Origin of the sequence: Actinopolymorpha rutila (assembly GCF_013407855.1) — a bacterium.
Classification (GTDB): Bacteria; Actinomycetota; Actinomycetes; order Propionibacteriales; family Actinopolymorphaceae; genus Actinopolymorpha; species Actinopolymorpha rutila.
The window spans coordinates 4,014,918-4,072,588 of record NZ_JACBZH010000001.1; the positions used below are offsets into that span (position 1 = coordinate 4,014,918).

Sequence of the window (57,671 nt, forward strand, 5' to 3'; positions counted from 1 at the left end):
GGTCTCCCCACCCTCGAGATCGTCGAGGGTGGGGAGACCGCGCCGGAGGGCGACACCTCGGAGGCGGATCCGCACCCCGGTATCGCCGGTTCGTTGCGGGAGTTCGTCGCCGCCCTGCGGACGGGGACGACCCCGATGGGCACCGCCCGCGACAACGTGGCCAGCCTGGCGATGGTGTACGCCGCCATCGAGTCCGCCCGCGACCGCCGGCGCGTCCTGGTGGCCGACGTGCTGGAGGAGGCGTACGCCCAGGCCAAGGCGCGCGCGGAGGGGCCCGTCCTGGAAGCGCTCACCGGCTGGACCTCGCTCACGCCGCCCGGCTGACCGGCTGACCGGCTCGGGTGTCAACCGCGCCTTGCGCTGACCTCAGCGCAAGGCGCGGTTGACAGCGGACAGTACGGCCTTCAGCGAGGCGCTGAGAATGTTGGCGTCCATGCCGACCCCCCAGTAGACGCCGTCGCCGACCTCGCACTCGACGTACGCCGCGGCGGTGGCGTCACCACCGACACCGAGCGCGTGCTCGCTGTAGTCGAGGACGCGGACGTCGACGCCGACCTGCTTGATGGCGTCCACGAACGCCGCGATCGGGCCGTTGCCCTCACCGCTGAGCACCCGCTGCTTTCCCTTGTGCTCGACCGTGACGGTGAGCGCGTCGCGGGCGCCGTCGGCAGCCGAGGTGTGCACCGTGTTCAGGGAGAACGGCCCGTCGGTGCGGAGGTACTCCTGCTCGAAGGTCGCCCAGATCTGCGCGGAGGGAACCTCGCCGCCCTCCTCGTCGGTGTAGGCCTGCACGACCTTGCTGAACTCGATCTGCAGCCGGCGCGGCAGGTCGAGCTGGTGCTCGGCCTTCAGGACGTAGGCCACCCCGCCCTTGCCGGACTGGGAGTTGACCCGGATCACGGCCTCGTAGGACCGGCCGACGTCCTTCGGGTCGATCGGGAGGTACGGCGCCTCCCAGGGGAACTCGTCCACCGGCACACCGGCCTTCGCCGCGGCCTTGTCCAGCGCCTCCAGGCCCTTCTTGATGGCGTCCTGGTGGGAGCCGGAGAACGCGGTGTAGACCAGGTCGCCGGCGTAGGGGTGGCGAGGGTGCACCGGCAGCTGGTTGCAGTACTCCACCGTGCGCCGGATCTCGTCGATGTCGGAGAAGTCGATCTGCGGGTCGATGCCCTGGGAGAACAGGTTCATCCCCAGCGTGACCAGGCAGACGTTGCCGGTGCGTTCGCCGTTGCCGAACAGGCAGCCCTCGATCCGGTCCGCGCCGGCCAGCACGGCCAGCTCGGCGTCGGCCACCGCCGTACCCCGGTCGTTGTGGGTGTGCACCGACAGGCACACGTGCTCACGCCGGGACAGGTTGCGGCTCATCCACTCGATCTGGTCGGCGTAGACGTTGGGCGTCGACCGCTCGACGGTGCACGGCAGGTTGAGGATGATCTCCCGGCCGGGGCTGGGCTGCCACACGTCCATCACCGCCTCGCACACCTCCAGGGCGAAGTCGAGTTCGGTGTCGACGAAGATCTCCGGGCTGTACTCGTAGCCGAAGTCGGTGTCGCCCAGCAGTTGTTCGGCGTACTTCACCACCCACTCGGTGCCCTGCACGGCGATCTCGCGGCACTCGTCCCGGTCGACGCCGAACACGACGCGGCGGAACATCGGGGCGGTGGCGGCGTAGAGGTGGATGGTGGCGCGCTTGGCACCGACCAGCGACTGCGCGGTGCGTTCGATCAGGTCCTCGCGCGCCTGGGTCAGCACCGAGATCGTGACGTCGTCGGGGACGAGCCCCTCCTCGATGATGGCGCGTACGAAGTCGTAGTCGGTCTGGGACGCCGACGGGAAGCCGACCTCGATCTCCTTGTAGCCCATCCGGACCAGCAGGTCGAACATCCGGCGCTTGCGGGCCGGGCTCATCGGATCGATCAGGGCCTGGTTGCCGTCACGCAGGTCGGTGGTCAGCCACCGGGGCGCCTGGGTGATCCGGGCGTTGGGCCAGGTGCGATCGGGCAGGTCGACCGGCGGGAACGCGGAGTAGCGGTGGAAGGGCATGCGGCTCGGCCGCTGACGATGTGGCATCGGAAGAGGTCCCTCGCTTCGTGGCGGGTGGCGGGATGACGCTTCGGTCCGGCCGGGACGTCATGCAGCCCGCGACGAGGAGCCCGGCCTAGAGGGCCCCGCCGCGGCAGCGAAGGAGGAGTCCTGCGTACCACATAGGTTCGCCAGCTTAGACCCGTACGACGCGGGCCCGGCAAGCCCCCTCCTCAACCCGGCGAAATCCGGTTGCCCGGCGCCGCTCCCGCCCGCACCCTGTGCGGTATGAAACTCCAGCGCCTCGACCCCGACGACACCGCCGCCGTCGCCGCCGCGTTGTCCTTCCACCGGGCCACCCGCACCGCCGACACCCCGTGGGATCCGCCGCCCACCGAGCGCGGCTTCGTTTCCTCGCTGCGGCACGGCTGGGACGGCGAGCCGGGCGAGGCCTGGCTGCTGATCGAGGACGGGCAGGTCACCGGCTCGCTGCACCTGCATTTCTCCCAGCGCGACAACACTCACATGGCGGGCATGGGCGTCTCGGTGCATCCGGACAAACGCCGCGAAGGGCGCGCGCGGGCGCTGTTCGAGGAGGGCCTGGCCCGGGTACGCGCGACCGGCCGCCGCCTCGTCACGACCGGCACGCTGGACGCCGAGGGGCCGGCGGCGTTCGCCACCGCGATGGGCTTCACCCGCGCCAGCATCGAGGTGCAGCGGCGCCAGGACTTCACCGAGGTCGACCCGGCGCGGGTCGAGGAGCTGCGGGCGCGCGCCACCGAGGCCGCCCGCGACTACACGCTGATCCGGATGGACGGCCCGGTCCCCGACGACCTGCTGGACGAGGTGGCGGAGATGTCCGCCGCGATCAACGACGCGCCCACCGACGACCTCGACATCGAGGACGAGGTGTTCGACGGCAAGCGGGTGCGCGGGTTCGAGGCGGCGCAGGAGGCCGCGGGCAACAAGCTCTACCGCGTGATCGCCCGGCAGGGCACCGACGGACCGCTGGCCGGCCACACGGTGGTCGGCCGGCCGGTCGACCAGCCCGAGTGGGCCTGGCAGTGGGACACCGCCGTCATGCGCGCCCACCGCGGCCACCGGCTCGGCATGCTGCTGAAGGCCGACATGGTCACCTGGCTGCGCGCCGCCGAGCCCGCGATCCGCTGGCTGGACACCTGGAACGCCGAGTCCAACGCCCACATGATCGGCGTCAACGAGGCGCTCGGGTACCGCATCGTCACCCGCCACCTCGGCTGGCAGCGGGCCGTGTGAGGGAACGTCCGGGCGTACGCCTTTTGCGGCGTACGCCCGGACGTTTCCCGGTGGTCGTTCGGGTCCTGGGATCCCGGTCAGGCGCCGACGTAGGCCGCAAGGTGCTCGCCGGTGAGGGTGGAGCGGGCGGCCACGAGGTCGGCCGGGGTGCCCTCGAAGACGACCCGGCCACCGTCGTGCCCGGCACCGGGGCCGAGGTCGATGATCCAGTCGGCGTGCGCCATCACCGCCTGGTGGTGCTCGATGACGACGACCGACTTCCCCGCGTCGACCAGCCGGTCCAGCAGGCCCAGCAACTGCTCGACGTCGGCCAGGTGCAGGCCGGTGGTCGGCTCGTCCAGGACGTAGACGTCGCCCTTCTCGGCCATCGCGGCGGCGAGCTTGAGCCGCTGGCGTTCGCCACCGGACAGCGTGGTGAGCGGCTGGCCGAGGTGGAGGTAGCCGAGCCCGACGTCGGCCAGCCGGTCGAGGATCCGGTGCGCGGCCGGCGTACTCCCCTCCCCCTCGCCGAAGAACTCCTCGGCCTCGGCCACCGACATCGCCAGCACCTCGGCGATGTTGCGCCCACCCAGGGTGTACTCCAGCACCGACGCCTGGAACCTCTTCCCCTCGCACTCCTCGCAGGGCGACTCGACCGTGGCCATGACGCCCAGGTCGGTGTAGATCACCCCCGCGCCCTTGCAGGCGGGGCAGGCACCCTCGGAGTTGGCGCTGAACAGGGCGGGCTTCACACCGTTGGCCTTGGCGAACGCCTTGCGGATCGGGTCGAGCAGGCCGGTGTAGGTCGCCGGGTTGCTCCGCCGCGACCCCCGGATCCCGCGCTGGTCGATCACCACCACTCCGTCGCGGCCGGCGACCGAGCCGTGGATCAGCGAACTCTTGCCGGAGCCGGCGACGCCGGTGACCACGCAGAGCACCCCGAGCGGGAGGTCGACATCGACCTTGCGCAGGTTGTGCGTGGACGCGCCGCGGACCTTCAGCGCGCCCGCGGACGTACGCACCGACGGCTTCAGGCTCGCCCGGTCGTCGAGGTGGCGGCCGGTGACGGTGTCGCTGCCCCGGAGCCCCTCGACGGTGCCCTCGAAGCAGACCGTGCCGCCGTCGGTGCCCGCACCGGGGCCGAGGTCGACCACGTGGTCGGCGATCGCGATCGTCTCCGGCTTGTGCTCCACCACCAGGACGGTGTTGCCCTTGTCCCGCAACTGCAGGAGGAGTTCGTTCATCCGCGCGATGTCGTGCGGGTGCAGCCCGATGGTGGGCTCGTCGAAGACGTAGGTGACGTCGGTGAGGGACGAGCCGAGGTGGCGGATCATCTTCGTCCGCTGCGCCTCTCCCCCGGACAGCGTGCCGGCCGGCCGGTCCAGGGAGAGGTAGCCCAGCCCGATCCGGGAGAACGAGTCCAGCAGGTGCCGCAGCCCGGCGAGCAGCGGTGCCACCGACGGCTCGTCGAGGTCGCGTACCCAGTCGGCCAGGTCGCTGATCTGCATGGCGTACAGGTCGGCGATGTTCTTCCCGTTGATCTTCGACGACCGGGCCTCCTTGCTCAGCCGGGTGCCGCCGCACTCCGGGCACACCGCGAACGTCACCGCCCGCTCCACGAAGGCGCGGATGTGCGGCTGGAGGGCGTCGACATCCTTGGACAGGAAGGACTTCTGGATCTGCGGGATCAGTCCGGCGTACGTCAGGTTGATGCCGTCGACCTTGATCTTGGTCGGCTCGCGGTGGAGGAGGTCGTTCAGTTCCTTCTTGGTGAACTTCCGGATCGGCTTGTCCGGGTCGAAGTAGCCGCAGCCGCGGAAGATCCGGCCGTACCAGCCGTCCATGCTGTAGCCGGGGATGGTGAGAGCGCCCTCGTTGAGCGACTTGTTCTCGTCGTACAACGCGCTCAGGTCGATGTCGCTGACGTTGCCCATGCCCTCACAGCGCGGGCACATGCCGCCCTGGTAGACGGCGTTGCGTACGACCGACTTCTGCTCGGTCTGGCCCTTCTCGGTCCTCATCACCCCGCTCGCGATCCGGGTCGGGACGTTGAAGGAGAACGCCTGCGGGGATCCGATGTGCGGCTTGCCGATCCGGCTGAACAGGATGCGCAGCATGGCGTTCGCGTCGGTGGCCGTTCCGACGGTGGAACGCGGGTCGGCGCCCATCCGCTCCTGGTCGACGATGATCGCCGTCGTCAGCCCGTCGAGCAGGTCGACCTCCGGCCGGGCAAGCGTCGGCATGAACCCCTGCACGAACGCGCTGTAGGTCTCGTTGATCATCCGCTGCGACTCGGCCGCGATGGTGGCGAACACCAGCGAGCTCTTGCCCGAGCCGGAGACCCCGGTGAACACCGTCAGCCGGCGCTTCGGGAGCTCGACACTCACGTCCTTGAGGTTGTTCTCACGTGCACCCTGGACGCGGATCAGGTCGTGGCTGTCGGCGACGTGCGGCACGGGCGGCTGCGCGGCCGTCTTTGGGGCCTTGCTCATCGGGTCTCCATCTGTGCGGCGTCAGGTCCTCGACAGCCAAAGCTAGCCGGGCCGCGGACGCGCGCGCTTCTCGATTCCTGCTCAGCTCCCGCTCAGGTCCGTCCTAGAAACCGAGCCGGCGTAGCTGCTTGGGGTCGCGCTGCCAGTCCTTGGCGACCTTGACCCGCAGGTCGAGGTAGACCGGCGTACCCAGCAGCGTCTCGATCTGCTTGCGCGCCGTGGTGCCCACCTCCACCAGCCGCCGGCCCTTGGCGCCGATCACGATCGCCTTCTGGCTGGGGCGTTCGACGAACAGGTGGGCGTAGATGTCGAGCAGCGGCCGGTCCTGGGGGCGGTTCTCCCGCAGCCCCATCTCCTCCACCAGCACGGCCACGGAGTGCGGCAGCTCGTCGCGGACGCCCTCGAGGACGGCCTCGCGGATGAGTTCGGCGACGAGGACCTCCTCGGGCTCGTCGGTCAGCTCACCCTCGGGGTAGAGCGGCGGGCCCGGCGGCAGCTTGCCGACGAGCAGGTCGGCGAGCACGTCGACCCGGGTGCCGTCCTGCGCCGACACCGGGATGATGTCGTCCCACTCGACACCGGTGTCCTTTGTCATCGCCTCGACCGCCGTGAGGTGCTCGACCATGCGGTTCGGGGGGACCAGGTCCGACTTGGTGACGATCGCCACCGTGGGCCGCCGGCGTACCTTCGCGATCTCGTTGACCAGGAAGCGGTCGCCGGGCCCGATGCGTTCGTCGGCCGGCAGGCACACCCCCACCGCGTCGACCTCGCCGAGGGTGCTGAGGACGAGCGCGTTCAGGCGCTCGCCGAGCAGGGTGCGCGGTTTGTGCAGACCTGGGGTGTCGACCAGGACCAGCTGGGCGTCGGGCCGGTTGACGATCCCCCGCACCGTGTGCCGGGTCGTCTGCGGACGGGACGACGCGATGGCCACCTTCCGACCGACCAGGGCGTTCGTCAACGTGGACTTGCCGGTGTTGGGTCGTCCGACCAGGCAGGCGAACCCGCTGCGGAACTGCGTCGTAGCCTCGCTCACCCGGCCGATTGTCCCCTATCCGCTGTGGGCGACCGTCCGGACGGTCCCGTCCGGACCGGCAACCAGGACCGGGACGCCGGCGCCGGCCAGGTCGGCCACCGCGGCGACGTCCTCGGCCGTGGCCTCGCCCGCCTCGGTGACCACGGCCGCGGCCTCCAGGCCGTCGGCGCCGCTGGACACCGCCATTGCCACCGCGAGCCGGAGGGCGGACAGCCGCAGCGAGGGGAGATTCACCGTCGCGGCGGTGTAGGTGCGGCCGGTGGTGTCGCGGACACCGGCGCCTTCGGCCGCTCCGGCGCGCGCTCGGGTGGAGCGGGCCAGGGTGATGATCTTGGCGTCTTCGGGATCGAGCTCGGCACTGGTCACCCGGCGATCCTAGGCTGCGGGCCGCGAACCGGTGACGCGTGATCCATAGCATCCAGGGTGTAGCACCGCTCGGCGAGTCGGCGAGTCGGCGATCATCGGGCCGACCTGGGAGAGACCCTAGATGTGCCGCTTCGACTTGAACCAGCGGGCGCCTCGTTGACGCGGCTGACCGATGTCCGTCGCCCAGGCGAAGAAGCGGCGGGTCCTGCCGGTGCCACCACAGTTGTGACACGGCCGTCGGGCACGCTTGTAGATGAAGCTCCGGTGCTTGCCGGTGCCCTTGCACCATCGGCAGTCGACGTCCGGATGCAGGTGGCAGGACACCATGTAGCCCACCGCCGCGACGAACAGTGCGTCGAGCAGGTAGGACACGAACTCAGGGTTGGTCTCGTAGAGGTGCTGTAGCGCGTTCATGCATCATCCAGAACGTGAAGTTGCCCCTGGCCCTCCCCGTGCAGGGCCAGGGGCGGGCCCCCGAACGCCGTTGTCCGAGGGCCCGTCCTTCGGGGCTCAGGCCCGGGGGTCGCCCAGCCGCTCACCAGTGAGCTGGTCACGCTGGACACCCGTGCTGCCGAAGAGGGTCTCGTCGACGGAACTGGAGCCGTTGCCGGGGGTAGCGGTGAAAGCCTGCATGGCTTAACGTCCTCTCATCAGGGGGTTTCCGGGCGTCACTTCTGCCAAAGTCATTCGCCCGGGGGGACTTACTTCTTCTTTCCGACCCCGCCCGTCCCTAATCAGGTTTTTGTTAGTGGACGGGGCGAGCGGGGGGTTCGTGGTGGCCGCCGACGACCCGGCCGCCCTGGCGCCGGAGTGACGGCGCGGCATTCGACCGCCGGTCTTGGTGGTTGTGGCGGTGGTACGGCGTTCGGCCCAGCGCACGTGCGCGCAGGGCCAGACCCCGGCGCAGTCGGCACACACCGGCCGGCGCAACGTGGGTACGGGAAGGCCACGCCAGCGACGCAGGCGCAGGCCGGACCACTCCGGGGTGTGCCGGATGACCATGTCGCGAGCCAGCGCGTCGACGGCCTCGGGGCCGAGGTCGCGGGCGATGGCGCGTTCGCGGAGTACGTCCCGCACGGTGGTGGCGGTGCTGGGCGTACCCGTCAGGGTGGTGCGGCCGACCCGGGAACGCAGGGAATGGGCCGGGGACGTCCCCGGGCCGGCCAGTTTGGAAGCCCGCCGCGCCAAGGACTTCGGGGGTCGAGCCAGTCGACGCGGCGGGAGTTCGAAGGTGGCCATCACACGACCACCCGGTGCTCGGTGACCCAGGTCAGCGCGAAGCGGACCACACGGTCGTAGTCGTCGGCGGCCGCCGACCACGCGCACCCGGGTACCCAGGTCCAGTGGTCGTCGTCCAACCAGACATGCATGTGGAGTTGGCCGTTCGCGGGTTCGACGATTCGTACTCCCCAGCGGTCTCGGCGCTCGTCCCACAACGGAGCGGCGTCGATCCCCAGGGGCTCGAACCGGTCGGCCAGTTCGGCGGCGATCCGGCCCGCGGCAGCGGTGCACGGCGCGTGCCGGTCGGTGATGGCCCGGGGTTGGTCGTGCCAGGTCGTTCCGATCATCATGCCTCCCCACCGGAACTCGGGTTCTCGCCGAATCTGCATCATTCGGCAGGATTGATGATGCTCCACCGCCTATGATCCAAACCTCATTTGGCGACGTTCTGTAAAAAGTGGTGACACTCCGTACAGGACGGGAAAGTACCCCACGGCCCGGGACCAGGGCGCCCGGGTACTCAGCGGCGACAGGGAGCACGGGTGAGAAGCAGTCCGACGGTTCGCCGGCACCGGCTCGGCCGGGAGCTGCGCGAGCAACGCGAACGCGCGAAGTTGACCCACGCCAAGCTCGGCAACGAGATCGGCGTCTCGGCGGCGAAGATCAGCCGGCTGGAGAACGGCCAGGGCAGACCGGACGAGATCGTCATCCGGCAGATCGCCGACGCGCTCGACGTCACTGGTGACGATCGCGCCGAACTCGTCGAGCTCGCCCGGACGGCGGCGGTCCACGGCTGGTGGACGTCGCAGCCGATGGACCGGCGGCAGGCCACCTACGCCGACTTCGAGTCCGGCGCACAGACGATCCGCGAGTACCAGAGCACGATCGTCCCGGGCCTGCTGCAGATCGAGGCCTACACCCAGTCGGTGTGCGAGACCGACGACCTGACGCTGGTGGGGTCGATCCCCACCACGTCCGAGGCGGTCCTGCGTGCGCGGTCGGGCCGGCAGACGATGCTGTGGGACCCCGACGGACCGCAAAGTTACGAAGTCATTATTCACGAGGTGGTGGCCCGCGGCTTTTCCGCACCACCGGAGATTCTCGCCTCGCAGTTGCACTATCTCGCCTCGGTCGGCTCCCGACGGCGTGTCACTCTCCGGGTGCTCCCGGTTTCTGCGAAAGTGCACGGCTACATGGTCCCGAGGGGCCCTTTCAGTCTTTACACATTCGAAGACCGTAAGGACCCCGTTGTGGCTGCCGTGGACACGTTGACGGCCGATGTCGTTCTCATGGAAGGGAACGAGGTCGGACAATATGAAAGCCTGTGGGAGCGTCTCCAGAAGGCGGCGCTGTCAACCGAGGACAGTGCCGCTCTTCTCACCGAGGCGGCAGCAGAAATGGAAAGGATCTCATCGTGAGTGAGCAGTTCAGCGGCTGGAAGAAGGCCAGTTACTCCAACAACGGTGGCAACTGCGTGGAGGTCGGCACATCGGCCGCCCGCGTGGGTGTTCGCGACACCAAGGACCGGAATCGCGGCGTGCTCGCCGTCTCTCCGGCGGCCTGGGTCGCGTTCGTCGGCGACGTCAAGGCCGGAAAGTACGACCTTCCCCGTTGAGGCATTCGTCATGACACCTCGGGTGCGACGGCGCCTTCGGCTCCACCAGGAGAAGTAGGCGCCGTCGCGTCCTCCCCAACTCCCGATGGCCACCGGATGTATTCCGGTGGCCATCGTTGTTCGTGACGCCGCACTCACATGAGAGATGGTGAGTCTTCTGTCATCACGAATTCCGTGATCCGGTCGGCCGGAAACCAGCTCGGAAGATTACGACGTGGACGGTTTCGGCCGGTCGGCAGGCTGGACCAGCCGGATTCACCTCGGCCAGGATGATCACCATGAACACATCCGGGAACACATCCGGCCGGGTTGCGGGAAAGGTCGTTCTCGTGACCGGGGGCGGCGGCGGAATCGGCGCGGCGACCGCACGGCTGTTCGCCGAACACGGCGCCTCGGTCGCGGTGGTCGACGTCGACGAATCCGCCGCGAAGCGGGCGGCCGACGAAATCGACCCGGAAGGTCGCCGGGTTCTGGCCGTGGCGGCGCGGCTGGACGAGGAGGCGGAGGCACGGCGCGCGGTCGAGGAGACCGTCGGCGCGTTCGGCGGCCTCGACGTCCTCGCCAACGTCGCCGGGGTGCGGGTCTGGGGGCCGGTGACCGAGGCGGACCCGGCCTCGTGGGACTACATCGTCCGCGGCAACCTGTTGCAGGCGGCGTACTGCGCGAAGTTCGCGGTACCCGAGCTGACCCGTCGCGGCGGCGGCAGCATCGTCAACGTCTCCTCCGCCAACGCACTGGCCGGCCGCTCGGGGATGGCGCAGTACGACGCGACGAAGGCGGGCCTGCTGGCCATGACCCGCGCGATGGCGTACGACCATGCCGCGGACGGCATCCGGGTCAACGCCGTCTGCCCGGGCCCGACGCTGACGGACTTCCATGTACGCCGCCGGGCGGAGGCCACCGGGGAGACGCCGGAACAGGCCCGCGAACATCTCCAGCGGCAGACGCCGACCCTGCTGCGGCGCCACGCCGACCCCCGCGAGATCGGCCAGGTCATCCTGTTCCTCGGCAGCGACGAGGCCTCCTACGTCACCGGGGCGACGTACGTCGTCGACGGCGGCCTGTCGGCGTAGGACGCCCGGAGACGCTCAGGGTCTGTCCTGCGGATCAGGGCTCCTCGTCGGTCGGGGGGTCGGTCGCGGGGTCGGCTGCGAGCCGGCGGCCGACCAGCGCGGCAGCACGGCGCAGGGTGGCCAGGTCTCGTTCGGACAGGCCGGACAACAGGTCGGCGACGGCACGCACCCGCGCCGCCCGCCCGCGTTCCAGCAACCGCCGGCCCGCCGGCGTGGCCGCGACGAGCACCACCCGGCGATCTCCCGGGTCAGGTGTGCGCTCGACCAGTCCGAGGTCTTCCAGCGCCGTGACCGACTTGGTGATCGCCGGCGCGGACACCTGCTCGATCCGCGCCAGCGTTCCCACCGACCGTGGGCCGCCGAACACCAGGACCGACAAGAGCGAGGCTCGTGGGCCGTCCAGATCCATCTCCGCGTCGGCCGTGCGGGCGACCCGAAGCAGGCGCAGCGCCGCGGAGTGCAGGGAGTTGGCCGTCTGGTGCAGGCCGTCGTCCGGAACCCCTGCGGGCGGCTCCGGCAGATGTGCTTGCCCACGTTGCTTAACCATGGTTATCCTTTCACCCTGGTTAAGTATAGGAGCGGCCATGTCAGTCGGACCACTGTCCCAGGTGCACATCAGCGTCGGTGACGTCGACCGGTCGGTGGAGTTCTACCGCGACGTCCTCCAGATCCCGTTCCTGTTCCGGGTGCCCGGGCAGCCGATGGCGTTCTTCCAGTCGGGTGACGTACGCCTCTACCTCGGCGTCCCGGAGACGCCGGACTTCGCCGGGCGGGTGACGCTCTACTTCCGGGTCGACGACCTCGACGCCGAACACGCCCGGCTGAGCGGGCGCGGCGTGGAGTTCCTCGACGGGCCGCACCTGGTCCACCGGGACGAGGTCACCGAGCTGTGGATGGCCTTCTTCCGCGACCCCGACGGCAACAACCTCGCGCTCACCAGCGAACGCCCGCCGACCCGGGTCGGCTGACCCCCGGGGAGCGCGGCGGCGCCGCCCGGAAGCGGGAGCACCGGCGCCCGGTCAGGAGGAGGTGCGCTCCTCGGCGTTCTGCTTGGCCTCGTCCCAGGAGCGCTCGTCCACCCGGGTGACCAGGATGGTCGGGATCCGGTTGCGCCGGCCGACCGGGCCCTCGGCCAGCAGCTGCAGGCCCTCCACGGCGACCTTCGCCCCCGGGATCGGCACCCGGTCCAGGTGCTTGGCCATCAGGCCGCCGACGCTGTCCACGTCCTCGTCGTCCAGCTCCAGGTCGAACAGCTCACCGAGCTCGTGGATCGGCAGCCGGGAGCTGACCCGCACCGCGCCACTGCCGAGGCGTTCGACCGCCCGCGGCGCAACGTCGTACTCGTCGGTGATCTCGCCGACGATCTCCTCCAGGATGTCCTCGATCGTGACCAGACCGGCGGTGCCGCCGTACTCGTCCAGGACGATCGCGAGGTGGGTGCGCTGCTGCTGCATCTCCCGCAGCAGGCCGTCGACGGGCTTGGAGTCGGGTACGAACGCCGGCGGGCGCATCACCTGCTCCACGCGTTCGGTGGTCTCGGCCTGGCGGTTGTCGTAGACCCGCTGGGTGACGTCCTTGAGGTAGGCCACGCCCACCACGTCGTCGAGGTTCTCCCCGATGACGGGGATCCGGGAGAAGCCGCTGCGCAGGGCGAGCGACATCAGCTGGCGCAGGGTCTTGTTGCGTTCGATGACCACGATGTCGGTACGGGGCACCATCACCTCGCGCACGATGGTGTCGCCCAGCTCGAACACCGAGTGGATCATCTCCCGCTCGCCGGACTCGATCACCCGGCTCGCCTCGGCGATGTCGACCAGCTCGCGCAGCTCGGCCTCCGTGGCGAACGGACCCTCGCGAAAGCCCTTGCCCGGGGTGAGGGCGTTACCGAGCAGGATCAGCAGCTTCGGCAGCGGGCCGAGCACCCGGGTCAGCGCGATCACCGACGGCGCGGTCATCAGTGCCACCCGGTCGGGGTGCTGGCGGCCGACCGTGCGCGGCGCCACGCCGACGACGACGTACGACACCAGGATCATCACCCCGGCGGTGGCCAGGATCGCCGCCCAGGTCGCGTGGATGACGCCGAACAGCACGTCGGCGACCAGCACCGTGGCGGTCAGCTCGCAGACCAGCCGTAGGAACAGCGCGGTGTTGAGGTACGACGCGCGGTCCTCGACCAGCATGCGTACCCGGTCCGCACCACGTCGGCCGGCCGCGACCAGACCGTCGGCCCGTGACTTGGAGAACGCCGACAGGGCAGCCTCGGCAGAGGCGAGGAACCCGGCGACGAGGACCAGGACGGCGGCCAGGACGACCAGCCAGACGTCACCGGTCATCCGCTGTCGCCCGCCCCACGATGCGGTTGCCACTCCGCCAGCAGGCGGGCTTGCAGGCCGAACATCTCCTGATGCTCCTCGGGCTCGGCGTGGTCGTACCCCAGCAGGTGCAGGATCCCGTGCGTGGCGAGCAACTGCAACTCGTCCTCGGTGGAGTGACCGGCGTCCTTCGCCTGGCGCTCGGCGACCTGCGGGCACAACACCACGTCGCCCAGCAGCCCGATCGGCGGGTCCTCGCCCTCCCGGCCGGGCCGCAGCTCGTCCATCGGGAACGCGAGGACGTCGGTCGGGCCGGGCTCGTCCATCCACCGCACGTGGTGCTCGGCCATCGTCTCCTCGTCGACGAGGACGACCGACAGCTCCGCCTGCGGGTGCAGGCGCATCCGGTCCAGGACGAAGCGGGCGAGCCGGGACAGCTCGCGTTCGTCGACCTCGGCGCCGGACTCGTTGGCGATGTCAATGCTCATGGGCGCTTCACAGGTGCCTTCGCGATGGTGGCGGAATCTCGGTGGCGTCGACGGGTGCGCGGGCGGCGGCCGATCGGAGAGCCGATCAGGGCCGCCGCGGCGCGGGCTGGCGCCGGCCGACCTCGACCGGCCGGCCGCCGGTGTCCGTGGAGCGCTTGGCCTCGTAGGCGTCGTAGGCGGCGACGATCCGGCCCACCAGCTTGTGGCGTACGACGTCGTGGGCGCCGAGCGTGCTGAAGTGCACGTCGTCGAGCCCGTCGAGGATGTCGTGCACGACCTTCAGCCCCGACGAGGTGCCACCCGGCAGGTCGATCTGGGTGACGTCGCCGGTCACCACCATCTTGGAGCCGAAGCCCAGGCGGGTGAGGAACATCTTCATCTGCTCCGGCGAGGTGTTCTGTGCCTCGTCCAGGATGATGAACGCGTCGTTGAGGGTGCGGCCGCGCATGTAGGCGAGCGGCGCGACCTCGATCGTCCCGGCGGTCAGCAGCCGCGGGATCGAGTCGGGGTCGATCATGTCGTGCAGCGCGTCGTACAGCGGCCGGAGGTAGGGGTCGATCTTCTCCGACAGCGTGCCCGGCAGGAAGCCCAGCCGCTCGCCGGCCTCGACCGCCGGCCGGGTGAGGATGATCCGGTTGACCTGCTTGGCCTGCAGCGCCTGGACCGCCTTCGCCATGGCGAGGTAGGTCTTGCCGGTGCCGGCCGGGCCGATGGAGAAGATCACCGTGTGCTGGTCGATCGCGTCGACGTAGCGCTTCTGCCCGACCGTCTTGGGCCGGATCGTGCGGCCGCGGTTGGACAGGATGTTGAGGGTGAGCACGTCGGTGGGGCGTTCGGCGTCGCGGGTCCGCAGCATCGCCACGCTGCGCTCCACCGCGTCGGAGGTCAGGCCGTGCCCGGAACGGACGATGGCGACCAGCTCGTCGAAGAGCTGCTCGACGAGGATGCGCTCCTCCGGTGCCGCGGTCACCGTGATCTCGTTGCCGCGGACGTGGATCTGCGCGTCGAACTCCTTCTCGGCCACCCGGAGAAACTCATCACGCGGGCCGAGCAGGCTCACCATCGAGATGCTCGAGGGTACGACGATCTTGGTCTGTGTGGGGCTGGTCTGCGCCATGGGCGGCCTGTTCGGCCCCTCCTTAGGTGTCCCGACGCTCGAAACGTCGTTCATCGTAGCTCTGCCCGGCCGGAACCGGGACTGGTATTTCCGCTGTGGGCGAGATGCCCGGTCTGTCCCTGGGCGCGGATCGCCCTCGAGGCAGGTCGGCCGGACGTGGGGTCCGGGCCGCCGGCTAGCCGAGCGCGTCGGACATCTGCCGGCCGGCCAGCACGTGCAGGTGGCAGTGGAACACGCCCTGGCCGCCCCCGGCGCCGATGTTGGTGACCACGCGGTAACCGCCCTCGCGTACGCCCAACTGGTCGGCCACCGCGGCACACTCGCGCAGCAGCTCACCGGCCAGCTCGGGGTCGGCGGCGACCACCGCGTCGAGGTCGGCCCGGTGGTCCTTGGAGATCACCAGCACGTGCACCGGCGCCTGCGGGCTCACGTCGGGGAAGGCCAGCGTGCGCTCGGTCTCGCGCACCACCTCCGCCGGGATCTCCCCGGCCACGATGCGGCAGAACACGCAGTCGGCGTCACTCGTCACGCCGGACTCCCCTCCATCGGGTTCGGTTGTTCGCTTCAGCCGTTGAAGGCGTCGCGGATGCGGGAGAACACCCCGCCCCGCCGCTCGGAGGTGACCTGCCCGCTGGCCTTCTCCTCGCCGCGCAGCCGGGCCAGCTCGGTGAGCAGCTCCCGCTGGGCGTGGTCGATCCGGGTCGGGGTATCCACCACCACGTGCACCACCAGGTCACCGCGGCGGGAGCCACCGGACAGGTGAGGCACGCCGCGGCCGGGGATCACCAGCTCGTGGCCGGACTGGGTGCCCGGCTTGGCCTCCACCTCGACGGAGTCCTCGTCCAGCGTGTCCAGGCTGATCGTGGTGCCGAGCGCGGCGGCGGTCATCGGCAGCTTGACGGTGCAGTGCAGGTCGTTGCCGTGCCGGCTCCACACCTCGTGCGGCTCGACCTGGATCTCGACGTACAGGTCGCCGGCCGGGCCGCCACCGGGCCCCACCTCGCCCTGGCCGGACAGCTGGATGCGGGTGCCGTCGTCGACGCCGGCCGGGATCTTGACCGCGAGCGTACGGCGGGACAGCACCCGGCCCTCCCCCGCGCACTCCGGGCAGGGGTTGGGGATGATCGTGCCGAATCCCTGGCAGCGCGGGCACGGCCGGGTGGTCATCACCTGGCCGAGGAACGAGCGCTGGACGGAGTTGACCTCGCCGCGCCCCTCACACACCGTGCAGGTGGTCGGCGACGTGCCGGGAGCGGCGCCGCCGCCCTGGCAGCTCTGGCACACCACGGCGGTGTCGACCTGGATCTCCTTGACCGCGCCGAACACCGCCTCGGCCAGGTCGACCGGCAGCCGCAGCAGCGCGTCCTGGCCACGCCGGGTGCGCGGACGCGGCCCACGGGTGCCGGACGAGCCGAAGAACGCGTCCATGATGTCGGTGAACGAGAAGCCCGGACCGAAGCCCGCGCCCTGACCCGCACCGGACGCCATCGGGTCGCCGCCCAGGTCGTACACCTCGCGCTTCTTCGGGTCCGACAGGACCTCGTACGCGCGGGTGACCTCCTTGAACCGCTCCTGCGTCTCCGGGTCGGGGTTGACGTCTGGGTGCAGCGTGCGCGCCAGCCGACGGTAGGCCTTCTTGATCTCCTCCGCGGAGGCGTCGCGTCGGACGCCGAGGAGCTCGTAGTAGTCCTGGCTCATGCTCTGGGATGCCTTCGGCACTTACTCATTCCCTCGGATCATTCCCCTGCGAGGATCTGGCTGACATAGCGGGCTACGGCGCGAACCGCTCCCATGGTGCCCGGGTAGTCCATTCGGGTGGGCCCGACCACCCCGAGATTGGCGACGGCCTCGTCCCCAGGACCATAGCCGGTGGTGACCACAGAGGCCGTGGAGAGTTCGACGATGGGGTTCTCGTGGCCGATCCGGACGGTGAACCCGGACGGGCCGGTGGCCTCACCGATCAGGCGGAGCAGGACGACCTGCTCCTCCAGCGCCTCCAGCACCGGCCGGATGGAGGTGTGGAACTCCGCGCCGAACGGGATGAGATTGGCCGTACCGCTCACCGCGATCCGGCCCTCGGTGCGCTCGGCGACGGTCTCGAGGAACGTCGACACGATGGTGGTGATCTGCGGGCGTACCGACACCTCGAACGCGTCCGGCAGGTCGGCGACCGCCGCGGCGGCGTCGGTGAGTGCCCGCCCGGCGACCGCGGCGTTCAGCCGGGCCCGGACGTCCCGCAGGAACTCGTCGGCCACCGTGGTGCCCACGTCGACCACCCGCTGCTCGACCCGGCCGGTGCTGGTGATCAGGACGATCAGCAGCCGGCTGGAGGACAACGTGACGAGTTCCACATGACGCACCGTGGAACGGGTGAGCGTGGGGTACTGAACGACCGCGACCTGCCGGGTGATCTGGGCGAGCAGGCGCACCGTGCGGTGCACCACGTCGTCCAGGTCGATCGCGCCCTCCAGGAACGCCGAGATGGCGCGGCGTTCGGCGCTCGACATCGGCTTGATCGTGGTCAGCCGGTCGACGAACAGGCGGTAGCCCTTGTCGGTCGGGATCCGGCCGGCGCTGGTGTGCGGCTGGGCGATGTAGCCCTCCTCCTCCAGCGCGGCCATGTCGTTGCGCACGGTCGCCGGGGAGACGCCCAGGTTGTGCCGGTCGACCAGCGCCTTCGAACCGACCGGCTCCTCGGTGTGGACGTAGTCCTCGACGATCGCGCGGAGGACGGCCAACTTCCGGTCGTCGAGCATTGGCTTCGGCCTCCCTCGTCCTGGCGCGTTCCCACGTGTCCTGACGTACTGCTGCGGTGGTTCGGACGGTACCCGGCCCGCGCCGTCCTGGCGCGGCAGTGGGCCCGCCACCTCGACGAGCCCACGCGCGAGTGCGCCGTCCGAACGGATCTTGGACCGGCACCAGACTGGCACTCGCCGAACCTGAGTGCCAGTCTACGGCGACACGGCCACCTTGTGCTGACCACGCCAATGGGATGCTGTGGGCGTGAATGTCCCCGAAGCCTCTCGGACCCGGAGCCGACCCGAGAGCTGGACCGAGATCGGGCCCGGCTGCTTCACCCGGCGCTACCCCTCGTTCGACGTCACTGTGGGTGTGGTCGTGGGCGCCGACGGGCTACTCGTCGTGGACACCCGCGGCGGTCCCCGCGAAGCGGACGAACTCCGCGCCGACCTGGCCAGGCTGTCCGACCTGCCGGTCCGCTGGGTCGTCGACACCCACTGGCACTTCGACCACACGTTCGGTAACCAACGGTTCGCCGACGCGGCGATCTACGGACACGAGACGGTGCCCGGCGCGCTGGCCGAGCGGGGCGAGGAGGCACGTGCCGCCCTCGCCCGCCGTTCCCCGGAGTGGGAGCAGGACATGGCCGAGCTCGTGCTGACCCCGCCGAACCGCACGTTCGCCTCGGTGTCCGTCGTCGACCTCGGCGACCGGGTGGTCGAGCTCGTCCACCCCGGCCGTGGCCACACCGACGGCGACGTGTCGGTCCGGTTGCCGGACGCCGACATCGTGTTCGCCGGCGACCTGGTGGAGGAGTCCGGGCCGCCGGCGTACGGCGACGACTCGTTCCCGCTGGAGTGGCCGTCCACGCTGGAGGTGTTCACCGGCCTGCTCACTCCGGCGTCGGTGGTGGTGCCGGGGCACGGCGCCGTGGTGGACCAGGCGTTCGTGACCGCGCAGTTCGGCGACGTCACCGCCGTCGCGGAGACGATCCGCCGGTTGGCCCAGGAGGGTGTGCCGGAGGCCGAGGCGCTGGCCGCGGCGGAGTGGCCCTACCCCGCCGAGCGGCTGGCCGAGGCGGTTCACCGGGGTTACCGGCACCTGCGGGAGTCCGGCGTCCCGACGGCCGGGCCGGCCGGCCCCGGACCCGGGCCGGGCAGGCGTTCGCTCCCCCTGCTGGGGCAGTAGCCGGACGACGTCGGGCGTACGACGAACGAGGCCGGCGGACAGGCGTGGCGTTCCCCGCCCGCGAGCCGGTCCGCCGCTACGCTCACCGATCATGGCCGGACCTGGTGATCGCTATCCGCAGGACGTCCTGAACACCGACTGGCGGGCGCCGAAGCTCGGCCGGACGGTCGAGGTGGACGCCGAGCCCGACATGGTGCTCGAGGACGCCACCACCGGCTTCTGTGGTGCGGTGGTCGCGATCGAACGCGACCTCGTGGTGCTGGAGGACCGGGGCGGGGCGCGGCGTAGCTATCCGTACGGTCCGGGGTTCTGGCTGGAGGGGAAGCCGGTCGCGATCCGGCGGCCGAAGGCCGCACCGGCCACCGGGCCCGCGCGCACGGCGTCCGGGTCGATCGCGGTCCGCAACTCCCGGCCGAGGGTCGCCCGGGCCAGCCGGATCTACGTCGAGGGCCGCCACGACGCCGAGCTGATCGAGAAGGTGTGGGGCGACGACCTGCGGATCGAGGGCGTCGCCGTGGAGTACCTCGAGGGCGTGGACGACCTGGCCGCCGTCGTGGCGGAGTTCCGGCCCGAGCCGCGTCGCCGGCTCGGGGTCCTGGTCGACCACCTGGTCCCCGGCAGCAAGGAGAGCCGGATCGCCGAGGAGGTGGCTCGTGGGCCATACGGCGCCCACGTCCTCGTGGTCGGGCACCCGTTCGTGGACATCTGGGCGGCCGTACGCCCTGAGCGGGTCGGACTGGACCGCTGGCCCGACATTCCCCGGCAGACGTCGTGGAAGCATGGCATCTGCGCCGCCCTCGGCCGGCCGCACGACGACCAGGCCGACATCGCCCGGGCGTGGAAGCAGATCCTGGGCACGGTCCGCGACTTCCGCGACCTCGAACCCGCCCTGCTCGGCCGGGTCGAGCACCTCATCGACTTCGTGACCGTCGACGCCGACTGAGCCCCGCATGGATCCATCGCCGCCGTATCCAACCCGTCGACGTCGTACCGGCCGGAGGGTCCGACGCATTCGTCCGACACGTCGGTGCCGCTTCCGGCCCGGGCGTGACAGGCTGGACGAAGAGCGCCGGGGTCGACCCTGCGCACGTGCGGCGGCCCACTCGGCGAGCCCACGGCGGGGCTCCGTCGGCGCCACCGGCAGCTCGGTGAGGACACCCGGGGATCGGGTAAGGAGGCCGACATGAGCCAGCACGAGGAACACCGGCCGGGCAACGGAACGCCGCCACCCACGCCGGAGCCTGGCCGCACGCCGTCCCCCTCGCCGGAGGCCGGTACGACACCGCCGCCCATGCCGGAGCCGGGTGTGACACCCACGCCGTCTCCGGAGCCCGGCGCATTCACGCCGTCTCCACCTCAGCAGCCGTCGGCGGGTGCGGGTGCCATGACGGTCGAGGAGGAGCGCAACTGGGCGTTCGCGGCCCACCTGGGCAGTTTCGTCGCCGCCTACGTCGCCCTCGGCTTCCTCTGCCCGCTGATCGTGTTGCTGGCCAAGGGAAAGGACTCGGCGTACGTCCGATATCACGCGGTCGAGTCACTGAACTTCCAGCTCACCACGCTGCTGGCGGCCGCCGTCGCGGGCCTGCTCGTCATCGTGGTGATCGGTCTGGTGCTGCTGCCGTTCATCGGGATCGCCTACGTCGTGCTGGTGATTCTCGCCAGCGTGGCCGCCCGTCGTGGCGAGTGGTACCGCTACCCGGTGAACATCCGCTTCGTCAAGTGACGCCTGACAGTTGTCAACTCGCGCTTGACACCAGGTCGCTGCCCCAGCCGAGCAGGTCCCTGACCACCGCGTCGGCGAGCAGCCGCCCGCGCAGGGTGAGGACGACCCGGCCGGCCGCCAGCTCCTCGGCCACCACCAGCCCGTCCGCCGCGGCCCGCCCAGCCGCCGCCTCCCCCACCTCGTCCAGGACGCCCAGGTCCAGTCCGCCGGACAGGCGCAGCTCCAGCATGACGCGTTCGACCATGCGGGTCTGCGCGTCCAGCACCTCCCGCGCCTGCGCGGGACTCACACCCCTGGCCAGGCGTTCGGCGTAGGCGGCGGGGTGCTTGGCGTTCCACCACCGGACCCCGCCCACGTGGCTGTGCGCACCGGGGCCGATCCCCCACCAGTCGCCGCCGGTCCAGTACAGCAGGTTGTGCCGGCACCGCGCGGACTCCTCGCGCGCCCAGTTGGAGACCTCGTACCACGAGAAGCCCGCCGCACTCAGCGTCTCCTCCGCCCGCAGGTAACGGTCGGCGAGCACGTCGTCGTCCGGTGCGGTGAGCACGCCGCGCCGGATCTGCGCGGCGAGGCGAGTGCCGTCCTCCACGATCAGCGCGTACGCCGACACGTGGTCGGGGCCGGCCGCGACCGCCGCGTCCAGGCTGGCCTGCCAGTCGTCGTCGGACTCCCCCGGCGCGCCGTAGATCAGGTCCAGGTTGACGTGGTCGAACCCGGCTGCCCGGGCCTCGGCAACGCACGCCTGCGGCCGGCCCGGGGTGTGCCGGCGCTCGAGGGTCGCCAGCACGTGCGGGCGGGCGCTCTGCATGCCGAACGAGATCCGGTTGAAGCCCTGCGCACGCAACTCGTCGAGGTAGCGCCGGTCGACCGACTCCGGGTTCGCCTCCGTGGTCACCTCGGCATCCGGCGCGAGGCCGAACTCGTCCTCCACCGCGCGCAGGACGGCGCCGAGGTCAGCGGGCGGGAGCAGGGTGGGGGTGCCACCGCCGACGAAGACCGTCGAGACCGGCGCGGTCGGCGCCGACAGCACCCGGCGGGCCAGCCGGACCTCGCCGATCGCCGCCTGCGCGTACGTCGCCCGGGACGCGCCGGGAGCCGGGCCGAGCTCTTCGGCGGTGTAGGTGTTGAAGTCGCAGTAGCCGCAACGAGTCACACAGAACGGCACGTGGACGTAGACCCCGAAGGCCCGTTCGGCCGCACCCTCCAGCGCGGCCGGCGGCAACGCGCCGTCGGCCGGCGCGGGTTCACCGTCGGGCAGGATGGAAGGCACGGTCTCGGGCAATCAGTCGTCGGTCACGGGCACGGTCACGGTCACAGGTACGGTCACGAGTAGAAGGCGTCCAGGACGTCGGCGTACCGCGTCTCCACCACCCGGCGCTTGAGCTTCAGGCTCGGGGTCATCTCGCCGTCGTCGACGGTGAGGTCGTGGTCGAGGATCGCGAACTTCTTGATGGTCTCCCAGCGGTTGAGCCGGGCGTTGAGCTGGTCGACGTATCCCTGCACCATCTCCCGGGCCTGGTCGGAGGCGGCGATCTCCTCGTAGCTGCGCCCCTCCAGCCCGGCCTCGCGCGCCCAGCCGAGGATGGAGTCCTCGTCCAGGGTCACCAGGGCCGAGCAGAACGTCCGGCCCTCGCCGTGCACCACGACCTGGCTGGCGTACGGGCACAGCGCCTTGAACATCGTCTCGATCGCCTGCGGTGCGACGTACTTGCCGTTGGACGTCTTGAACAGGTCCTTCTTGCGGTCGGTGATGCGCAGCATGCCCAGCTCGTCGAGCTGGCCGATGTCGCCGGTGTGGAACCAGCCGTCGGGGTCGAGCACCTCGTCGGACAGTTCGGGCATCCCCTGGTAGCCCCGCATCACGCCGGGGCCCTTGACCAGCACCTCGCCGTCGTGCGCGATCCGCAGCTGCGTGCCGGGGAACGCCGGGCCGACGGTGCCGAACCGGAACCGTCCGGGCAGGTTGACGCAGGTGCCGGCGCTGGTCTCGGTCAGGCCGTACCCCTCGATGATCAGGATCCCGGCGGCGTGGAACCACTCCGACAGGTGCTGGCTGAGCGCGGCCGAACCGGAGACGAAGAACCGCAGCCGCCCGCCGAACCGGTCCCGGATCTTGGCGAACACCAGCCGGTCGGCGACCTTGTGCTGCAGGGCGAGTACGCCGGACGGCTCGGTGCCCTTCTGGCGCAGCTCCGACACCCGGCGGCCGACGCCGATCGCCCAGTGGAACAGCGCCGCCTTCGGGCCGCCCTCGTGCTCGATCGTGGAGGTGATCCGGCCGTACGCCTTCTCGAAGATCCGTGGCGCGGCGCCCATGAAGGTCGGCCGGACGACGGCGACGTTCTCGATGATCTTGTCCACCCGGCCGTCGATCGCGGTGGCGAAGCCGATCTGCACCTGCGCCGACAGCAGCACCTTGCCGAAGGAGTGGGCCAGCGGCAGCCAGAGGTACTGCAGGTCCTCCGGACCCAGGATCCGCACCGCGTCGATGGCCGCGCCCTCGTAGGTCCAGCAGTCGTGGGTGAGGCGTACGCCCTTCGGCCGGCCGGTGGTGCCCGAGGTGTAGATGAGCGTGGCCAGGCTGTCCGGCCCGATCGTGGAAACGGCCTTCTCGATGGCGTCGGGCTGCTCGGCGAGATGCGCCGCGCCGCGCTCCTCCAGCTCGGCGAGGGTCAGCAGGTTGTCGGCGTCGCCGCCGTAACCGGCCCCGCCGGCTGTGTCGGCGCCGTCGGCGAACGTCACCAGCCAGGCGATGTCGGGCAGCTCCGCCCGGTGCTCGCGGATCTTCTTCAGCTGCTCGTCGTCCTCGACGAAGACCACCCGGCTGCCGGAGTCGCCGAGGATGTAGCTCACCTCGTCAGGCGTGGTGGTGGGGTAGATCGTCGTGGTGGCCGCGCCCGCGCACATGATCGCGAAGTCGGCCAGCACCCACTCGTAGCGCGTGCTGGAGGCGATCGCCACCCGCTGCTCGGGCTCGATGCCGAGGGAGATCAGACCGGCGGCGAGCCGGCGTACGCGCTCTCCGGTCTGTCCCCAGGTGACCGACTCCCAGCCGCCGTCGGACGGGTAACGAAAGGCCTCGGCGTCCGGGGTCGACTCGAACCGGTGCAGGATCAGCTCGGCCACGGTGGACGCGCGGTTGTCGACCTTGAACTGGTCTACGTCGCCTGGGTTGCTCCCCCAGAGCAGGTCACTGGACATGGCGGGCCTCCACCTCGGTGAGGAGCAGCGTAGGGACGGGCCGGGCCGGTGGCGTACCTGGCGTGGTTGCCATGCCGGCCGTGCCGACCTGCCTCCACCGTAGTGACTGAGCTGTCGCGGGCGTAGCCCACACGGACAAACCGCGTAGTTCGCCGGGCGCTCGACCGTGCAGAGTTCGGGGGCGCGGTCGGTGCCGCGTCGGGTGAAGCATCGGGTGACGCACTTCGGGCTACTTCTTGCCGCCGGACTCGGACTTCTTTCCCGAGTCGGTCGTGGACAACGCCGCGATGAACGCCTCCTGCGGCACCTCGACCCGGCCGACCATCTTCATCCGCTTCTTGCCTTCCTTCTGCTTCTCCAGCAGCTTCCGCTTGCGGGTGATGTCGCCGCCGTAGCACTTGGCGAGAACGTCCTTGCGGATGGCGCGGATGCTCTCCCGGGCGATGATCCGCGAGCCGATCGCGGCCTGGATCGGCACCTCGAACTGCTGGCGCGGGATGAGGTCCTTCAGCTTCTGGGCCATCGCGACGCCGTAGGTATAGGCCTTGTCCTTGTGCACGATCGCACTGAACGCGTCGACCGGGTCGCCGTGCAGCAGGATGTCGACCTTCACCAGGTCGGCCACCTGCTCACCGGTGGGCTCGTAGTCGAGCGAGGCGTAGCCGCGGGTACGGCTCTTCAGCGCGTCGAAGAAGTCGAACACGATCTCGGCCAGCGGCAGGGTGTAGCGCATCTCCACGCGTTCCTCGGACAGGTAGTCCATCCCCTGCAGCTGACCGCGCCGCGACTGGCACAGCTCCATCACCGCGCCGATGAAGTCGGCCGGGGTGAGGACGGTGGCGCGGACGACCGGCTCGTGCACCTCGGCGATCTTGCCCCGCGGGTACTCGCTCGGGTTGGTCACCACGACCTCCGAGGCGTCCTCCATGGTGACGCGGTAGACGACGTTCGGCGCGGTGGAGATCAGGTCGAGGTTGAACTCGCGTTCGAGTCGCTCGCGGACGATCTCCATGTGCAGCAGGCCGAGGAAGCCGCAGCGGAAGCCGAAGCCGAGCGCGCCGGAGGTCTCCGGCTCGTACAGCAGCGCGGCGTCGTTCAGCTGCAGCTTGTCCAGCGCCTCGCGCAGGTCGGGGTAGTCGTCGCCGTCCAGGGGGTACAGCCCGGCGTACACCATCGGGTTGGGGTGGCGGTAGCCGCCGAGCGGCTTCTCGGCGCGGTTGCCGGCCAGGGTCACCGTGTCGCCGACGCGGGACTGCCGGACCTCCTTCACGCCGGTGATGATGTAGCCGACCTCGCCGACGCCGAGTGACGCCGACGGCGTGGGCTCGGGCGAGATGACCCCTACCTCGAGAGTCTCGTGGGACGCCTTCGTCGACATCATCAGCACCCGCTCGCGGTGGCCGATCTTGCCGTCGACGACCCGGATGTAGGTCACCACTCCCCGGTAGGTGTCGTACACCGAGTCGAAGATCAGCGCCCGGGCAGGAGCGTCCGGCTCGCCCTCGGGCGGCGGCACCTGCGCGACGATCGCGTGCAGCAGGTCCTCCACGCCCTCGCCGGTCTTCGCCGACACCTTGAGCACATCGCTCTCGTCGCAGCCGATGATCCGGGCCAGCTCGGCGGCGTACTTCTCCGGCTGCGCGGACGGCAGGTCGATCTTGTTCAGCACCGGAATGATGTGCAGGTCGGCTTCCAGCGCGAGGTAGAGGTTGGCGAGCGTCTGCGCCTCGATCCCCTGCGCCGCGTCGACCAGCAGCACCGCGCCCTCACAGGCGGCCAGTGAGCGCGAGACCTCGTAGGTGAAGTCGACGTGCCCGGGCGTGTCGATGAGATTGAGGACGTACGTCGAACCCGCCTCGGCGCCGGCACTGGCCTGGAACGGCAACCGGACCGCCTGGCTCTTGATCGTGATGCCGCGCTCTCGCTCGATGTCCATCCGGTCGAGGTACTGCGCGCGCATCGACCGCGCATCGACCACTCCGGTGAGCTGGAGCATGCGGTCGGCGAGCGTCGACTTGCCGTGATCGATGTGGGCGATGATGCAGAAGTTCCGGATCATCGCCGGATCGGTCTGGCCGGGTTGGGGCGCGGACGCTGGTACGGGCACGGACGATCCATTCCGGTCGGTGGGGGAACGACGTTCATCATCCCACGGACCGCGATCCGGTCAGGGCGGCGTGGGTGAGCGGGCACTGGTCAGACCCGGGCGGGCGGGAGGGCAGGGGCGGCGTACCGGAGACCAGGTGCTCTTGGTAGTCATATGTGTACACACCGCGTACGACCGTCGTGGTCGGCCGGTCGACCGGGTATCCAGGCCAGGAGTTCGCGCGCGCATGCTGACTCGCACCGCTTTCCGTTTCTCCCCCCGTGGTTCCTACGCCGCCTGCCTCGCCTCCGACGGCGTCGCCGGCTGGCACGTCGAGCACTGGCCGCTGGACCCGGCACGGCCGCCGAGTCCGGTCCCGGGGCTGGCCCCCACCGGGCCGCACTCGCGGATGCTGCCACTCGACGACGGCGGCGTCCTGTTGCACCACGCCACCCCGGACCGGCACCGGATCATCCTCGGCCGGCCGGACCGGCCCGCCCGGCTCCTGGGCACGCTCGCCGCGCTCGGTCTGCAACTGATTCCCCACCCGGCCCACGACACCCTCGCCCTGGCCATCACCACCCGCTCCGACCCGTCCGCGACGCTGTGGCTGCTGGGACGCGGAGACGGCGAGCCGCGGCCGGTGCTCACCGTGTCCGGGCTGCTGATCGGCGGGACCTGGCTCGACCCGGGCGGGCGGCAACTGGCGGTCAACCGGGCGTACCAGGGCGACCTCACCTGTGTGGCGGTCGACCTGCACAGCGGCACGGTGGAGGAGATCTGGCCCGACCACCCCTCGGTGCGCCTGCTGTTCGCCGTACCCCACGCGGGGTTGTTCGTCGTTGCCGACGACAACGGCCGGATCGGCTGGGCGTGCTCGCCAGGAGGCCGGCTGCAGTGGCCCGCCGAGCTCAACGGCCCGCACAATCCCTGGCCACTGGCCGCCGACGTGACCGGCGAACAGGTCGCGGTCCGGCTGGACCAGGGCGGGCGGTCCCGGCTGCTCGTCTACGAGCGGCACACCGGCCGGGCGATGGTGCTGCCCCTGCCCGCCGGCCACCTCGGCGACGCGGCCGCGTGGACGCCGACCGGGCTGCGGTTCGCGTTCACCGGTCCGGACCGGCGGACGGGAGTCGCGGAGATCGCGCCGTCGGCCGCGCAGGCCGCGGGGACGTTCCGCCTGCTCGCCGACCCCGACTCACGCGGCGTGCCCGGCTTACCGGGAGCGCCCGGGGTGCCCGTCCACGCCGGCTGAGCCCGGGCCTGCCCGCCCGAGCCGGAGCGACCACGTGCCACATCGCGGCCCCACGATCGGGTGGCTTCGCGGCGGCTGTCAGGATCGGCGGGTGACCGCCTCGCAAGCTGGCTCGGTGCCCCACGGCGCGACCGCCGTCCGCCCCCAGTGGGCCGACCTGCCCGAACCCCTGCGCGACCGGATCGCCGAACGCCTCGGCGGCGGCGTCGTGGCGACAGCCAGTCAGGGGTCCGGCTTCACGCCGGGCTTCGCGTCCCGGCTGGTCCACGGCGGGTCTGGCGGCACCGAACGCGCATTCGTGAAGGCCGTGTCCGCCGACCGCTCCCCCGCGATCGCCGATTCCTACCGGGCCGAGGCGCGGATCGCGGCCCGCATCCCGTCGTCGGCGCCGGTGCCGGCGCTGCGGTGGACGCTGGAGGAGTTCGACTGGGTGGTGCTCTGCTTCGACGACGTTCCCGGGCGGCCGCCGGCGCGTCCGTGGAAGCCGGAGGAGCTCACCGACGTCCTCACCGCCCTGACCTCCCTCGCCGAGGTGATGACTCCCGCGCCGCAGGGCCTGGTGGTGCCGCAGGCTCGCGACTGGCTGGCCCAGGACTTCGGCTACTGGGGGCGGCTCGCGCGGGCCTCGGGCGCCGACGGCTCGCCTGTCGACCCCCAGATCGCCGAGCTCGCCGGGCTCGAGGCCGCCGCGCCGGAGGCCCTCGCCGGCGACAGCGTGGTCCACTGCGACCTCCGCGACGACAACGTCATCGTGGGCGACGACGGGCGGGTGTGGTTCTGCGACTGGAACTGGCCGAGCCGCGGCCCTGCCTGGCTGGACCTCGTGACCGTGCTGATCTCGGCGTGCGGTGACGGATACGACGCGAGCGCGCTGCTGTCGGCGCACCCGCTCGGCGAGGACGTGGACGGCGACGCCGTGGACGCCGTACTCGCCGGCCTGGCCGGCTACTTCGCCGACTCCTCGCTGCAGCCGGCGGTCAGCGGTTCGCCGTACCTCCGTGCTCACCAGGCGTGGTACGCCCAGGCCACGCTGTCCTGGCTCGCCCTGCGCCGAGGCTGGGTCGGCTGACGGCACTCCGCCGGGGCTGCCCGGCGGGAGCGCCGCCCTCGGTGGACCCCCGGGTGCACCCCTGGGGGCGACCTCCGGCACTTCCGTAGGGGAATGACGGCAAAGGTTCGTCCGCGAGTCGGATCACCCGCGGGCTCCGGGGCACTAGTTTTCGTTCCGTGTCCGTCATCGCGATCCACGACCTCACCAAGAGGTTCCCGAGCGTCACCGCGCTCGACCAGTTGACGGTCGACATCGGTCCCGGTGTCACGGGGCTCGTCGGCGCCAACGGCGCGGGCAAGTCGACGCTGATCAAGATCCTGCTCGGTCTGCAGCCGGCCACCTCGGGAGCGGCGACGGTCCTAGGCCTCGACGTCGCCACGCAGGGCCCGGCCATCCGCGACCGGGTGGGCTACATGCCCGAGCACGACTGCCTGCCACCCGACATGTCGGCGACCGAGTTCGTCGTCCACATGGCCCGGATGTCGGGGCTGCCGGCGGCGAGCGCGCGCGAACGCACCGCCGACACGCTGCGCCACGTCGGCCTGTACGAGGAGCGCTACCGCCCGATCGGCGGCTACTCCACCGGCATGCGGCAGCGGGTCAAGCTCGCCCAGGCCCTGGTCCACGATCCGCGGCTGGTGTTCCTCGACGAGCCGACCAACGGCCTGGACCCGTCCGGCCGCGACGAGATGCTGGGGCTGGTCAACCGGATCGGCACCGACTTCGAGATCTCGGTCCTGGTGACGTCGCACCTGCTCGGCGAACTCGAGCGGATCAGCGACCAGGTGGTGATCATCGACGGCGGGAGGCTGCTGCGCGCGTCCTCGACGGCCGAGTTCACCCGCGCCACCCAGGTGCTGGCCGTGGAGGTCGCGCCGTACGACTCCGGTCCCCACTGGACCGCGGCCCGCGACCGGCTCGGTCACGCGCTCACCGGCCACGGGCTCCGGGTGGTGCCCGACGGGCGGCTGCTGATGATCGACATCACCCGCGAGGAGACCTTCGACGTCGTACGCGACACGGCCGCGGAACTCGACCTCGGCCTAGTCCGGATGGAGCAACGCCGGCACCGCATCGAGGAGATCTTCCGGGACGGCGCCGCGGGCTCCCGGGCCGAAGTCGGCGCCGATCCCGTCGCAGGCGGCCCTTCCGGTGGGCCGGTCGGCGGCCCCGACCAGGGAGGAGCGCACCATGTCGGTACCACCTGAGAGCACGTCATCCCCGCAGAGCACGTCGTACGCCGCCCCGGCCGGCGTGATCCACGACATCGGCTACCGCCGCTACGACGGTCCCCGGCTCGGCCGTGGCTACATCCTGCGGTCGCTGTTCGTACAGAGCCTGCGCTCGACGTACGGCCTGGGCCGGACCGCGAGGGCGAAGATCCTGCCGTTCCTTCTGGGTGGGGTCATGCTGCTGCCCGCCGCGATCATCGTCGCTGTCACGGTCGCCATCAAGCCGCCGGAGCCGCCGGTCGCGTACACGAGGTACTTCGTCTACACCCAGGCAGTCATCGCCATCTTCGCCGCCGCCCAGGCGCCCCAGCTCTTCTCCCGTGACCTGCGCTTCCGGACGATCACGCTGTACTTCTCCCGGCCCCTCGTCCGGATCGACTACGTGGTCGCGAAGTACGCCGCGCTGGTCGCCTCGCTGTTCATCCTGATGGCCGTGCCGCTGGTGGTGATGTACGCCGGCGCGCTGCTCGGTAAGTACCCGTTCGGCGCGCAGACGAAGGGGCTCCTCGCCGGACTCGCAGGCGTCGCCGTCCTCGCCCTCGTCCTGGCCGGAATCGCAGGGGTGATCTCGGCGCTCACCACCCGGCGCGGGTTCGGGGTGGCCGCCATCATCACCGTGCTGACGGTGACCTACGGCGGAGCGAGCTTCATGTCGGCGATCCTCGGCGATCAGGGCCACCGAACCGCCGCGGGCTACGCCGGGCTCTTCTCGCCGATCACGTTGGTGGACGGCGTACAGGTGGTCGCGCTCGGTGCCACCAGCGCCAGCCCCGCGCCGCCGCCGGCCGGCGGGCTGGGTGCACTGCTGTACGTACTCGTGACCGTGCTCGTCGTCGGCGGGTCGTTCGGCCTGCTGATGCTTCGCTATCGGAAGGTGGCGGCCTCGTGAGCGTCGTCCGGCTCGACCACGTCTCCCGTTGGTACGGCAACGTCGTCGCGGTCAACGACGTCGCCATGACCGTCGGTCCGGGCGTCACCGGACTGCTCGGGCCCAACGGCGCGGGCAAGTCGACCATCATCCACATGATGGGCGGCTTCCTCGCCCCGTCCGCCGGCACCGTCACGCTGGACGGGGAGAAGGTCTGGCGTAACCAGGCCGCCTACCGCCACATCGGGCTGGTGCCCGAGCGCGAAGCTCTCTACGACAACCTCACCGGCTGGGAGTTCGTCCTCGCGAACGCGAAGCTGCACCGCCTGGCCGATCCCGAGGCCGCCGCCCGGGAGGCGATCGAGACCGTCGAGATGGGCCCGGCCGCGGACCGTGCCGTCGGTACCTACTCCAAGGGGATGAAGCAGCGGATCAAGATGGCGACCGCGCTGGTGCACCGGCCGTCCGTACTGCTGCTGGACGAGCCGTTCAACGGCATGGACCCGCGCCAACGGCTGCACCTGATGGACCTGCTGCGCGCGATGGGGCAGGCCGGCCGCACGGTGCTGTTCAGTTCGCACATCCTGGAGGAGGTCGAGCAGGTCGCCTCCCACATCGAGGTCGTCGTGGCCGGGCGGCACGCCGCGTCCGGTGACTTCCGGGAGATCCGGCGGCTGATGATCGACCGGCCGCACCAGTACGTCATCCGCTCCAGTGACGACCGCAGGCTCGCGTCGGCCCTGATCGCCGACGGGTCGTCCGCCGGCGTCGAACTCGACGCCCGGGAGGGGTGCCTGCGGGTACAGGCGGTCGACTTCGCCCGCTTCACCTGGCTCGTGCCGCAGGTGGCCCGCGCCGCGGATGTCCGGCTCTACGAGATCTCGCCGTCCGACGAGTCCCTCGAGAGCGTCTTCTCCTACCTCATCACCGCGTGAAGCCTGCCCCGAGTCAAAGACCGATGAGAGACCGGATGAGAGACCGATGAACGCCACGATCGCCAGGCTCACCGCCAGCACCCTGCTCGGGAAACGACGCGTACTCCTGCTGTTCGTCCTGCCGGCGGTGCTCGTCCTGCTCGCGCTGGTACTGCGGCTCGTGACCGGCCCCAGCCTGCAGGTCGGCACGACGCTGCTGCAGACCCTTGCGCTCGGCACGATCGTCCCGTTGCTCGGACTGATCGCGGGCACGGGCGTGATCGGGCCGGAGATCGACGACGGGTCGATCATCTACGTGCTCGCCAAGCCGTTGCCGCGCCCGACCATCGTCGTGACCAAGCTCGCCGTGGCGGTTGGCTGCCTGGTGGCCTTCGCGGCCGTCCCGACGCTGCTGGCCGGGGTGATCATGGCCGGGTTCGACGACGGTGTCGCGGTCGGGTTCGCGGTCGGGACCATCGTCGCCGGGCTGGCCTACAGCGCGGTCTTCCTGATGCTGGCCGTGATCACCAGGCACGCCGTCGTCTTCGGCCTCATCTACGCGCTGATCTGGGAGAGCCTGGTCGGCGGGTTCGTACCCGGCGCACAGGTGCTCAGCATCCAGCAGTGGGCCCTCGCCGTCGCAGACACGCTGATCGCCCGTGACGACATCAAGGCGGCGGTCGGGCTCGGCACCGGCGTGGTCCTGCTCCTGGTCACGATCGTGGCGGCGACGTGGTTCGCCGGGGAACGGCTGAGATCCCTCACGCTCACCGAGACCGAGTAGACCCGCTCTCACCGAGACCTCCAGAGCCCAGCTCACGCACCGAGACCGAGTAGGGCGAGGTTCGGGCCGATCCGCCCACAGTTGGGCCCTGGTTTGCCCGGCTGGTAGGCTCTTTCTTCGCGCGCGGGCGGATCCCGCCGCGTGTCCATTCCCGTACGACCTGCGATCGAGGCTTCAGCTCAGTGGCGAACATCAAGTCCCAGATCAAGCGGATCAAGCAGAACGAGACCCGTCGGCTCCGCAACAAGTCGACGCGCTCCTCGCTGCGGACGGCCATTCGCAACTTCAGCGAGGCGGCCGAGTCCGGCGACAAGGCCAAGGCACAGGATCTGGCCCGTGCGGCCGGACGCCTGCTCGACCGGGCCGCTTCCAAGGGCGTTCTGCACAAGAACCAGGCGGCCAACAAGAAGTCGGCGATCTTCAAGCGGTCCGCCGCCCTCTAGGTCCCTTCCGGAAGCGGCTCAGCTTCCGGACTTGCCGAAGAGCTGCTCGGCCTCGTCGGCCGAGCAGCTTTTTGTGCTGCCCTCGTCCGTTTTGTCGCGATGGATCTTCGCCATGGCGAGGCTTGGACTGCTCGTCGGCTGAGCGGATCTGGTGGTCCACCCACCGATGCGCTGTCACCCCGGTGCTGTCCCGCTGGATTCGGCGTCAGCGGCGGTGGGCGCTGGTGCGAGCCGACGCGACCGCCAGCACCGCGCGTTCGAGCGCGTACTCCGCGTCGTCCGCGCCGCCCTTGACGTCGGCGTCCGCCCGGGCGACGGCCAGCAGCGCGGTGGCCAGGCCTTCCTCAGTCCAGGCCTTCAACTGGCCCCGCAGCGTCCTGACCTTCCACGGCGGCACGCCGATCTCCCTGGCCAGGTCTCCCTCCCGCAGTCTGGGCGACGCCCCGGCCAACTTCGCCAGGCCTCGAACTCCCGACGCCAGAGCCGACGTCACCAGCACCGGTGCGACCCCGGACCGCAGGGCCCACCGCAGCTGCTCGAGTGCGTGGGCGGTGCGACCGGCGATCGCGGCATCGGCGACCGCGAAGCTGGTCACCTCGGCCCGGCCGGCGAAGTAGCGCCGGACGACGCTCTCGGTGATCGGCTGTCCGTCGGTGTCGGAGACCAGCTGGGACGTCGCGGCGGCCAGCGAACGAAGATCCCGGCCGACGGCCTCGATCAGGAACTGTGCGGCTTCCTGCTCGATCCGGCCGCCGGCAGACCGCACCTCGCGGGCGACGAAGGCGGGCAGATCCGAACTCCGCGGTGAGTCGCAGGCCACCACCCTTACGCCGGCCTTGCGGAGCTTGTCGACCACGCCGCGGCCTTTCTGCCCACCGCGGTGCACGAGCACCGCCGCGACGTCTGGCTGAGGTGAGCGGGCATAGCCGAGCAGGGCGTCCACCGAGTCGGCGGGGAGGCCGTCGAGGTTGCGTACCACGACAGCTCGCGCCGAGGCGAACAGCGAGGGGCTGGTCAGCTCGGCCAGGCCACCGGCGGTGAGAGCGGACGCCTCCAGGTCGGTGACATCCGCGTCGGTGTCGGCGGCGCGGACGGCCCGCACGGTGCCGGCGACCGCGCGCTCGGCCAGCAACTCCTCGGGCCCCAGGACAAGGGTGACCGTCCCGAGGACTCCGTCGCCGGGGGCCGCCTGGTCGGACTTCGTGGGCATCGTGCTCAGCATCCCACGGGCCACCGACAGCCGGCTCGCCCCGCTCCCCCGCTCACCTCGGCGGACTTCGGGCCACCAGCCCAAGCCCCGTGTCGTCCTTCACCACGGCCACCGCACCACTCCGGTCCGTGCGGGCGACCCGGGCACCGGTGCTCGCGAGGATCGCGATCGTCGACGGCGCCGGATGGCCGTAGTCGTTGTCCGCGCCGACGCTGATCATCGCGATCCGGGCGCCGACGGCACGGAGAAAGTCCGGATCCTGGTAGCGGGAACCGTGATGGGGAACCTTCAGCACCGTCGCGTGCAGGTCGGCACCGGACGAGAGCAACCGGCGCTGGCCCGAGGGCTCGACGTCACCGGTCATGAGGACACTGACCCCCTGGACCCGCGCCAGGATCACGACGCTGGAGTCGTTCTCCGCCGCACCCTCCTCCGGATCTCCCGAACCGGCGTCGGCATCGCGGCTCTCGGGATCGGCCAGCCGACCGGCCGGGCCGAGGACCTTCCAGGTCAGTGCGCCTACCTGACGTTCCTCACCGACCGCGACGGCGGCGGTCGGAACCCCTGCGGCGCCGGCCCATTCGCGCACCCGCCGGGCATCGGCACCGGTAGCGGCGCCGGGCCGGATGCCGACCTCGCCGATCATCCGTCCGCGCGCCACGCCGGGCAGCCCGGTCGTGTGGTCGGCGTGGAAGTGGGTGAGCAGGATGTACGGGACCTGCCGTACGCCGAGACCGGTGAGGCATCGGTCGACCGCGACGGGATCGGGACCGGTGTCGACCACGACGGCCGACCGCGGCCCGGCACGGAGCACCAGTGCGTCTCCCTGGCCCACGTCACAGGCCACGACCACCCACCCCGCCGGGGGCCAACCGGTCAGCCGGCCCAACGACACCGGCACCTGGACGGGGTGCGCGATCCAGGCCACCAACCCGCCGGCGAGCGCCAGTGTCACACCGCGCCGGCGCAGCAGCCGGGGAGCGAGGATCACCGCCGCCACGCAGAGCAGGGTGAGCACACCGACTCCCAGTGCCGACGACGGCCAGGTCAGGCTCGCTCCGGGTAGGCGCGCCGCCCGCGTGCCGATCTCCACGATCCACCGCGCGGCGTAGCCTGCCAGGTGGCCCGGCACCGACGCGACGGTCACGCTGACCGGCGACACCAACGTCGCGGCGATGCCCAGGACGGTGGCCGGTGTGACGGCCGGGGCCACCAGCATGTTGGCAACCACGGCGACCACGCTGACGGACGTGGAGAGCACCGCCACCACCGGCGTGCACGCGAGCTGTGCCGCCAGTGGGACGCCGACCGCCATCGCCGCGAAGCGGGGCAGCCAGCGGGTGAGAGCCTCGGAGAACGGCGGCCCGAGGACGACGATGCCGGCGGTGGCGAGGACCGACAGCGCGAAGCCGTACGTGCGACCCAGCCACGGGTCGACCAGGAGCAGGACCAGCACCGCACAGGCCACCGCCGGGACACCGTGGCGACGGGATCCGACGGCCAACCCGGCCAGGCCGACGACACCCATCGCAGCGGCGCGCAGCACACTGGGCTCGGGCCGAGCGAGCACCACGAACCCCACCGCGCAACCGGCCCCGATCAGAGGCAGTCCCCAGGACCGGACGCCGGCCCATCTCGCCGCACCGAGTACGAACGCCAGCAAAATAGTGAGGTTCGTACCCGAAACAGCTGTCAGGTGAGACAGGCCGGCCGTGCGGAAGTCTTCCTCCAACTGCTCGGGCATCCGGGAGACGTCGCCCACCACCAGGGCGGGTACGAGACCTCGCTCGTTCGGTGGGAGCCCGGCCACAGCTTCCCGGAGTCCGGCCCGCAGCCTGCTGGCAGCCCGGTCGAGCGGCCCGGCGCGCTCGAGCAGAGTCGGCGGCGACCGGGCGGCGAGGACGGCGGCCGCGCGCTCGCCCTGCTCGGTCGGCGCGAAGCGGGTCACGGCCCGTACGCGCTGGCCGACCTCGACCTTCGACCACGTCGCCGGACCGGTGACCACGACCGGAGTCCGCACCGCGGTCGTCACGCCGTGGCGGGTGAGCCGAAGGACGTCGGCCTCCAGTACGACGTAGGTCGAGCGGTGGCCCGGGGAGGAACGCACCCGCGGATCGGTGCGTACCCGAAGCTCTGTCGTGGCGACCGAAGCGTCGGCGGCGAGTTCGGGGATCGGCCCGCTCCTGGCCGCCGACACGTGCAACAGGGTGACCGTGATCAGGACGGCGGCGCCCAGGCAGGTCACCGCCGCGGACAGCCCGAGCACACTGCCACGTCGGCTCCGTCGAGCGAGCAGAACCACTCCCGCCAGAGCCGCGGTGACCGCGCCAACGGCGGCGGGCACTACCGGCGCGACCGGGACCACGAGCGTGCACAGCCACCCGGCCACCGCGACCGGCACCAACCGCGCATCGATGGTGTCGCGACCGCCCGGCCGCGTGGACGTGTCGTCGTCGCCGACGCGGACCGACGTCCGCACCTTCTCGACGAGCCGGTCGACGACCCTTGTCACCACGCCGAGGAACTGCTCCGCCACCGTGCTCTTCGCCGGGCTCCTCACCGGCCTCATCGTTGGGCGCGTCACCGCGCGGTCACCTTGTCGCGCAGCTCGTCGAAGGTGCGTTCACCGATCCCGGTGACCTCCCGCAGGTCCTCCACGTCGACGAACCGCCCGTGCTCGGTGCGGAAGTCCACGATCCGTTGCGCGAGCACCGGACCCACTCCGGGCAGCTCCTCCAGCTCGGCGGAGGTCGCGGAGTTGAGGTCGAGCGGTGAACCTGCAGACGGCGGTCCCGCGGTCGGGCCTCCGCCACCGGCGGGCGGCGAGCCGGGTGGGGGCGTCACGCCCACCAGAACCTGTTCACCATCGAGCAGAGGGCGGGCGAGGTTGACCGTGTCGAGGTCGGTTCCGGGCAGCGCTCCACCGGAGGCCGTGACCGCGTCGAACACCCGGGAACCGCCCGGCAGGTGCACCACTCCCGGCCTGCGCACCTTGCCCGCCACGTGCACCACCACCGTCGGTGAAGGCCGCGAAGCCGGTGAGCCGGTGGCCGGCGCCGAGGCCGAGACCGGTGTCGCCAGGACCGTGGGACGGACCGCCGACCCGGTGACCGGCTCGCGTACGGGACGGTCGCGGATCACCATCACGGCAGCCCCGATCACGGCCAGCAGGAGCACGACGGCGACCACCACGACATGGCCCCGGCGCAGCGCCCAGGTCGGTGACAGCTCCCCCGCGCCCGCGGGCAGGTCATCGTCCTGGTCGAAGTTGTCCTGGTCGAAATCGTCGTAACCGTCGTCGAGCGGCCGGTGGGAGCGTTCCTCCTCGGCGTAGTCGGGCTGCCGCATGTGCTCCTCGCCTTCCTTCGACCGCACCGGCGACGACGGTTCGCCGGGCGCCGCACCAGCTCGAGCCCGGGGGGCACGAACCCGGTCTGCGGGAACCTGCGGCACCCACCCCGGAGCGACAAGGTCGGCACGGGGAGGTGACCGCCGAAGCGCGTGGACCCGGCGGACCGCACGGGCGGTCTCGTCGGGTCCCGCCCGGTGCTGGGGAGGTGACCGTCGACGCAACACGCGGACGACGCTACGAAGAACGCGGATGCCGTTGCCGGCAACGAGAAGGACCTGTGGACGGCTCAGCCGGTCGGCGGCCTGTGGAGAGAAAGTCGGTCGGATCGCCGGTGGATCGGGTGAGGCGAAGCGTCAGCCGACGTCAGGCCAGGTCGGGCCACGGCGCCGGTGGCGAGGCGGCGAAGAACCGCAGCAGCTCCAACAGGCGGCTCGCGGGCGGCCTGGTCCACACGCGTTCGGGCTCTCCCGGCGTGTCGCCGACGCGGTGCAGCGCCCAGGACAGGTGATACCAGAGGACCCTCGCCGACCAGGCGCGTTCGGCTTCCGCCAGCGCCCGCGGCGGCACCTCGTCCAGGTAACCCCGCAGCGCGTACGGCACCGCGCGCAGCGGGAGCTTCGCGAAGTCGACGGCGGGATCCGCCCAGGCTGCGTCCCCCCAGTCCACCAGGTTGGCGCGTTCGGGGGCGACGCTCTCGACGACGACGTTGGTGGGCGAGACGTCGCCGTGCACGACGGCCGGCGCCACGTCGCCCGGCCGCCAGCGCTCCAGCCGGTCGAACCATCCGACCAGCCAACTGGCCGTGTCGATGTCGACGTACCCCTTCTCGGCCAGCCGGAGCACGTGCCCTCGCGGGTCGTCCTCGGGCAGCTGCGAAACCCCCGGCAGCGAGCCCACGCGCGCGCGAGTGAGGTGATGCAGGCGTGCGAGGCCCACCCCGACGTCGCGGTAGGTTTCGGCCGCCGTGTGGGGTTCGGCGCCCAGAGCCGCCAGGTCGCGGCCTGGGACCCGCTCGACCACGAGGTAGGGCACGTTGACGACCGAGCAGCTGTCGTCGTACGTCACCACCGCCGGCGTACGCACCCCCACCCGGCGCACCGCGGGGATGATCGTCGCCTCCTTGGCGAGCTCGGCCAGCCGGGCGCCGCCGCCACGCGGGATCCGCAGGACGAGGTGGTCGCCGAGGAAGTACACGTCGTTGGCGGCACCCTGGGTCGGCACCGCGGCCATGTCCTCGACCGGGATCTGGTATCTGTCGCCGATCGCGGCCAGCATGTCCCGACGCGACGTCCCACCTGCGCTCACGGTCGCCCAGGGTAGGGCACGACGGGCTGTGGCGTACGACCCGCGAGGCCGGCCCGAGGTCAGCCGACGTCGGTGGGCGAGACGACGACCGACACCATGCCCGGTCCGACGTGCGCGCCGATCCCGCTGGCCGCCTCACGGACCACGATGCGGCCGAGCCGGGGTACGCGCCGCCCCAGCCGCGCGGCCAGCTCCCTCGCGAGGACCGGCGCCCCGAGGTGATGCACCGCGACCTCGACGCTGCGGCTGCCGGCACATCCGAGGGCGAGGCGTTCGAGCTCGATCATCGCCCTGGCCCCTGTGCGTACCTTCGCGCACGGTGTGACCTGGCCGTCGCGTACCTGCAGAATCGGCCTCGACGGCAGTGCCGAACCCACCATCGCCTGGGCGAGCCGGATCCGCCCACCCCGGCGCATGTAGTCGAGTGAGTCGACGTAGAGGTACGTCTCGGTGGCGGCGGCGCGCGCCCGCGCCAGGTCGACCACCTCCGCGGCGTCCGCGCCGCGCTCGGCGGCGTCGGCAGCGGCGAGCACGGCGAAACCGAGCCCCATACCCACCTGGCGTGAGTCGACCACGGCGACCGGCAGCGGTGCCTGGACCGCGCCCAGCCTGGCAGCGTCGTGGGTACCGGACAGGTCGCCGGACAGGTGGATCGAGATTGCCGCCGAGCAGCCGGTACGCGCCGCGTCGGTGTAGCCGGCCAGGAACTCCATCGGCGAGGGGCGAGCGGTGCGGACGCGTTCGCCGCGGCGCAGTGAGTCGGTGACCAGCCGGGTCACCTCGGGGTTGCCGTCGGCATACGTGGTGGAACCCACCGTCACCTGGGTCGGCACGACGGAGATTCCGTAGTCGGCGATCTCCCGGCCATCGAGGTGTGCGGTCGAGTCGGTCACCAAGGCCAAGTGTCGCGCCACGAGAGAAATGTAGCCTTCTGCGGGCGAGCGCGCCGGGTGTTCGATCAGCAATGCCGACCACGCCGACCACGTGGACGCAGGTCTTCGACGCTCCTGGCTCGCACCGACCTGCGCCCGGGCCACCGCGTGCTCGGCCTCGGCGCGGGTCGAGGTGCGCTGACCCTGCCCGCCGCCGAGCGCGTGGGAAACCGGTCTGAGCAGGGACCGGAGCGGGGCAGCTCCTGTGATCGCAGGCCGTTGTCGGTGGGCTGTGGGATCGTCCCGGCATGGACGAAACCGACAGCGACGTCGAGGAACTCCAGCGCCTGCTCGATTCCTCCCTCCCCCACGCGAGTGAACACCTGCGCTCCATCGTCACCCCCGAGCGCACCCTCACCGCACGCCAACTGTGCGGAGTCCTCACTGGCATGTGCACCTTGTCGGTCGCCACGGTGACCGCGGGCGGCGCGCCCCGGATCAGTGCGGTCGACGGCCACTTCCTGCGCGGCCGGTGGGTCTTCACCACCTCAGGGACGGCGGTCAAGGCCCGGCACCTGCGTGCCCGCCCCGACGTCAGCGTCGCCCACCTGCGCGGTGACGACCTGGGCGTGTTCACCCACGGCGTGGCCGAGTTCCTTTCACCCGACCATCCTGACTGGCAGCCGATCGAGGATCATCTGGTCCGCCACTACGGCAGTTCGCCGACCAGTTGGGGCGAGGAGATCGTCTACGTACGCGTCCGGCCGCAGTGGATGGTCGCCTACGCCTTCGACCCCGGCAAGCTGGTCGGGAGGACCGGAGGTGACGACTGACAGCGGCGTCCTCGCGGACGCACTGCCCTCATCCGGCGGGCACGATGTTGACCAGCCGAGGAGGACGTACGACCACGCGGGCGACGTCGCGACCGCGCAGCGCCCTGCGCACCGGCTCGATGTCAAGCGCGCGTTGACGCAGCTCGTCCGCGGTGATGTCCGGCGGCACGTCGATCCTGCCCCGCAACTTGCCCGAGACCTGCACCACGCAGGTCACCGTCTCCGCACCGAGGTAGGCCGGATCCGCTTCCGGATAGGGCAGGTACGCCAGCGACGCCGCCTGCCCTGGCGTGCTCTCTCCCGGCGTGGCCCTCTCTTGCCTGCCTGGCGCGGTCTCCTCTCGCGTGGCGTTCTCCGCACCCAGCCGATGCCACAGTTCCTCCGCCAGGTGGGGCGCGAACGGCGCGAGCATCAACACCATCGGGTGGGCCACCTCCGCCGGCACCTCGCCACCCAGGCCCGCGACGTGCCGGGACAGCGTGGTGAGGCGTGCAATGGCGGTGTGGAAGCTCAGTGCGTCCAGGTCGTCGCGGACACCCGCGATCGTCGTGTGCAGCAGGCGACGCGTCTCCTCGCGCGCCGGCCGGTCGGTGACCCTCGGCGCGCCGGTGTCCTCGTCGACCAGGCTCCGCCACACCCGCTGCAGGAACCGCTGCGCCCCGACGATGCCTCGCGGATCCCACGGGCGCGACGCCTGCAGCGGCCCGGATGCCATGACATACACCCGGAAGGTGTCCGCACCGTAGCGTTCACACAGCTCGTCGGGGGTCACCATGTTGCGCAGGCTCTTGCCCATCTTTCCCAGCGACCGGCTGACCGGCCGGTCCCGCCACCAGAAGGCGCCGTCGCGTTCGACCACCTCGGCGGCGGGCACGTACACCCCTCGTTCGTCGGTGTAGGAGTACGCCTGGATGTAGCCGTTGTTGACCAGCCGGCGAAACGGCTCCCGGCTCGACACGTGCCCCAGGTCGTACAACACCTTGTGCCAGAAGCGTGCGTACAACAGGTGCAGCACGGCGTGCTCGACCCCACCCACGTAGAGATCGACCCCGCCCGGATCGGTGCCGCCGCGGCTGCCCAGCCAGTGCCGTTCCAGCGCCGGATCGCAGAAGCGCTCGGCGTTGTGCGGATCGAGGTAGCGCAGCCCGTACCAACACGAGCCGGCCCACTGCGGCATCGTGTTGGTCTCCCGCCGGTAGGTGCGCGGGCCGTCGCCCAGGTCCAGAGTGACGTCCACCCAGTCGGTCAGCCGCCCCAGCGGGGCCACCGGCTCCGACGACGCGTCGTCGGGATCGTAGGTGGTGGGCGCATAGTCCGGGGTCTGCGGCAACACGACCGGCAGCATCGAGTCCGGCAACGCCACCGGACCGTGCTCGTCGTAGACGATGGGGAACGGCTCGCCCCAGTAACGCTGCCGGCTGAACAACCAGTCGTGCAGCCGGTACACCACCTCGCCCTGCTCGCGGGTGCGGCCGATCCAGTTGCGCTGCTGGGCCTTGATCGGCTCCGGCCAGTCCAGCAGGTCCAGGTCGTCCACCAGCCGGTCGGCGTAGGCGGTGATGCGCAGCATCCACTGCCGCATCGTGCGGGCGAAGACGGGGTAGTTCCCGCGTTCACTGCGGCCTTCGGCGGTGACCTCCTCGTCGGCCAGCACGGTGCCCAGGCCGGGGCACCAGTTAACCGGGACGTCCGCCAGGTAGGCCAAACGGTGCGCGTCCAGCACCGCGCGGCGTTCGTGGACGGCCAGCGAGTTCCAGTCCCGTCCGCCGGGCGTGGCGCGCCGACCGGTCGCGAACTCCTCCTCCAGTTCGGCGATCGGCCGGGCACGCTTGCGCTCGTCGTCGTACCACGCACCGTGGATCCGCAGGAACATCCACTGCGTCCAGCGGTAGAAGTCCACATCGGTGGTCGACACGCCGCGCCGATCGTCGTGCGCCAGCCCCAGCCGTCGCAGCTGCCGGCGAATGGTGGCGATGTTGGCCTCGGTGGCCTCCTGCGGATGCCGGCCGGTCTGGACCGCGTACTGCTCGGCGGGCAGCCCGAACGCGTCGAACCCGAACGCGTGCAGCACGTTGTGGCCGCACATCCGCAGGTACCGCCCGTAGACATCGGTCGCCACGTAGCCGAGCGGATGGCCCACGTGCAACGAGCCGGAGGGGCCGGCGAACATGTCCAGTACGTAGAACTTCGGCGCGTCCACACGTGCCCTGTCAACCCCGGCTTGGCGGCTGGCGCCGTCGACGGCATCAGGACCGAGATCGCCGACGGGGTTCGGGGTGTGGAACGTCCCGTGCTCGGCCCAGTACGCCTGCCAGTGCGCCTCGATCCGGCCGGCCAGTGGTCCGTCGTAACGGTAGGCAGGTTCGGTGGGGCCGCCTCGGGGACCGTCAGGCTCGGACGGCGCGTCCGGCGGATCGTTGGCTGGTCGGGACGCGACGCTGTCGTGGGGCTGGGTGGAATCGGCTGTGGTCATGGGGCACCGCCTGAAGATCGGCGGCGATCGCGGAAGGTCGCTGATCACCGGTGGCCGGACATGAAGAAACCCCTCACGCAGAGGGGTTCGCCGCGCCGACGCGGTGCTGTGCACCCGCTGAGGTCAGCGCGGCCAGATAAGGAGCAGGACCACCGACATGCCAGCAGAGTAGTCCACGAACCCGTCCGGGCACGAGAGTTTGGCCACCTGAAACGCCGGCGTCCCCCGGCCGATTGGCTGGGGGACGCCGGCGCTCGCTGCGATGTCCGTCGCACCTGGCGGTACGAATACCCGTGCTGGGCTCAGGTCGTGGCGGCCATCAGGTCGGACTCGGGGTTGACCCACTTGCCGGTGTCGCCGTCGTACCGCGAAGCGCGGAAGTTCAGCCAACTGCCTTCGGCGAAGTCCTTGTCGCACACGACCCACGTCCCGGCCTTGTACGGGTTGCGGCAGGTGCCCCAGCGGCCATAGTCGGTGTACCACCGCATCACGGCCGAGTACCCGTCCGCCTTCGTGTCCTTGACGTAGATCTTGTCGCCGTACGGCTTGTAGCACGCGGTGGAACCGGTGGTGGAGATGCAGTGGTAGGTGCCCGTCGGCCCGGAGGTGCGCACCCCGTTCTGCCACTCGTAGTGGTAGGCCGACTCGGGTCCGGGTGTGACGGTCTTGGCCTGGGCAATGGGGGCCACCATCGGGGCCGCCGCCATCAGCAGCCCGAAGCCCGTGGCGGCCGCTCCCTTGACGATGCGAGAGATCATGACGTTCTCCTTCTTGTGCCTGTCGGTTCCTCGTTGCTTTCGGGCCGACCCCGCGCCGACCCGACCCGACCCACAGTGCCGAGCACGCCTTGACCGAACCTGGATGGAACCTGAATCCGACCTGGATGCAAGCTGGAGCCGTGTCATCGCGTCTCACCGGTGACAACCAGGTCGCCGACGGGGAGAGATGCGATGCGGATTCGGATTCTGGGGCCGTTGGAGACGCGAACGGCCGGCGGCTGGGAACGCCTCGGTGCGCCGAAGATGCGGGCGCTGCTGGCCGCCCTGGTGGTCGGTCGTGGTCGGCCGCTGTCCGTCGACGCCTTGGTCGAGGAGGTGTGGCCGGACGGTCCGCCGCGTGGCGCCATCAACCAGATCCACGGGTACGCCTTACGGCTGCGCCGCCTCCTCGCCGACCCCGACGGGAAGGTCCTGCGCACTCGCCAGCCGGGGTACGAACTCCACCTCGGCGCCGACGACCTGGACGCCGACCGGTTCGAGGACCTCACTCGGCGCGGAGAGGAGGCGCTGGACGGTCAGGACTTCCAGTCTGCCCGTGACCTTCTTGGAGCTGCCCTCGACCTGTGGAGCGGTACGGCGTTCGCCGATGCCCCGATCACGCTCAAGGTCCAGGCGGAAGCGGACCGGCTCGAGGAACGCCGGATGGCCGCCGTGGAGGCCCGGATCGAGACCGACCTCGCACTCGGCTGCCACGCCGCGCTGGTCGCCGAACTCCGGACGCTCAGCGCCACGCACCCCTACCGCGAAGGCCTGTGGCGACAGCTGATGCTGGCGTTGTATCGCACCGGCCGCCAGGCCGACGCGCTCGCTGCCTACCAGGAGCTCCGCCGGCGCCTGGACGAGGAACTCGGCGTAGCGCCCACCCACGCGCTGGGCGCACTCCACCAGCGGATCCTGCGCGCCGACCCGAAGCTCGATTCTTGGCCCGCGGGTGACGACGCATCGACGGCGACCTCATCGCCGGCGAGTCCACCGCCGGTCGGCCCGTCGACGGTCGCCTCCCCGCCGGCCGGGATGTCCGCACCTCGCCAGGTGCCGGCAGCCGTGTCCGACTTCACCGGCCGGGACCTCGAGCTGTCCCGGCTGGACGCGCTGCTGCCCGCGCCGGGGGCAGCCGGCTTTCTGGGTGCCAGGATCGCGGTGATCACCGGTACGGGAGGGGTCGGCAAGACGAGCCTCGCGGTTCACTGGGCTCACCGCGTGGCCGATCGGTTCGTGGACGGGCAGCTGTACGCCGACCTGCGCGGGTACGCCCAGGCTCCTCCTCGCGAGCCGGTCGACATCCTGGCGCAGTTCCTGCGGGCGCTGGGGGTACCTCCCGACCGGGTCCCGTTGACCGAGGACGAGGCGGCGGCGATGTACCGCACCCAGACAGCCGACCGCCGTCTGCTCGTCGTACTGGACAACGCCGCCGAGGCCGCACAGGTACGACCGTTGCTGCCCGCGTCCTCGCAGTGCGTGGCCGTCGTCACCAGCCGAGACGGGATGGCAGGGCTGGTCGCCTTCGACGGTGCCCGGCTGCTGGAGCTGGACCGGCTTGGGACCGAGGAGGCGATCTCTGTGCTGGCCAAGGTCCTCGGACCGGAACGGGTGTGGCGCGAAGCCGACGCGGCGGCGCGCCTCGTCGAGTTGTGCGACGGTTTGCCGCTCGCGTTGCGCATCACCGGCGCGCACCTCGCCGCCAGTCCGGACCGCCCGCTGGATCGACACGTCGAGCACCTCGCCGGCCAGGACCGGCTCAGCGCCCTGCGGGTGGGCGATGACCACCGGACCGCCCTGCGATGGGTCTTCGACCTTTCCTACGACCGGCTTGACCCCGCCGCGCGGCGGATGTTCCGGCTGCTCACCGTCGCGCCGGGGCCGGACGTCGGACTCGAAGCGGCGAGCGCGGTGGCGGGAACCCCCGCGCAGGAGTCCTACCGTCTGCTGCGCGTTCTTGCCGACGCTCACCTGCTTGCCGACCGCGGCACGAACCGGTTCGCCTTCCACGATCTGATGCGCCTCTACGCGGCCGAACGCCGCGCGGCCGAGGACCCGCAGGCTGTCGTCGGCTCGGCGCGCGACCGGCTGTTCAGGTGGTGCACGAACAGCGCCCGCGCCGCGATGGCGCTGGTTCTCCCCCACTACGCGCGCCTCACCGAGGAAGCCCCCGGCGCCGACCGGTCTTCCCACGTGCCGGAGTTCCCCGACGTGCCGGAGTTCCCGGACGTGCGGGCCGCCACGGACTGGCTGAGGGCCGAGGAGGGTTCCCTGGTGGCGACCGTTCTCGACGCCGAGCACAGTGCACCGGCCGTCGCCTGGCTTCTCACCGACACCCTCCGCGGGCACTTCGCGCTCACTGAGCACCGGCCCGAATGGCTGACGGTCGCGAACGCGGGGCTGCGTGCCGCCGTGGCCGAGGGAAGCCCGACCGGTCAGGCGGCCGCGTACCTCAGCCTGGCACACGCTTACGTCACCATCGGCGACTATCCGGCGGCGCAGCAGAACGCCGAACGCGCCCACGAGTGGTGCGCGGAGGCCGGCTGGCCCGAAGGCGAGATGTCGGCCCTGAACAACCTCGCCAACGCCGCCCTGCGGCAGGGCCGGCTCGACCACGCCGCCGAATGGTTCGAGGCGGCCCTGGTCACCGCACGAAACGTCGGCAACCGTGACCTGGAGGCCGCCTACACCGGCAACCTCGGTCTCACCTACCTTCGCGCCGGGCATCTGGAGCTCGCCCTCAAACACCAGTACGCCGGCCTGGAACTCGCCCTGGCCAGCGGTTCGCCGCGGCCGATCGCGAGGTACCACGCCAACCTGGGCGAGGTGTACTGGTTGCGCGGCGAGTTCGAGTCCGCCCGCCACCACATGGAGCAAGCTCTGACGGACATGCGCTCTCTCGCCCTACCCGGCGACGTCTGCTGCGCCCTCGACACCATGGCCGCGCTGGACCTGGACGCCGGCCGCTACACGCAGGCCAGCGAGCAGGCGACCGAGGCGCTCGCACTCGCGCAGGAATTGAATAACTCGTGGTACGAACTCGCCGTCCGCTCGACACTCGCCTCGGTCATGCTGCGGACCGGGCACGCCGAGGAGGCACTGGCGGAGTTCCGCCGAGCAGCTGACATCGCCCGAACGATCGACAGCCGCTCGGAGGGCCTGCCCAGCCTGGTCGGAGCGGCCCGGGCGCAGCTTGAGCTGGGCTCGCCGCAGACGGCGCTGGTGGAGAGCCGGACCTGCCTGCGGTTGGCGAAACAGGACGGTCGGCGCCTCGTCGAGGGCGACGCCCTTCTGGTACTGGCACAGGGACACCTCGCGCGCGGGGAGGCAGCGGCCGCCCAGACCGCCGCGGAGCAGGCGATGGCGGTGCACCGCGAGTGCGGACACCGGCTCGGTGAGGCGCGAGCGCTCCGCCTGCTCGGCGATGTCGCCGCATCCGCCCGGGACGCCGACACCGCCCGCCGCCGGTGGCGCCAGGCGAACGCGATCTTCACCGCGGTCGGTACGCCAGAGGCGGCCGAGGTCGCCGCCCTGCTGGCGCAGGGGCTTTCCTAGCCCGGGACGATGTTGACCAGCCGGGGCGCCCGCACGATCACCTTGCGGATGTCCCGGCCGGCCAGCGCGCTCTGCACCCGCTCCGACGCAAGGGCGAGTTGACGCAGCTCGTCCTCGGAGATGTCCGGGGACACCTCGAACTTGTCCCGCAGCTTCCCGGCTACCTGCGCCACCGCGGTCAGCGTCTCCGCCGCGGCGAGGTCGGCGTCATAGCTCGGCCAGCCCACCAGCGCCACCGTCGGCTCGTGACCGAGGCGTTCCCACATGTCCTCGGCGGTGTACGGCGCGACCAGGCTGAGCATCACCGAGAGCGCCTCCGCCGCCTCCCGCACCGCGGGGTCGGCCGGGCCGGCTCCGGAGTCGATCGCCTTGCGTACGGCGTTGGTCAACTCCATCAGCCGGGCGACCGCGACGTTGAACTTGAACGACTCGACGTGCTCGGTGACCTCCTTGATCACCGCGTGGGTGACCTTGCGCAGCGCGCGGTCACCGTCGGCCGGGTCGGCGCCCGGCTCGCTCGTCACGTCGCTGGCGACCCGCCAGGCGCGCTGCAGGAAGCGCAGCGAACCCGCCGGCGACAGGTCGGCCCAGTCGATGTCGTCCTCGGGCGGCCCGGCGAACACCATCGTCAGCCGGATGGCGTCCACGCCGTACATCGCGAGCTGCTCACCGAGGTCGACACCGTTGCCCAGCGACTTGCTCATCGCCTTGCCCTGGTTGATGACCTGGCCCTGGTTGAGCAGCGCCTTGAACGGCTCGGTGAAGTCGAGCACGCCCAGGTCGTGCAACACCTTGACGAAGAACCTGCTGTACAGCAGGTGCAGGATCGCGTGCTCCACGCCGCCGACGTACTGGTCGACCGGCATCCACCGCCGAACGGCGTCGGGGTCGAACGGACGCTCCTCGTCGTTCGGCGAGCAGTAGCGCAGGTAGTACCACGAGGAGTCGACGAAGGTGTCCATCGTGTCGGTGTCGCGGCGCGCCGTCCCACCACACTTCGGGCACTCCACCTCGACCCAGTCGCTCGCGGCCGCCAGCGGCGAGGTGCCCTTCGGGGACAGGTCCGCACCCCGCAGGTCGGGCAGCTCCACCGGCAGCTGCTCGTCGGCCACGGGCACCTCCCCGCAGGTGGAGCAGTGCACGATCGGGATCGGCGCTCCCCAGTAACGCTGCCGCGATACCAGCCAATCTCGCAGCCGGAACGTCACCGCACCACGCCCGAGACTCCTGCTCTCCAGCCAGGAGATGATGGCCGACTTCGCCTCGTCGACACCGAGGCCGTCCAGGCTCACCTCGGCGTTGGCGGAGTTGACCGCCGGGCCGTCCCCGACGAAGGCCTCGCCGTCGAAGTCGGCCGGCGGCTGCACCGTACGCACGATCGGCAGGTCGTAGCGCCGAGCGAAGTCCCAGTCGCGCTGGTCCTGCGCCGGGACCGCCATGATCGCGCCGGTGCCGTAGTCGGCCAGCACGTAGTCGGCGGCGTAGATCGGGATCCGCTGGCCGTTGACCGGGTTGACCGCGTGGACGCCCAGGAAGACGCCGGTCTTCTCGCGTTCGGTGGACAGCCGCTCGATCTCGGTGGTGCGTTTGACCTCTTCGAGATAGGTGTCGAACGCGTCCCGCTGGTCCGCCGTCACCAACTCGGCCGCCAGCTTCGACTCCGGCGCCACCACGAAGAACGTCGCGCCGAACAACGTGTCCGGCCGGGTGGTGAAGACGGTGACCGGCTCCTCGCGCCCGTCGACGGCGAAGTCGACGTAGGCGCCCTCGGACCGGCCGATCCAGTTGCGCTGCATGCTCAGCACGCGCTCGGGCCAGTGGCCCTCCAGCGGCTCCATGTCGTCGAGCAGCCGCTGGGCGTAGTCGGTGATCTTGAAGTACCACTGCGTCAGCTCACGCTTGGTGACCGGCGAGCCGCAGCGCTCGCAGTTGCCGGCGACGACCTGCTCGTTGGCCAGCACCGTCTGGTCGGTGGGGCACCAGTTGACGTACGACGCCTTGCGGTAGGCCAGGCCGCGTTCGTACAGGCGCAGGAACAGCCACTGCGTCCAGCGGTAGTAGCCCGGGTCGCAGGTCTGCAGGCGGCGGGACCAGTCGAAGGAGACGGCGTACCGCTTGAACGACTCCGCCTGGGTGTCGATGTTGGCGTACGTCCACTCGGCGGGGTGGGCGTTGCGCCGGATCGCGGCGTTCTCCGCCGGCAGCCCGAACGCGTCCCAGCCGATCGGGTGCAGGACGTTGTAGCCGCGCTGGAACCAGTAACGGGCCAGCAGATCGCCAAAGGCGTACGCCTCCCCGTGGCCCATGTGCAGGTCGCCGGAGGGGTACGGGAACATGTCGAGCAGGTAGCGCCGCTCGCGGGGGTCGGGCTGCGCCGCCGGGTCGTCACCCGCGAGCCGGTCCGCCCGGAACGGGTCCATCCGCTGCCACACCGGCAGCCATTTGCCCTGGATGGTGTGGAAATCGTAGGTGTCCGCAGCGGCGTGGCCGTCTCGGCTGGGTTCGCTCATCGTTCCTGACTCCGAGGGAGGGACTGAGGTGGGACGCTCCGACAAAAGAAGAAAACCCCTCGCACAGGAGGGGTTGCCACGCCGACGCGGTGCTCGAAGCACCCGCTGATGGTCAGCGCGGCTCGATAAGGAGCAGAGCCGTCCGCATGCGGCCCAGGGTAGCGCACCGGCTACTTCGGACGGCCCTCGGACAGCGGGCGTGCCATCGTCCCGGCCCTCGTCCCCGCCTTCGTCCCGGCCCCGGGGCCGGCGCGGTCCCGGCCCGGCGGGCGCGGAGCGGGACGTGAAAGGCTTCCGCCCATGAGTCCGCGAAGCCGAGGACGGCGAGGCGACCGCCGTCGCCCCTCCGACACCCGCCGAGCCCGCCGCCGCGAGGACGGCCGGGCCGACCGCCCCACCGGCCCGCACACGCCGGAACCGGGAGCCGACACGGCCTTCGGCCAGCTCGGCGGCCCGACCGCGGGATCGACCGGCGACCCTGGCGACGGGCCCACGGGCCACCCGGCGGCCGAGTTCGCCGAGGAGGTGCTGGCCGCCACCCCGCAGCTGATGGCGCTGACCTCACCGTTGCAGGCCGAAGGCTTCGTCTCCAGCGTGATCGGGACCTGGTGGCAGCTCCCTTCGCAGGCGTTCGGGCCGGTGCTGGTCGCCGAGGCCGGCCGCGCCGACGACGCGGGGGCAGTAGCGCTGCTGCACGGCCTCGCCGCCCTGGCCGAGCCGCAGGTGGCCGCGCAGGCCCGCGCCGCGCTCGACGGCGCGGGGTGCGGCGAACGTACGCCGGCATGGGCCGCGACCCTGGGCTCCGCCAAGGTCGAGCGGTGCCTCGTCGTCACCGAGGACCTCGGCGACAACACGCAGTACATCCTGGTGTGTGCCTATCCCGGTGAGGAGCCGCACGCACTCGTGGTGCTCGTGGACCACAACCTCGGCGGCATCGCCAAGGACGTGTGGGCGACCGACCGGGCCGCCGACCTGGAGGCACAGGCGCAGTCCACCGTCGCCGCCGACCCCGACCTCACGCTGACCGAGGTCGACCTGGCGGACGCGAAGATCAGGCTGGGCGAGGCGTTCGCGGCCACCGACGAGGCCGTCGAACCTCCGCTCGGAGAGTCGTTCCGCGACCTGCGTGCCGTGCTCCTGGCCCGGCTGCGCACGCTGCCCGACGGCGGATCCGTCCCCGAGCCGCCGCCGTGGCCGGACACGCGGCGGGCCGAACTCGTCGAGGACTTCGCCGCCTCGCCGGAGGTCGCCGAGCTCGGCCCCGCCGAGGTCGAGGCCGCCCGCGCGTTCGTCAAGGAGCTCGTGGACTTCGGCTGCGAGTACGACCGTGGGCAGCCGCTGCGGGTCAGCCCGGTCAAGCTGGAAGGTTTCCTGCTCGGCTGGCTGCCGCGTACCGGCCTGCTCGACCGCAGATACGTCGACGCGGTGCCGGCGGCGCTGCCGGCCTGGGTGCGGTACGCCGGTCGGCGCAACGACCTCTCCGCGGCCTCGGTCGACGGAGTGCTGGCCGCGGTGCGGGCGTTCGTACCGAGGTTCGCCGAGACCTACGACGACCCGTCGGCGTGGGGTCCCGCGAGGACCGCGGTGGAGTCGCTGCTGGCCGACCTCGACCCGGACCAGGACAACGCCGACGAGGTTTTCGAACGCCGGATGTTCGCGCTCGACCGCGTACCCGCGCCCGGATTCGACGTCACCGACGAGGACGCTGTGGCCAAGCTGGTGACCGACGACCTCCGCGAGGGCTCGGAGGGCTCGGAAGACACTGAGGACGCGGAGCCGACGGCCCGGGAGATCGCGTCGCGGACGGCGGTCGTCCGGCACCTGTGGTTCGACGACCCGCCGGAGCTGTGGGCGACCGCGCGGCGGCTGGTCGATGCGGGGCACGCCCGGGCCGAGGTGCTGGCGGCGCTGGCGTACGCGCTGGCCGACGCCGCTCGCGAAGGGGACGCGAAGGGCGTGGATGCCGTACGCCTGAGCGAGGCTCTCGACGCGCTGCCCGGCTCGTGGAAGCCCGGCTCGTGGAAGCCCGGCTCGGCGGAGGCGCCACCGCAACCCTGAGACTCCGACCATGACGCAGCTACCGTTCGGCCGGCCGCTCACCTGCGCCGGTCTGGACCGGATGCCCGATGACGGGCACAGGTACGAACTCCTCGACGGCGTCCTCGTCGTGAGTCCGGCATCCGCCGGCGGAGCTGGTCGCCGGCTGAGCCGCAGGGAGCGGGCCGCGGCGGCCGGCGGTGTCGGCGGTGGGCGCTAGCCTTCGCGAGGTGACGCAGCAACCGGACTCGGCCGGGCTGGAGGCGGTGTTCGTCCCGGCCGACCCGCCGCGCGCCGGTGTGCTCGCGTTGTGGACGCCGGGCGGAGCCGACAGGGCCGGCAGTGCCGACAGGGCCGGTGGCAACGGCGACGAGAGTACGCGCGGGGTGGAGCTCGTGCTGCCCGCCGGTTCTCGCGTACGCCGCACCCGTGTTCCCGCCCGCCTCGTCCCGGTGCCGGAGGCGCTCGGGCTGCTGTGCGGACGCCGGGCTCCGCCGAACACCACCGCCTCCTACCGTGCCTGGGCCTCTGCCGCGCTCGCCGGGGTCGGTCTGGTGGCGCGCGGACGGCTGCGCCCGGCGGCCAGCCCGCAGGGGTACGGCGCCTGGCGGGCCGGTCCGCTGGATCCCGACGACCGGGCCTGGCTGGGAAGGCTGGTCGCGGCGATGCCGCCGACGGCGCACGCGCTGCCGGTGCCGGGTAGTCGGCCGCTGCGGATGAGCGGTGCGGGCGCGCTGGTCCAGGCATTCTGGGACGCGATCGCCGACACGCTAGCCCGGGACCCCGATGATCAGGCGGAACGGCCGGCCGGGCCGGCACTGACTCCGTTCGCTGCGTTCGCGCCCACTCCGCTGGCCGAGTCGGTGGCCACCTGGCTGGCCGAGGACGAGGCCGCGGCCGACACCGACCGGCAGGGCGCGAAGCTCGTCCTGCGGATCCAGCCGCCCGAGGTCGAGCCGAACGAAGCCGATCCGCTCGAAGACGGGCCGCCGGGCGAGGAAGCGACAACGAGCGCTCTCCCGTTCCGGGGCGTACTCCAGCTTCGCAGTGCCGTCGACCCCAGCCTGCTGGTCGACGTCGCCGACCTGTGGGCCGCGCCGGCAGCGGTCCTGGCAAGGCTCGGCGCCCAGGCTGAGACCGACCTGCTGCTGGCGCTGCGCCGCGGCGCCCGCGCCTGGCCGCCGCTCGGGGCCGCACTCACCGCGGCCACGCCGGACGCCATCGACCTCGCCGACGCCGACCTGGAGGATCTGCTGGCGCGGGGAGCCGAGGCGCTCGACCTCGTGGGCACGGAGGTGCTGTGGCCCAAGGAGCTCGGCGGTGGCGCGCTGTCGCTGAAGGCCCGGGCCACCACTCCCCGCGTCGCCGGCGCCGGAGAGCCGGTCTTCTCGCTGCGCCAGATGCTGGAGTTCCGCTGGCAGCCGACGCTGGACGGAGCGGAGCTGACCGAGGAGGAGATCGCGGCGCTCGCGGAGGCGAAACGGCCGTTCCTGTGGTTGCGCGGCCGCTGGGTACGCGTCGACCGGCAGCTGCTGGACCGGCTACGCCGGCGCGGCCCGCGCACCCTGGGGGCAGCCGAGGCGCTGGCCGCCGCGCTGAGCGGTGAGCTCGCCGTCGACGACGAGCAGGTGGAGTTCGTGCCGGACGAGCGGATCGGCAGGCTCGCCGAGCTCCTCTCCGGGGTGGGCGCCGACACCGACGTCGCCGCGCCGCCGGACCTGGCGGCCACCCTCCGCCCTTACCAACAACGCGGACTGGCCTGGCTCGCCCAGCTCACCGGCCTGGGGCTCGGTGGCTGCCTGGCCGACGACATGGGCCTGGGCAAAACGGTTCAGCTGATCGCGGTCCACCTGCACCGCCGTTCGCTCGGGCTGGGGCCGACGCTGGTGGTGTGCCCGACGACGCTGCTCGGCACCTGGCAGCGGGAGCTGCGCCGGTTCGCGCCGTCGACGCCGGTCCGGCGCTACCACGGCGGCACGCGGCACCTGTCCGACCTGGTGCCGGACGAGGTGGTGCTGACCACGTACGGCGTCGTCCGCCGCGACCACGCCGAACTGGCCGACGCGCGCTGGGGCCTGGTCGTCGCGGACGAGGCCCAGCACGCCAAGAACCCCCTCGCCCGTACGGCCCGCGCGCTGCGTACGATCCCAGCCGGGGCGAGGATCGCGCTGACCGGCACCCCGGTGGAGAACCACCTCTCCGAGCTGTGGTCGATCCTGGACTGGACGACACCCGGCCTGCTCGGACCGCTGGAGCGGTTCCGCCAGAAGATGGCCGTCCCGATCGAGCGCTACCGCGACCCGGCCGCCACCGAACGCCTGGCCCGGGTCACCGCGCCGTTCCTGTTGCGGCGCCGCAAGTCCGACCCCGGGATCGCGCCCGAGCTGCCGCCCAAGACCGAAAGCGACGTGGTCGTCGGCCTCACCACCGAGCAGGCCACGCTCTACAAGGCCGTGGTCGCCGAGGTGATGGCCGAGATCCAGGAGGCGGAGGGTGTGGCCCGGCGTGGCCTCGTGCTGGCCCTGCTCACCGCGCTCAAACAGGTCTGCAACCACCCCGCCCAGTACCTCCACGAGTCCGGTCCGCTCCCGGGGCGGTCGGGCAAGCTCGCCGCCCTCGACGACCTGCTCGACGTCATCCTCGCCGAGGGCGAGTCGGTGCTGATCTTCAGCCAGTACGTCGAGATGTGCCGGCTCCTGCAGGACCACCTGGACAGCCGGGGCGTACGAAACCTCTTCCTGCACGGGGGAATCACCGCCCGCGCACGCGAACGCATGGTCGCCGACTTCCAGGCCGGCGCGGCGCCGGTGTTCCTGCTCTCCCTCAAGGCCGGTGGCGTCGGGATCACGCTCACCCGCGCCACCCACGTCGTGCACTTCGACCGGTGGTGGAACCCCGCAGTGGAGAACCAGGCCACCGATCGCGCCTACCGCATCGGGCAGGACCATCCCGTGCAGGTTCACCGACTGGTGACCGAAGGAACGCTGGAGGACCGGATCGCTGCCGTGATCGAGGCCAAACGCGAGCTGGCCGACTCGGTGGTCGGGTCCGGTGAGAGCTGGATCGCCGACCTGTCCGACGGCGAACTCGCCGACCTGGTCGCCTTGGGGAGTACGCCGTGAGCCCCGGCGGCCCGCGCGGCCCGGGCGGCAGCCGTACGTCCGGCGACTGGTGGTCCGACGAGCCGGCTGGTGGTGGGCACCGGCCGCCCGCCGCGACGGGTGCCGGCAGCCGGCGGCCGTTCGGGCTGACCTGGTGGGGGCGGGCCTGGGTGGATGCGCTCGAACACCGCGCCGCCCTCGACCCGGGCCGGCTCGCCCGTGGACGTTCGTACGCCCGTCGTGGCGCCGTCGGCCGGGTCCAGCTCACCGCCGGACTGGTGATGGCGCCGGTGCAGGGCAGCCGCGCCGATCCCTACACGGTGACCATCCGGGTGCCGACGTTCCGGCGGGTCGAGTGGGAGCGCGTCCTCGATGTGATCGGCACCCAGATCGGCCGCACCGCCGCGCTGCTGGACGGCGAACTGCCCCCGGAGGTGGTCGAGGACGTCGGCGCGGCCGGGCTGAGCCTGCTGCCCGGCCCCGGTGAGATCCGGCCGGCCTGCTCCTGCCCGGACTGGGGCGAGCCGTGCAAGCACGCGGCCGCGGTGTGTTATCTCGTCGCCGACCTGCTCGACGCCGATCCGTTCACCGCGCTGCGGCTGCGTGGCCGCAGCCGGGACGACGTGCTCACCGCGTTACGAGCCCGCCGGACGGCCGCCCTGCCGGGCGCCGACACCTCCGGGTCCGTACGCCAGGCGCGGGCGGCCGACGACGGGACGGTTCCGGCGCGTTCGGCGTACGCCGACCAGCCGGGCGAACACCCCGAGCCACCGGTGCCGCCGCTCCCGCCGGACCGGCCGGGGCAGCCCGTGCCACTCGCCCAGGAGCCACCGCGGGGTTCGGGAATCGACCCCGGCGCACTGTCGGCCATCGCCGCCGCGGCGGCCCGGCGGGCATGGGAGTTGGCCACCGCCGACGTCGAGGCGGCACCCGAGGACGAGCCGGACCAGCCGTAGCCGAAGGCCGCATCCGTAGCCGGCAGGCCGGTCGGCCGCAACTGAAGGCTGTTGGAGCCACACCAGCTAGGGGCTGCCGTGGTCCGGGCGGCCGGAGCAGCCGTCACCCTCGGCCAGTCGGCCCAGCAGCCGCAGCAGGTCGGCGCGCTCGCCGGCGTCCAGGCGTTCGACCATCGCGACCATGGCGTCGCGGCGGCTGCGCCGGATGCGGGCAAGCACCTGCCCACCGGCCGACGTCAGGCCCACCAGGGTCGCCCGGCGGTCGTCGGGGTCGGGCTTCCTCGCCACCAGGCCGGCCTCCTCCAGGTCGTCCACGACCGAGGTCGCCGAGCGGGGCACGATGCCCAACTGGTTGGCGAGCTCACTGATCCGTAACGGGTCGCCGGCGTGGCCCAGGGTCCGGAGCACCCGCATCTGCCCCTGGGTGACCTCGACGCCGAGCGCCTCCAGCGAGCCGCGGCCGGCCCGGCGCTGCCGGCGGACCAACCCGTCGAGAAGCGCGGCGATCTGCTCGGCGGTGTCGTCCCCGCCGTCGTTCCTGGGTTCGTCCTTCGGATCGTCGTTGGGGTGGGCCGGAGAGTCGGCCGGTGGGCTGTCCGGTGCGTGCACGGTCGCCAGCCTATCCGCCGTTGCCATCTTGTGAGATTACCTCATAATGAGTTAACCTCCCTAAATCTCGGGTTTCCTACCGAGACCCACCTGACTTCCCGACCGAGATCCCCACCGAAAGGCTTCTATGTCGATGAACCGAGGCGGCGGAGGCGCCGCCATGCGGTCCTTCATGAAGGACACCTCAGTGCGCGGGCACAAGCTCGCTCCCGGCACGATCCGCCGGATCCTGGCGTTCGGCCACCCATACCGCGGCCTGCTGGCGATCTTCCTGTTCCTGGTGGCCGTCGACGCGACCGTCGGCGCCGTCACTCCCCTGCTCTTCCGCGCGATCATCGACCGCGGCATCACTCCCGGCCGTACCGACGTCGTGGTGTCCCTGGCCGGCGTCGTCGCGCTCCTCGCCCTGCTGTCCGCCGCGGCCACCCTGGCACAGCGCTGGTTCTCCGCCCGGATCGGCGAGGGCCTCGTCTTCGACCTGCGCACCGCGGTGTTCGACCACGTGCAGGGGATGCCGGTCGCGTTCTTCAGCCGTACGCAGACCGGCGCGCTCATCCAGCGCCTCAACGGCGACGTGCTCGGCGCCCAGCAGGCGTTCACCTCCACGCTGTCCAACGTGGTGAGCAACCTGCTCAGCGTGGTGCTGGTGCTCGCCGCCATGCTCGCGATGTCGTGGCAGATCACCGTGCTCGCCCTGGTGCTGCTGCCGTTGTTCGTCCTGCCCGCCCGGATGATGGCCCCTCGGCTGCGCGCGGCGACCGCGGAGAGCTACCGGCTCAACGCCACCATGGCGCAGACGATGACCGAGCGGTTCAACGTCGCGGGCGCCATGCTGGCCAAGCTGTTCGGCCGCCCGCAGGACTCCTCCCGCGACTTCGCCGGCAAGGCCGCGCGGGTCCGCGACATCGGGGTCACCACCGCGACGTACGCCGGGATCTTCCGGGTCTCGCTCACTCTCGTCGCCGCGCTCGCGGTGGCGCTCGTCTACGGGCTGGGGGGCGTCTTCGCCGTCGAGGGCGCCCTCGGCATCGGCACGGTGGTCGCGCTCACCGCCTACCTCACCCGGCTGTACGGGCCGCTCACTTCGCTGTCCAACCTCCAGGTCGACGTGATGACGACACTGGTCAGCTTCGAGCGGGTACTGGAGGTGCTCGACCTGCCGCCGATGGTCGCCGACCGCGCGGACGCGGTGGACCTGCCGACAGGCGTCGAACCCGTGCTGGAGTTCGACCACGTGTCGTTCCGCTATCCATCCGCGGCGGAGGTCTCCCTCGCCTCGCTGGAGTCGGTGGCCACGCTGTCCCGGCAGGCCGGCGAGGAGGTGCTGCGCGACGTGAGCTTCGAGGTCGCGCCGGGCCGCATGGTCGCCGTGGTCGGCCCGTCCGGCGCGGGCAAGACGACGCTCGCCTCGCTGGTGTCCCGGCTGTACGACGTGACCGGCGGCGCGGTCCGCGTCGGAGGCCACGACGTGCGCTCGGTCACTCAGCGGTCGCTGCGATCGGTGATCGGCGTGGTGACCCAGGACTCGCACATGTACCACGACACCATCCGCGCCAACCTGTTGCTGGCCCGCCCGGACGCCTCCGACGCCGACCTGTGGGAGGCCCTCGACGCCGCCCGGAT

At 71.4% G+C, this 57,671-nt stretch carries 49 protein-coding genes (2 of these 49 cut by a window edge); 23 read left to right on the forward strand and 26 right to left on the reverse strand.

The annotated features are described in order from the left end of the window. On the forward strand, window positions 1–324 hold the final stretch of the coding sequence (locus tag F4554_RS17930) for a Gfo/Idh/MocA family protein (RefSeq protein WP_179788634.1). It extends 810 nt beyond the left edge of the window; only the last 324 of its 1,134 coding nucleotides appear in the window; its start codon lies beyond the left edge, outside the window; its stop codon occupies window positions 322–324. Window positions 325–366: 42 nt separating this feature from the next. Here the strand turns inward: F4554_RS17930 and leuA are convergent, their stop codons facing one another. After that, window positions 367–2,070, reverse strand: coding sequence for a 2-isopropylmalate synthase (gene leuA, locus F4554_RS17935; protein ID WP_179788635.1), 1,704 nt, complete (start codon window positions 2,068–2,070; stop codon window positions 367–369). Between the two features lie 240 nt (window positions 2,071–2,310). On the opposite strand from leuA, the gene F4554_RS17940 reads away from it, so the two are divergent. Further along, complete coding sequence (locus F4554_RS17940; RefSeq protein ID WP_179788636.1) at window positions 2,311–3,297, forward strand: GNAT family N-acetyltransferase; 987 nt, start codon at window positions 2,311–2,313, stop codon at window positions 3,295–3,297. 77 nt (window positions 3,298–3,374) lie between these two features. On the opposite strand, the gene F4554_RS17945 is transcribed toward F4554_RS17940, so the two are convergent. The 6 genes from F4554_RS17945 to F4554_RS17965 form a co-directional block, all read right to left on the reverse strand. Next, the gene (locus F4554_RS17945) at window positions 3,375–5,768 is read right to left on the reverse strand and encodes an ATP-binding cassette domain-containing protein (protein WP_179788637.1); all 2,394 of its coding nucleotides are present in this window, start codon (window positions 5,766–5,768) and stop codon (window positions 3,375–3,377) included. 103 nt (window positions 5,769–5,871) lie between these two features. Then, complete coding sequence (gene era, locus F4554_RS17950) at window positions 5,872–6,801, reverse strand: GTPase Era (protein ID WP_337796088.1); 930 nt, start codon at window positions 6,799–6,801, stop codon at window positions 5,872–5,874. A 15-nt stretch (window positions 6,802–6,816) separates the two neighbouring features. Then, complete coding sequence (locus F4554_RS17955; RefSeq protein WP_179788638.1) at window positions 6,817–7,167, reverse strand: cytidine deaminase; 351 nt, start codon at window positions 7,165–7,167, stop codon at window positions 6,817–6,819. 117 nt (window positions 7,168–7,284) lie between these two features. Further along, complete coding sequence (locus tag F4554_RS17960; RefSeq protein ID WP_179788639.1) at window positions 7,285–7,581, reverse strand: hypothetical protein; 297 nt, start codon at window positions 7,579–7,581, stop codon at window positions 7,285–7,287. A 96-nt stretch (window positions 7,582–7,677) separates the two neighbouring features. Then, on the reverse strand, window positions 7,678–7,800 hold the full coding sequence (locus tag F4554_RS33120) for a hypothetical protein (RefSeq protein ID WP_272955885.1): 123 nt from the start codon (window positions 7,798–7,800) through the stop codon (window positions 7,678–7,680). Window positions 7,801–8,405: 605 nt separating this feature from the next. Then, on the reverse strand, window positions 8,406–8,738 hold the full coding sequence (locus F4554_RS17965) for a hypothetical protein (protein WP_179788640.1): 333 nt from the start codon (window positions 8,736–8,738) through the stop codon (window positions 8,406–8,408). A 192-nt stretch (window positions 8,739–8,930) separates the two neighbouring features. Between F4554_RS17965 and F4554_RS17970 the strand changes: the two genes are divergently transcribed. From F4554_RS17970 to F4554_RS17980, 3 genes are all read left to right on the forward strand, one after another. Beyond that, window positions 8,931–9,806 (forward strand): Scr1 family TA system antitoxin-like transcriptional regulator, encoded by an 876-nt coding sequence (locus F4554_RS17970; RefSeq protein ID WP_179788641.1) that lies wholly within the window; start codon window positions 8,931–8,933, stop codon window positions 9,804–9,806. Then, complete coding sequence (locus F4554_RS32285; protein ID WP_179788642.1) at window positions 9,803–10,003, forward strand: DUF397 domain-containing protein; 201 nt, start codon at window positions 9,803–9,805, stop codon at window positions 10,001–10,003. Before F4554_RS17970 ends, F4554_RS32285 begins: the two co-directional genes overlap by 4 nt. Window positions 10,004–10,281: 278 nt before the next feature. After that, window positions 10,282–11,076, forward strand: a complete 795-nt coding sequence (locus F4554_RS17980) for an SDR family NAD(P)-dependent oxidoreductase (RefSeq protein WP_179788643.1) — start codon at window positions 10,282–10,284, stop codon at window positions 11,074–11,076. A gap of 34 nt (window positions 11,077–11,110) precedes the next feature. On the opposite strand, the gene F4554_RS17985 is transcribed toward F4554_RS17980, so the two are convergent. After that, complete coding sequence (locus F4554_RS17985; RefSeq protein ID WP_179788644.1) at window positions 11,111–11,623, reverse strand: MarR family winged helix-turn-helix transcriptional regulator; 513 nt, start codon at window positions 11,621–11,623, stop codon at window positions 11,111–11,113. A gap of 37 nt (window positions 11,624–11,660) precedes the next feature. Here F4554_RS17985 and F4554_RS17990 point away from each other — a divergent pair, with 37 nt between their 5' ends. After that, on the forward strand, window positions 11,661–12,044 hold the full coding sequence (locus tag F4554_RS17990; RefSeq protein WP_179788645.1) for a VOC family protein: 384 nt from the start codon (window positions 11,661–11,663) through the stop codon (window positions 12,042–12,044). Window positions 12,045–12,095: 51 nt separating this feature from the next. Here the strand turns inward: F4554_RS17990 and F4554_RS17995 are convergent, their stop codons facing one another. The 6 genes from F4554_RS17995 to hrcA form a co-directional block, all read right to left on the reverse strand. Beyond that, complete coding sequence (locus F4554_RS17995; protein ID WP_179788646.1) at window positions 12,096–13,409, reverse strand: hemolysin family protein; 1,314 nt, start codon at window positions 13,407–13,409, stop codon at window positions 12,096–12,098. Beyond that, the gene (ybeY, locus tag F4554_RS18000) at window positions 13,406–13,876 is read right to left on the reverse strand and encodes an rRNA maturation RNase YbeY (protein WP_179788647.1); all 471 of its coding nucleotides are present in this window, start codon (window positions 13,874–13,876) and stop codon (window positions 13,406–13,408) included. Before ybeY ends, F4554_RS17995 begins: the two co-directional genes overlap by 4 nt. 85 nt (window positions 13,877–13,961) lie before the next feature. Continuing rightward, window positions 13,962–14,993: a PhoH family protein gene (locus F4554_RS18005; protein ID WP_179788648.1), complete on the reverse strand. Its 1,032-nt coding sequence runs from the start codon at window positions 14,991–14,993 to the stop codon at window positions 13,962–13,964. A 175-nt stretch (window positions 14,994–15,168) separates the two neighbouring features. Next, window positions 15,169–15,522: an HIT domain-containing protein gene (locus F4554_RS18010; RefSeq protein WP_179788649.1), complete on the reverse strand. Its 354-nt coding sequence runs from the start codon at window positions 15,520–15,522 to the stop codon at window positions 15,169–15,171. Between the two features lie 35 nt (window positions 15,523–15,557). Beyond that, window positions 15,558–16,691, reverse strand: coding sequence for a molecular chaperone DnaJ (dnaJ, locus tag F4554_RS18015; RefSeq protein WP_179788650.1), 1,134 nt, complete (start codon window positions 16,689–16,691; stop codon window positions 15,558–15,560). A 38-nt stretch (window positions 16,692–16,729) separates the two neighbouring features. Further along, window positions 16,730–17,749, reverse strand: coding sequence for a heat-inducible transcriptional repressor HrcA (gene hrcA / locus F4554_RS18020; RefSeq protein ID WP_179788651.1), 1,020 nt, complete (start codon window positions 17,747–17,749; stop codon window positions 16,730–16,732). A gap of 247 nt (window positions 17,750–17,996) precedes the next feature. Between hrcA and F4554_RS18025 the strand changes: the two genes are divergently transcribed. The 3 genes from F4554_RS18025 to F4554_RS32290 all read left to right on the forward strand — a co-directional run bounded on the left by F4554_RS18025 (window position 17,997) and on the right by F4554_RS32290 (window position 20,643). Next, complete coding sequence (locus F4554_RS18025; protein WP_179788652.1) at window positions 17,997–18,920, forward strand: MBL fold metallo-hydrolase; 924 nt, start codon at window positions 17,997–17,999, stop codon at window positions 18,918–18,920. 91 nt (window positions 18,921–19,011) lie between these two features. Then, window positions 19,012–19,863 (forward strand): DUF3097 domain-containing protein, encoded by an 852-nt coding sequence (locus tag F4554_RS18030; RefSeq protein WP_179788653.1) that lies wholly within the window; start codon window positions 19,012–19,014, stop codon window positions 19,861–19,863. Between the two features lie 240 nt (window positions 19,864–20,103). Further along, the gene (locus tag F4554_RS32290; RefSeq protein WP_238341330.1) at window positions 20,104–20,643 is read left to right on the forward strand and encodes a DUF4870 domain-containing protein; all 540 of its coding nucleotides are present in this window, start codon (window positions 20,104–20,106) and stop codon (window positions 20,641–20,643) included. Window positions 20,644–20,656: 13 nt separating this feature from the next. Here the strand turns inward: F4554_RS32290 and hemW are convergent, their stop codons facing one another. The 3 genes from hemW to lepA all read right to left on the reverse strand — a co-directional run bounded on the left by hemW (window position 20,657) and on the right by lepA (window position 25,903). Then, window positions 20,657–21,913, reverse strand: a complete 1,257-nt coding sequence (gene hemW / locus F4554_RS18040; protein WP_179788654.1) for a radical SAM family heme chaperone HemW — start codon at window positions 21,911–21,913, stop codon at window positions 20,657–20,659. A 53-nt stretch (window positions 21,914–21,966) separates the two neighbouring features. After that, a complete protein-coding gene (locus F4554_RS18045; RefSeq protein ID WP_179788655.1) occupies window positions 21,967–23,844 on the reverse strand; it encodes an AMP-dependent synthetase/ligase in 1,878 nt (625 codons plus the stop codon). 229 nt (window positions 23,845–24,073) lie between these two features. Beyond that, the gene (gene lepA / locus F4554_RS18050) at window positions 24,074–25,903 is read right to left on the reverse strand and encodes a translation elongation factor 4 (protein ID WP_179791612.1); all 1,830 of its coding nucleotides are present in this window, start codon (window positions 25,901–25,903) and stop codon (window positions 24,074–24,076) included. A gap of 274 nt (window positions 25,904–26,177) precedes the next feature. On the opposite strand from lepA, the gene F4554_RS18055 reads away from it, so the two are divergent. From F4554_RS18055 to rpsT, 7 genes are all read left to right on the forward strand, one after another. Then, window positions 26,178–27,185, forward strand: a complete 1,008-nt coding sequence (locus F4554_RS18055) for a hypothetical protein (protein WP_179788656.1) — start codon at window positions 26,178–26,180, stop codon at window positions 27,183–27,185. A 91-nt stretch (window positions 27,186–27,276) separates the two neighbouring features. After that, entirely contained in the window at window positions 27,277–28,254 is a 978-nt protein-coding gene (locus tag F4554_RS18060) for a phosphotransferase (protein ID WP_179788657.1), read from the forward strand. 158 nt (window positions 28,255–28,412) lie between these two features. Then, window positions 28,413–29,444 carry an ATP-binding cassette domain-containing protein gene (locus F4554_RS18065; RefSeq protein WP_179788658.1) on the forward strand — a complete coding sequence of 344 codons (1,032 nt, stop codon included), beginning with the start codon at window positions 28,413–28,415 and terminating at the stop codon, window positions 29,442–29,444. Further along, window positions 29,428–30,357 carry an ABC transporter permease gene (locus tag F4554_RS18070; RefSeq protein ID WP_202889339.1) on the forward strand — a complete coding sequence of 310 codons (930 nt, stop codon included), beginning with the start codon at window positions 29,428–29,430 and terminating at the stop codon, window positions 30,355–30,357. Before F4554_RS18065 ends, F4554_RS18070 begins: the two co-directional genes overlap by 17 nt. Further along, window positions 30,354–31,271 (forward strand): ATP-binding cassette domain-containing protein, encoded by a 918-nt coding sequence (locus F4554_RS18075; RefSeq protein WP_179788659.1) that lies wholly within the window; start codon window positions 30,354–30,356, stop codon window positions 31,269–31,271. Before F4554_RS18070 ends, F4554_RS18075 begins: the two co-directional genes overlap by 4 nt. Window positions 31,272–31,317: 46 nt before the next feature. Continuing rightward, complete coding sequence (locus F4554_RS18080; RefSeq protein WP_179788660.1) at window positions 31,318–32,034, forward strand: ABC transporter permease subunit; 717 nt, start codon at window positions 31,318–31,320, stop codon at window positions 32,032–32,034. 182 nt (window positions 32,035–32,216) lie between these two features. Continuing rightward, on the forward strand, window positions 32,217–32,477 hold the full coding sequence (gene rpsT, locus F4554_RS18085) for a 30S ribosomal protein S20 (protein ID WP_179788661.1): 261 nt from the start codon (window positions 32,217–32,219) through the stop codon (window positions 32,475–32,477). A gap of 205 nt (window positions 32,478–32,682) precedes the next feature. On the opposite strand, the gene holA is transcribed toward rpsT, so the two are convergent. The 5 genes from holA to F4554_RS18110 all read right to left on the reverse strand — a co-directional run bounded on the left by holA (window position 32,683) and on the right by F4554_RS18110 (window position 39,258). Then, on the reverse strand, window positions 32,683–33,687 hold the full coding sequence (holA, locus tag F4554_RS18090) for a DNA polymerase III subunit delta (RefSeq protein WP_238341331.1): 1,005 nt from the start codon (window positions 33,685–33,687) through the stop codon (window positions 32,683–32,685). A 52-nt stretch (window positions 33,688–33,739) separates the two neighbouring features. Further along, window positions 33,740–36,247 (reverse strand): ComEC/Rec2 family competence protein, encoded by a 2,508-nt coding sequence (locus tag F4554_RS18095; RefSeq protein ID WP_179788663.1) that lies wholly within the window; start codon window positions 36,245–36,247, stop codon window positions 33,740–33,742. A 20-nt stretch (window positions 36,248–36,267) separates the two neighbouring features. After that, window positions 36,268–37,062 carry a ComEA family DNA-binding protein gene (locus tag F4554_RS18100; protein ID WP_337796089.1) on the reverse strand — a complete coding sequence of 265 codons (795 nt, stop codon included), beginning with the start codon at window positions 37,060–37,062 and terminating at the stop codon, window positions 36,268–36,270. 340 nt (window positions 37,063–37,402) lie between these two features. Next, a complete protein-coding gene (locus F4554_RS18105; protein WP_179788664.1) occupies window positions 37,403–38,344 on the reverse strand; it encodes a phosphotransferase in 942 nt (313 codons plus the stop codon). 59 nt (window positions 38,345–38,403) lie between these two features. Next, the gene (locus tag F4554_RS18110) at window positions 38,404–39,258 is read right to left on the reverse strand and encodes a DegV family protein (protein WP_179788665.1); all 855 of its coding nucleotides are present in this window, start codon (window positions 39,256–39,258) and stop codon (window positions 38,404–38,406) included. A 266-nt stretch (window positions 39,259–39,524) separates the two neighbouring features. Here F4554_RS18110 and F4554_RS18115 point away from each other — a divergent pair, with 266 nt between their 5' ends. Next, window positions 39,525–40,049, forward strand: coding sequence for a pyridoxamine 5'-phosphate oxidase family protein (locus tag F4554_RS18115; protein ID WP_179788666.1), 525 nt, complete (start codon window positions 39,525–39,527; stop codon window positions 40,047–40,049). Window positions 40,050–40,077: 28 nt separating this feature from the next. Here the strand turns inward: F4554_RS18115 and F4554_RS33130 are convergent, their stop codons facing one another. Then, a complete protein-coding gene (locus F4554_RS33130; RefSeq protein WP_179788667.1) occupies window positions 40,078–42,522 on the reverse strand; it encodes a class I tRNA ligase family protein in 2,445 nt (814 codons plus the stop codon). A 302-nt stretch (window positions 42,523–42,824) separates the two neighbouring features. Further along, on the reverse strand, window positions 42,825–43,280 hold the full coding sequence (locus tag F4554_RS18125) for a hypothetical protein (protein ID WP_179788668.1): 456 nt from the start codon (window positions 43,278–43,280) through the stop codon (window positions 42,825–42,827). A gap of 192 nt (window positions 43,281–43,472) precedes the next feature. On the opposite strand from F4554_RS18125, the gene F4554_RS18130 reads away from it, so the two are divergent. Continuing rightward, complete coding sequence (locus tag F4554_RS18130; protein ID WP_179788669.1) at window positions 43,473–46,835, forward strand: AfsR/SARP family transcriptional regulator; 3,363 nt, start codon at window positions 43,473–43,475, stop codon at window positions 46,833–46,835. Here F4554_RS18130 and leuS read toward each other — a convergent pair. Beyond that, a complete protein-coding gene (gene leuS / locus F4554_RS18135) occupies window positions 46,832–49,345 on the reverse strand; it encodes a leucine--tRNA ligase (RefSeq protein ID WP_179788670.1) in 2,514 nt (837 codons plus the stop codon). The two genes, F4554_RS18130 and leuS, sit on opposite strands and share 4 nt — an antisense overlap. A gap of 300 nt (window positions 49,346–49,645) precedes the next feature. Here leuS and F4554_RS18140 point away from each other — a divergent pair, with 300 nt between their 5' ends. The 4 genes from F4554_RS18140 to F4554_RS18155 are packed head-to-tail and all read left to right on the forward strand — an operon-like array spanning window position 49,646 to window position 55,439. Beyond that, window positions 49,646–51,403, forward strand: a complete 1,758-nt coding sequence (locus F4554_RS18140; RefSeq protein ID WP_179788671.1) for a hypothetical protein — start codon at window positions 49,646–49,648, stop codon at window positions 51,401–51,403. A gap of 10 nt (window positions 51,404–51,413) precedes the next feature. Continuing rightward, window positions 51,414–51,602, forward strand: a complete 189-nt coding sequence (locus F4554_RS32310; RefSeq protein ID WP_238341333.1) for a hypothetical protein — start codon at window positions 51,414–51,416, stop codon at window positions 51,600–51,602. Window positions 51,603–51,612: 10 nt separating this feature from the next. Then, complete coding sequence (locus tag F4554_RS18150) at window positions 51,613–54,504, forward strand: SNF2-related protein (RefSeq protein ID WP_179788672.1); 2,892 nt, start codon at window positions 51,613–51,615, stop codon at window positions 54,502–54,504. Continuing rightward, window positions 54,501–55,439 carry an SWIM zinc finger family protein gene (locus tag F4554_RS18155; RefSeq protein ID WP_179788673.1) on the forward strand — a complete coding sequence of 313 codons (939 nt, stop codon included), beginning with the start codon at window positions 54,501–54,503 and terminating at the stop codon, window positions 55,437–55,439. Before F4554_RS18150 ends, F4554_RS18155 begins: the two co-directional genes overlap by 4 nt. Window positions 55,440–55,505: 66 nt before the next feature. Here F4554_RS18155 and F4554_RS18160 read toward each other — a convergent pair whose 3' ends face one another. After that, window positions 55,506–56,075: a MarR family winged helix-turn-helix transcriptional regulator gene (locus tag F4554_RS18160; RefSeq protein ID WP_179788674.1), complete on the reverse strand. Its 570-nt coding sequence runs from the start codon at window positions 56,073–56,075 to the stop codon at window positions 55,506–55,508. Window positions 56,076–56,208: 133 nt separating this feature from the next. Here F4554_RS18160 and F4554_RS18165 point away from each other — a divergent pair, with 133 nt between their 5' ends. Further along, window positions 56,209–57,671 carry the 5' portion of an ABC transporter ATP-binding protein gene (locus tag F4554_RS18165; protein WP_238341334.1) on the forward strand. It continues 412 nt past the right edge of the window, so the window shows 1,463 of its 1,875 coding nt (coding positions 1–1,463); its start codon is at window positions 56,209–56,211; the stop codon falls past the right edge of the window.

Bases quoted from the DNA above. Each gene is read 5' to 3' on its own strand.
- F4554_RS18115 (WP_179788666.1), top strand. From the start codon at position 39,525: ATGGACGAAACCGACAGCGACGTCGAGGAACTCCAGCGCCTGCTCGAT.
- F4554_RS18080 (WP_179788660.1), top strand. From the start codon at position 31,318: ATGAACGCCACGATCGCCAGGCTCACCGCCAGCACCCTGCTCGGGAAA.
- F4554_RS32290 (WP_238341330.1), top strand. From the start codon at position 20,104: ATGAGCCAGCACGAGGAACACCGGCCGGGCAACGGAACGCCGCCACCC.
- lepA (WP_179791612.1), bottom strand. From the start codon at position 25,903: ATGATCCGGAACTTCTGCATCATCGCCCACATCGATCACGGCAAGTCG.
- dnaJ (WP_179788650.1), bottom strand. From the start codon at position 16,691: ATGAGCCAGGACTACTACGAGCTCCTCGGCGTCCGACGCGACGCCTCC.
- F4554_RS17990 (WP_179788645.1), top strand. From the start codon at position 11,661: ATGTCAGTCGGACCACTGTCCCAGGTGCACATCAGCGTCGGTGACGTC.
- F4554_RS17985 (WP_179788644.1), bottom strand. From the start codon at position 11,623: ATGGTTAAGCAACGTGGGCAAGCACATCTGCCGGAGCCGCCCGCAGGG.
- F4554_RS33120 (WP_272955885.1), bottom strand. From the start codon at position 7,800: ATGCAGGCTTTCACCGCTACCCCCGGCAACGGCTCCAGTTCCGTCGAC.
- F4554_RS32310 (WP_238341333.1), top strand. From the start codon at position 51,414: ATGACGCAGCTACCGTTCGGCCGGCCGCTCACCTGCGCCGGTCTGGAC.
- F4554_RS18070 (WP_202889339.1), top strand. From the start codon at position 29,428: ATGTCGGTACCACCTGAGAGCACGTCATCCCCGCAGAGCACGTCGTAC.
- leuA (WP_179788635.1), bottom strand. From the start codon at position 2,070: ATGCCACATCGTCAGCGGCCGAGCCGCATGCCCTTCCACCGCTACTCC.
- F4554_RS18160 (WP_179788674.1), bottom strand. From the start codon at position 56,075: ATGGCAACGGCGGATAGGCTGGCGACCGTGCACGCACCGGACAGCCCA.
- F4554_RS18055 (WP_179788656.1), top strand. From the start codon at position 26,178: ATGCTGACTCGCACCGCTTTCCGTTTCTCCCCCCGTGGTTCCTACGCC.
- F4554_RS17995 (WP_179788646.1), bottom strand. From the start codon at position 13,409: ATGACCGGTGACGTCTGGCTGGTCGTCCTGGCCGCCGTCCTGGTCCTC.
- F4554_RS18130 (WP_179788669.1), top strand. From the start codon at position 43,473: ATGCGGATTCGGATTCTGGGGCCGTTGGAGACGCGAACGGCCGGCGGC.
- hrcA (WP_179788651.1), bottom strand. From the start codon at position 17,749: ATGCTCGACGACCGGAAGTTGGCCGTCCTCCGCGCGATCGTCGAGGAC.
- F4554_RS33130 (WP_179788667.1), bottom strand. From the start codon at position 42,522: ATGACCACAGCCGATTCCACCCAGCCCCACGACAGCGTCGCGTCCCGA.
- F4554_RS17945 (WP_179788637.1), bottom strand. From the start codon at position 5,768: ATGAGCAAGGCCCCAAAGACGGCCGCGCAGCCGCCCGTGCCGCACGTC.
- F4554_RS17940 (WP_179788636.1), top strand. From the start codon at position 2,311: ATGAAACTCCAGCGCCTCGACCCCGACGACACCGCCGCCGTCGCCGCC.
- F4554_RS18030 (WP_179788653.1), top strand. From the start codon at position 19,012: ATGGCCGGACCTGGTGATCGCTATCCGCAGGACGTCCTGAACACCGAC.
- holA (WP_238341331.1), bottom strand. From the start codon at position 33,687: ATGCCCACGAAGTCCGACCAGGCGGCCCCCGGCGACGGAGTCCTCGGG.
- F4554_RS17965 (WP_179788640.1), bottom strand. From the start codon at position 8,738: ATGATGATCGGAACGACCTGGCACGACCAACCCCGGGCCATCACCGAC.
- F4554_RS18125 (WP_179788668.1), bottom strand. From the start codon at position 43,280: ATGATCTCTCGCATCGTCAAGGGAGCGGCCGCCACGGGCTTCGGGCTG.
- ybeY (WP_179788647.1), bottom strand. From the start codon at position 13,876: ATGAGCATTGACATCGCCAACGAGTCCGGCGCCGAGGTCGACGAACGC.
- F4554_RS17980 (WP_179788643.1), top strand. From the start codon at position 10,282: ATGAACACATCCGGGAACACATCCGGCCGGGTTGCGGGAAAGGTCGTT.
- F4554_RS18140 (WP_179788671.1), top strand. From the start codon at position 49,646: ATGAGTCCGCGAAGCCGAGGACGGCGAGGCGACCGCCGTCGCCCCTCC.
- leuS (WP_179788670.1), bottom strand. From the start codon at position 49,345: ATGAGCGAACCCAGCCGAGACGGCCACGCCGCTGCGGACACCTACGAT.
- F4554_RS18045 (WP_179788655.1), bottom strand. From the start codon at position 23,844: ATGTCCAGTGACCTGCTCTGGGGGAGCAACCCAGGCGACGTAGACCAG.
- F4554_RS17960 (WP_179788639.1), bottom strand. From the start codon at position 7,581: ATGAACGCGCTACAGCACCTCTACGAGACCAACCCTGAGTTCGTGTCC.
- F4554_RS18005 (WP_179788648.1), bottom strand. From the start codon at position 14,993: ATGGCGCAGACCAGCCCCACACAGACCAAGATCGTCGTACCCTCGAGC.